The following is a 57,671-nucleotide window of genomic DNA, read 5'->3' as shown; positions in this document are numbered from 1 at the left end:
AATCTCAGCCTCGAACTGTTTCATCTCATCCGGGGTTTTCCCGCCGACATTAGCGGAGAGAATGCGAAGCTTCATTTCCGGCTGCTTGCTGGAATCCGTTCCCCCTTCCGCCGCCTTACCCGTCTCGCTTCCACTGCTGCTGCATGCCGAGACCAGGAGTGAACCTGCCAGCAGGGTTGCCATCAAAATGCCTGACTTTCTTTTCATTCAAAACACCTCCAACTATGATTTTTTTTAGATTATAGAATGATAAATTTTCAGCGGAGCTGAACGATTCTATAATCGCAAGAAAAACTTCCACTGGACGCGGTCTGTCTTCTTTGAAAGTACGTCGATAGACGTTTTTCTTATAAATAGCACTGTGTTAACGGTTTAATGGGTGTATGCGCAGGAACCGCGCTCCACCAGTTCGGACGGAAGGAGTATCCGCTTAACCCCGGCTGCGCCGGCAGTCACCTGCTCGATCAGCAGGCGGGCGGCTTCCATGCCGATTGTTCTTGCATCCAGCCTCATCCCGGTTAACGGCGGATGCATTGCAGGCGGGAAATGCTCGCCGCCGCTGAAAGCGATAACCGAAAGATCTCCGGGAATGACAAGTCCAAGCTCTTCCGCCGCTTGATAAATGCCCATAGCCATCGATTCGTTGTCCGCCAGGACGGCGGAAATGCCAGCGTGTTCGCGAAGCATCTGCAGGGTCGTCTCGTAACCGAAGCGGATCGAGGTTCCATCGTCATCCGGCTTGTTCAAGATTAGTCCTGCCACCGGATCCACACCGGCTTCGCGGTGGGCCAAATAATAACCTAGCTCCCGATCCTCCGCGACGGTCCGGTCCTTCGCCGAGTTGAGAAACAAAATCCGCCGGTGCCCTTGCGATAGAAGAAGCCTGACCGCTTTGGCGGCCGCCGCGATATTGTCGTTATCGACGGAGCATACCTGTCCGGCACGCTCACCTGATGGACGTCCCACCACAACGATGGGGACGTGTCGCTTCAGCCGGTCTTCAATTCGGGGATCGTCATGAATCGGGTCGAGCAAAATTTCTCCGTCCACCGGATCTGAAGCGATAAGCTCCACCTGCTTCAGCAGGGAAGGCTGCAAAATGTTGATCAATATCCGGTAGCCATGTTCATAACAAACCTCCATCATGCCGTCGAGCAGGTCGTGCTGAAACGCGTCCAGCGGCATTTTCTCGCTGCGCATGTTCAGCCCGATAATGTTGGTTTTCCGGTTTACGAGGCTTCTTGCCCAGTAATTCGGCCTGTAGTTCAATTCCTCCGCCGCCTTAAGCACACGCTGCGTGACCTCTTTGCTGATGGGACGTTTCTTGCTGAACACGCTGGATACCGTACCTTTCGAAACCCCCGCAGCTTTTGCTACATCAGCAATCGTAACCACGTTCGCCTGATCCTCTCCTTCATGTCTTGGCTTGGAATTTGTCTCAAGTACAAGTCCTACATTAAACCGGTTTTGTTAAAAACGTTCCATGTTCATGAAATATGTATGTAAAACCTGAACATTCGATGATCAATTCCGGTATTAAACCGTTTTTTCTTGTACATCGGTTTGGCACAACCCTTACGGTACATCGGATTTCAGCACAAAAAACCCCGTATAGCGGGGTTTTGCATCGTTGCCTTATTCAGATAGGGTGCGGTTTACTCAACAAGCCGAAGCCCGATGACACAGCCGATGACGCCCATGATGCAAAACAGGCGAACCGGCGTTTTCGATTCCTTGAAAAACATCATGCCCACAACGGCCGCCCCAACCGAACCGATCCCGGTCCAGACCGCATAAGCCGTCGACAGAGGGATCGACTCGATCGCTCTGACCAGCAATGAAAAGCTTGCAATGAAACCGCCAATAAGAATGAGGTTATTAGTCCAGTTATTTTGTTCCGATACCCTTTTGATTCCGATCACGCCGACGATTTCAAGCAATCCGGCAGCAATAAGCAGCACCCAAGCCATTAGCTGTGTTCCTCCCCGCTGGTAAGTTTTAAACCGATGATAAACAGCAATAAGAGCAAAATAATGCCGACTTTCAGCAGGCCAATACCACCGGAATACACAGCTTCCACAACGACGGTTCCGATCGTGCCGATTCCGGCAAAAACGGCGTAGGTTGTCCCGACCGGCAGAACCTTCGCTGCACGGATGACCAGCTCAAAGCTCGTCAGCAGGGCAATCAGCACGATAATGGAGGGAATCTCCACATATTTGAAGCCTGAAGCCCAGACGATTTCGAGGAATCCTCCGATCGCCACATAAGCCCACGCCTGGTTTTTGCTTAACGGTTTGCGCGGTTTCACGGGTTTCGCTGGGGTCGCGGTTTTTGCTTGCTCATTCATTTCGATCCCTTCCTTTCGTCTTATCCGTTTGCTGTTCTTGCTCGTGCCGCAAATACTCGTCGACGATGTGGTCGATGTAGTTTACCGTATCTTCATCCAGTCCGAGGACCTTCTCGCTTTCACCGTCTTCGGGACGAATCCACTCCCAATACTTCTCTAGCACGTCTTCCCTGCCATCAAACCACCCTTCGCCAATGGTCAGCAGCCGCTGTGCCAACTGTCTGGATGCGGGTGAATCCGGCGGCTCCTCGAGGTGGCGATGAATGTCCCGCAGCAGGCCGATCCATTCATCCGACCGCGGATCATCCTCATCCATCTTCGGCAGCTTCTCGATAATCGGGAGCTCGTCGGGAGCAAACTGCCGAACCCTGTTGTTCCGCTGGACGGATTTTGCCGCCGAGTCGGCTTCTCTTGAATGGAGCATCTGGATGAACAGGACCAGTTCTTCCACGGGTACGTCACCACGCAGCTCGATCGTGCGCAGCGTCGTCAGCAGCCGGCGCTCGAGCAGCTCGAGGCGATGCTTTTCATCCTGGAGCAAATCAAGCTGCACCCGAATTGCGTGCGTCCATTTTTCAGCGTGAGACTCCCCGGCTTCCGTCTCTAAGACGTTTCGGATTTGTCCCAGTGTAAACCCAAGCTGCTTCAAAGTCGTAATGTGATGCAGCTTCATGATGTCGTCTTCGTTGTAGTACCGATATCCGGCATCAGATACGAAAGAGGGGGTCAGGATACCCATTTCATCGTAATAGCGCAGCGTGCGGATGGAGATACCGGCCTCCTTGGCCAACTGTCCAATTTTATACATCAACTTAAGCACCTCCCATACCCATACTAAACTCTCACGTATAGGTGAGAGTCAAGCACAAATACCGCTGGTTTCCCCAACAAAAAAAAGCACCCCTTGTAGAGCATTAGAACAGCCCAGGGCTGTCCGATGTCTCTCAAGCGGTGCATTCGTTTATTTCGTCAGCTTTAATGATTCCCTCCGAAACCGGTACGCCACGAGGGGTACAGCGGTTTCCATCCCAGTCCGCGGGCTTTGGCATTTGCCGCACCACGTTCCCAAGGCTGCCCCTCACCTGCAGCTGTGTGCCGCAGGGAAACACCGACCGACTCTGCAAAAATCGGGAGCCAATCGGTGCCCCGAGCCGGCTCGTCATCTACAATATTATAAGCACCGGACGGCCAATCCAGCGCTTGGCATGCGGCATGGGCGGCGTCCTCCACATGTACGAATGAGGAAACTCCTTCATTGGCAGACATTCGTCCCTCACGCACCTCTTCGGCCATATACCCGCCGCTCGTATACCATGTTCCGGGACCATAAAACAACCCGTAGCGAAGAATGACATGCTCCGGAATTTCCGCTGCGGTCTCCTCAAGTGCAGCGACGGCATCCACGCTGCGTTTACGGGAAGGATCCGCAGATTCGACATCCAGAGGTACATTTTCTGTCGCCGGACCATTCCCCGGCTGATAAGCCCACGCAATGCTCTGGACAATGATTCGTTTCACGCCGGCTTCACGGGCGGCATCGACCAAATGACGGGTTCCTTCCACCCGAATGCGGGAGTTTTCCGCGAAAACCCGGCTGCCGAGGGATGTCAGCTGGTGGATGACGACTTCCGGCCTTGCTTCGCGGACTGCTGCAAAAGTAGCATCCCGGTCAAATGCATCCGCGACGAGGGCTTTAGCTCCCAATGATTCAATGACTTGTATGTTTTCCGGCCGATGAGTCGTACCTGTCACCGTATGGCCGGCCTGGACCAGCCGCGGCACCAGCAAACGGCCAACCGCTCCGGAAGCGCCTGCGATCAAAATATTCATGTGCCCTCTCCCCTTTCATGCATCGTAAATTCCATGACACGGCTATTGTAGCATGAGTCATTGGCGGGAATAAGGGCCAATCCACAGCGATTTGGAGCAGACCAATTTGTTGATAAACCTAATGTCGAACTCAGATATGCGTATATTTTTTCTAAATAATCTCCCCTTCATCTTCTGACCATTCTTCGGCAAGAGGCCGAACCCGGACGGCGCTGACTTTAAAATCAGGCATTTTGCAGTATGGATCAAGCTCTGGATTGGTGGCCAAATTCACGTTCTGGGCGTCTCCCCAATGCATCGGAATAAATACGGTATCCTCACGAATTTTGTCAGAATACCGGCTGCGTACGGTAACCGTCCCCCGTTTGGAACTGACGCGTACGAGCGCTCCGTCTTCAATCCGGTGCTTACGCGCGGTCAGCGGGTGAATCTCCATGAAGCTCTCCACGAACTTTGCGGCGAGCACCGGACTGCGCCGGGTTTGAACGCCCGTCAAATAATGTGGAAGCACCCTGCCGTTGGTCATGATGAGCGGATATTCGCCGTTCGTTTCCTCGCCCTGTGAAGCAACAGGTACCGTCTGAAACCGGGCAAGTCCGTCTGCGTGAGCGAAGGAGTGCTCGAACAGCCGCCCTGTCCCCGGGTGGTCGGTTGACGGGCACGGCCAGTAAATGCCTTCTTCCCGCCGCAGGCGTTCGTAAGTAATCCCGAAGTAGTCGGCAATCCCGCCCTGACTGGCTTTCCTCAGCTCATTAAAAATTTCTTCTGCATCCTTAAACGGAAAATAAGCCCCTCTGCCGAGCTTTTCCGCAACCGAGCACAAGATCTGCCAATCATGGCGCGTCTCGACCGGCGCCGGTCTGGCTGCTTCCCTCAGCAGCACGCGGCCTTCCAGATTCGTCAGTGTCCCTTCGTTTTCCATATAGGAAGTGACCGGCAGGACAACGTCCGCGTATTTTGCCGTTTCGGACAGAAACATATCGGCGACGACCAGAAAATCGAGCTTCCGGATGCCCTCCTCCACCAGCGAAGCATGGGGATTGGAAACAACCGGATTCGAGCCCATGACGAATAACGCTTTGATCTGTTCCTGGTGTACGAGCTCCATCATTTCATAGGCGGATACCCCTTTTCCAGGGAGCTCTTCGGGCGGAATTCCCCAAACCTTTGCCACGAACGCGCGGTCGTTTTCATTTTCAATCGAACGGTAGCCGGGCAGCTGATCCGCTTTCTGTCCATGCTCTCTGCCGCCCTGTCCATTCCCCTGACCCGTAACGGCACCGTAGCCGCAGCCTTCCCTGCCGATTTTACCGGTGGCCAGAACCATATTCAGAAAATTCCGGACCGCCATATGGCCATCGGCATGCTGCTCCACGCCGCGCGCAGTAAACACCATGCCGGTGCCAGCCTTGGCGTAAGTCACAGCAGCGGTTCTTATCTGCTCAACGCTTACACCTGTTAACTCGGCAATCCCTTCCAAATCGATTCGGAGCAAATCAGCCTTGAGCTGGTCAAAATCCTTTGTGCGGCTCTGAATAAATGCCGAGTCGATCAAATTTTCGTCCAAGATAACCTTCAGCATACCGCTCACCAAAGCGCTGTCGGTTCCCGGCTTCACTTGGAGATGAAGATCCGCCAGCTCCGCCGTCGCGGTTGCCCGGGGATCAATGACGATGATGAATGCCCCATTCTCTTTCGCCCGGATAAAATAAGGCATGAGGGTCGGCTGGCACTCCGCGATGTTCGTGCCGGCGAGAATAATGCATTCGGCCAGCGGGATTTCCGACAGCTGATTGGTCAGCCCCCGGTCGATCCCGAACGTCTTCACCCCGGCCGATGCCGCAGCCGACATGCAAAATCTCCCATTATAGTCGATATACCGGCTGCGGAGGGCCACTCTTGCAAATTTGCCGAGCGCATACGCCGTTTCATTCGTCAATGAACCGCCGCCATATACACCGACAGCATCGCGGCCGTACGCCTCCTGAATGGCCGAGAACCGCGCTGCGACGATGTCCAATGCCTCTTCCCAAGAGGCGCGGACCAATTCTCCGTTTTTCCGCACCAGCGGATACAGGAGGCGATCCCGGCTTGAAGCATGCTGGTGTGCGTTCATCCCTTTCACGCACAGCCGCCCCTCGGATGCGGCATTGGGGACTCCCGTCGCCTGAAATCCCGATCGCTGCCTGGCCTCCCCGGGTGTAATCTCTACGGTCATTTTGCACTGCACGCTGCAAAAAGGGCACTGCGTATTCATCGTCAGCGTCATATGCCCACCGTCCTTTCTTCGGATTGAGTATCAAGGTGTGTATTGATCCCCACCGATCGAGCCATGTCCATCGTTTCGAGCAGCGATTCGCGCTCATCGGGATCGAGCAGCTTTTCCCGTAAACGCTGAAGCCCGTACCGTTCCAACCACTCCCACACAGGCTCCCGATAATAGGCGGAATCCCGATACAGCGCAAGGCAGCCGAGAGCCATGTCGATGATGTCCCCGGCATCGGGCAGGACACCAATCAGTTGACCCGGCTTGACCGGATGCTCCATATGTCCGCCGGCGTACAATTCCCATCCGGCCGGGGATGCACCGATACCGAGATCATGTACAAGGACACCCGCCGGGTCGCGCGGACCCGCAGACACCGCGATGCGTATCCGTGCCGGCATGAACCACCCCATGCTTCTTCTCTCCAGTTCGAGTGCGATCCGCCCGGCCTCCGTATGCGGAATTCCTGGTGAGACGACCGGGCTTGCCGACACGCGGATCATAGGCCCTCCGCCGCCGGCCGATCGATGGATGCCGAGATAATAAGCGGCGGCCGATCGGCATACTGGGCAGCCTTCCGGGCGCTTCCAGCCCAGACGCAGCATGGCTGCTTGGACGCTTGCATCGCTGCCCGGGTACAGCGCGGCCCGGACCGCTGCACGGTCCATGTCCGTGCAGCCGCAGATCGGCACCGGAGCAGCGGCCGGAGCCGGCTTCTTCCCTCCCGAGGACTTCGCCAGCTCTAGGATCGCGGCCACCATCGGCTTGCAGCCTCCGCAGGAACCGGACGCCTTGGTCCGCTCCCGGATCTGGTCCACGGTTTGTGCCCCATCCAGACCGGCGGCTTCCATAATGGCAGCTTTTGTGACACTGTTGCAATTGCAAACCGTATCTTGATCCCCCATAGCTTCGGCCGTTTTGGCCAATGAAGAATTCCCCCCGGCAGGCTGCGCCTTCAAGGCGGACACCGGCGCCCGCCGCTTTAAATAGCCCAACAGCTCCGCCCCTTCCGAGGTGTCGCCAAAGAGCACAGCTCCGGCAATCCTGCCGTTTTTCATCGTCACCTTCTTATAGGTCCCTTTCACGCCGTCGTAGTGCTGCAGCGCCGTTTCGCAATCTCCACCCTGGATCAGCCCGGCGGAAAACACCTCCACGCCGGACACCTTAAGCTGTGCATAAGGTACTGAGCCTGGATAGGGCTCCGTGTGCCGCCCGCATAAATGCATGGCGAGTACGCGGGCCTGCTCATATAACGGGGCTACCAGGCCGTAGACAATGCCGCGGTGCTCCGCGCATTCCCCGACAGCATATATATGGTCGGCACTCGTCTGCATATAATCATCCACGACAATCGCCCGGTTTGTGCGAATGCCGCTGGCTTCCGCTACGGAAATGTTCGGACGGATGCCCACTGCCAGAACGATCAAGTCAGCCCCAAGCCGGCTGCCGTCAGAGAACTGAAGGCCTTCCGCACGCTTTCTGCCGAGAATACGCTCCGTACGTTTTTCAACCAAAAAGCGCATCCCCTGCATGGTCAGCTCCCGCTTCAGCATCTCCGCTGCGGAGGCATCCAGCTGCCGGTTCATCAGATACGAAGCGTTATGAATGACATCGACCTCCATGCCGAGGTTTAGCAGTCCCCTTGCCGCTTCCAATCCGAGCAGTCCTCCGCCGATTACGGCTGCATGCTTATACGTTCGGGAAGCTTCCATCATCCGCTCACAATCCGCGATATTCCGGAAAGCCGTCACTCCCGGCTTATGAATGCCTGGAATTTTGGGCATAAAGGCCGAGGAGCCGGTCGCAATAATCAGCCGGTCATAAGGCTCCACACGCCCGGATTCCGTGTAAATCAGCTGCAGGTCGGGATCGGCGCGAAGTACAGTTTCTCCGGTATACAGGGATATCCCCCGTTCTGTATACCAATCCCAATCATGGATCGTTATATCATCTACATTTGTTCCGCCTTGGAGCACTTTCGACAGCATGATCCGGTTGTAATTGGGATGGGGCTCATTTCCGAACACGGTGATCTCATACCGGTCGGGCGCAAAATCGCATATATGCTCCACGCATCTCATTCCTGCCATCCCGTTGCCGACCACGACAAGCCTGGGCTTCCCCATTGCAGTCACCTCCGCTAAAAAACTGTGTAGGCCAGGCCTAAAAATGAAAAAACCCGTCCCTTGGAGATCAAGAGAACGGGCGTCATTGCCAGTTAGTCAACAGGTACACCGTTGTACCGGATAATGGATTTGAACTGAGCATAATCGAAAACCAAGTTAATGTCAACATATATTACACGACATTCTAATATTCACCAATAACACAATGAATCATGTCCAATAACAAAATTTATGTATAGTTTATTGACACGCATTTTACATTGCACTATAATTCATTTCGAAATCACAAAGACGTGATCTTTCATCCGGGAAGAATACTTCCCATGGCAATGAGGCCGCTGGTTGTCCGCTTATGGGCAATCTGCGGCTTTTTGTTTTGTATGCGATAAAAGATATGGAGGAGATGGAGATGAAAGAAGGAACGACGTTTTGGAAAAGTGGGCATAAACCGTCTTTATTCAGCGCATTTTTCTATTTTGACATCAGCTTTATGATTTGGGTGCTCCTCGGACCACTGAGCGTCATTATGATGGAGGACTATCCGATGACCGCGTCCCAAAAAGCGAACCTGGTCGCGCTGCCGGTGCTGGGTGGTTCGGTATTAAGGCTGGTCCTCGGTTTCCTGACCGATTATATCGGGCCGAAGCGCACCGGACAGCTCGGAATGCTGCTGACGATGGTGCCGCTGATCTGGGGCTGGCGGTTCGTGGACTCGCTCGGCGAGCTGCACGTCATCGCCCTGCTGCTCGGCATTGCCGGGGCTTCGTTCTCGGCTGCGCTTCCGCTCGCCAGCCGCTGGTACCCGCCGCAGTATCAAGGCCTGGCGATGGGCATCGCCGGAGCCGGGAACAGCGGCACAGTGCTGAGCACGCTGTTCGCGAACCGGCTGGCACAGCATTTTGGCGGATGGGAAGCCGTATTCGGCATCGCCTTGATCCCGATCGTCATCGTGTTTATATTCTTCAGCATTTTTGCCAAAGACAGCCCCAACCAGCCTGCCCCCAAAAAATTGTCCGAGTACGGCTCAGTGTTAAAGCAAAAGGATACCTGGCTATTTTGCTGGCTGTACTGCGTGACGTTCGGCGGCTTTGTCGGTCTGACCAATTACCTGACGATCTTTTTTCATACGCAATATAATCTTTCCGCTGTGCATGCCGCCGATTTTACGACCATTTGCGTCATCGCCGGCAGCCTCTTCCGTCCGGTGGGCGGGTATTTGTCCGATCGGATCGGAGGCGTCCGCATGCTGCTCATCCTGTATACCGGGGCAGCCATCATGCTCGCCTGTGTCTCCTCGCTGCCGCCGCTGTACGTGATTTCCATCCTTCTTTTTGCCGGTATGATGTGCCTGGGTGCCGGCAACGGCTCGGTCTTCCAGCTTGTGCCCCAGCGTTTTCGTGATGAGATCGGCATCGTTACAGGCATCGTCGGCGCTGCCGGCGGGTTCGGCGGTTATCTGCTGCCGCTTGTGCTCGGCGGATTGTACGAGTCTACCGGGTCGTACACGCCCGGGTTTCTGATTCTGAGCGGTGTGGCCATAGCCAGTGTACTGGTAGTTTTGGCGGCGAAAGGCCAATGGAAGAAAACTTGGTTTGCTGCGTCTTCCGCAAAGAAGCTAATAACGGATCCGGTGAATGCCGAATTTAAATCGTAATTCAAGATCGCTGGCGTATAACCAAGCGTCTTCGTGTATTGTGTAGTGTTACGCCCCCGGCTAATCGTTTGGCCTGGGGGCGTTTTTTTCTGTAGCGGTCATCTAGAGGAGTTAGTCATTTAACTCAATTCATTACCACAGCTTCTCCTATACTGCAGCTTGCCCGATAGGCAGAGACATCCAACCAAGCCGGCAGCTGGTTAGTTTATGTCAGCTATCATCTTTTCAACACTTCGTACGCCAGAGATACCATCTGCCCCATCGGTTCGGCTGTGACCAGCTTCAGCCGGGTGAAATCCGTTCCTTCCGGAAACAGCGGGATGCCCTCGCCGAGAATTTTAGGAATGACCGTCATCTCAATTCGATCCAACAGTCCTTTTTCCAGGAAAGCCTTGGTCAACTGCCCGCCTCCAACCAGCCATACGTCCCCTTTTGCCTCTGCTTTGACCTTCGGGACCAGAGAAGCCAAATCCTCGGCCGTAAACATCACATCGGGGGAAGAAGGCTGCTCCGATCGGGTCACCACATAGCAAGGTTTCCCCTTGTACGGAAATTGTTCCGACAGCTTAAGCACTTCGTCGTAAGTACGCCTTCCCATCATCAGTGCGCCGATGCGCCCGTAAAACTTCGCATATCCGTTGTCTACGCCATCGCCTTCAACATCAAACAGCCAGTCCACCGATCCGTCCGATCGCGCAATATATCCGTCCAGACTAACCGCGAGATACAGCACTACTTTCGAGCTTTCCATGTTTTTATCGCTCCCTTCTATTCATATGTTACAATGTAACTACGACATATATTGACGTAATTAGGAGGATATCATGAATGAGCGGAGATTAGCGATGATGCGGATCATTGACTCACGGAAGAAGTTTACGGCCCGCGAATTGGCCGAGCGTTTTAACGTCTCGGTCCGGACCATCCAGCGCGACCTGGATTACCTGCAGCAAATCGGTTTTCCGCTGTACAGCGAACAAGGGGCTCATGGCGGATACCGCGCGCTGGAGAACCGAATTCTGCCGCCGCTGCAGCTGACCCGAACCGAGGCGCTCGGTTTGTTTCTGATGCTCGAAATGCTGGAGAAGGTGCCCGACTTCCCTTTTGACGCGATCCGTTCCCACTTGGCCGTGCAATATTACGGGTCCCTGCCTTCCGACGTACAGACGAACATCGATCAGATGCGCAGCCATATTTCTTTCCGAATGATGCAGCTGCATGAGCCTGCACCTTGGACGACAGAAATTTTAGAAGCTTCGATCGCCAAACAGGAAATCCGGATCGCGTATAAGTCTGCCAAAGGCGATAAGGAACACAACGTGTACCCCTTTGGCATTTATTTTGAGAATGGCTATTGGTATATGCCTGCGCGAAACCCGGAGAAGACGCTCCTTTTTCGCGTGGACCGGATCCAGCATGTGGAAAAAACCGGTGCGATCGATCCTGAAGTGCCGTCCCTGGCGGAGTGGATGCAGTCAACCGATGATCGGGACAAAGCTGAGGTAGTGCTGCGGTTTACCCCTTTTGGCATGCGGCTTGCCAAAGACGACCCGATTTTGCATACAGCTGCGGACGGACAGTGGAGCGGCCCGGTTCCGCTTGAGGAGTTCCCGTTTACAGCCCGGAGGCTGCTCCGATTTGGCCCGGATGTGCGGGTTGTATCGCCGCCCCGGCTGAGGGATTTGGTGCTCCAGCTGCTGCAAGACAGCATAAACCAGTACAAGGAGTAGGCAAAAAAACACTCCCCGCAGGGAGTGTTTTTTACTGGTCTCTGACCCAAAAGGAATTGGTATACACATGCCTAAACCCTTGGACCAGCATATGGTTATGACTTGAAGAGCCGAACACCACATCCGTGTACACCGTCGACAGGCCCATCCGCTTGGCCTCCGACAACCGATGGCGGATCAGCGCCGTTTGGCATCCCCTGCCTCTAAACGCGGGCAAGGTATAATCGTTGGCCAAATAGCCTTTCCCCATATGGATAAACATCGATCCGATCCCGGCCAGCTGTCCATCCGAATAGGCGAGGTAATTCCGAAAAACAGGGAGGGTAAAGTACCGTTTTTTTCTCGCCAAAATATCAGCTGAAACGCCTCCCATCAGCACACTGACGGCCTCCAGCAAAACGTCGACATTGCCTTCGTCCACCGGTTCAATGGTCATATCCGGATGCACTGTTGCAGCCTCCACCGGCTCTGCCTCCAAAAATGCCAGCTGATCTATGGGCAGAAATCCTTTGCGGTGCAAAGCCAGCGCAACCTGCTCGTTCAGCCGGGTTGGTGCCATATCAAAACAAGGACGGGCATTTCTTTGCTCGTATTCGCTGACGATTTGGTCCAAATGCCCCAGATCCGCGATCCCGAATCCTTTCACCCGATTGTAATAGAGCGAATCCGGACCGGTAGTTTCGATGAGCAGACGGGCACTGCCGATTCGAATTTCTTCCAGACGCTTGTCTTGCGAGGAAAGCGCCCGCCCTGCGTTAAACCGGGTCAGTTCCAGCTCTATTTCCTCGATATCGTTTACTTTCTGATGTACCTTTTGCTGAATCAAACCTATTCCCCCTTACTTGTTCCGGGCTGCCTCATTCCCCCGGTGCTCGTACCAGGCTGCTGCTGGCCTTGTTGCCGGATATCCGAATTGCTCCCGGTATTTCTTCCTTTCTTCGGTAAAATCAGGCCATTCCCGCTCACTGCCCGGATGGTTGGCATAATGCACCAGACAGCGAAGAGCATCCTCCAGGCAAGGATCCTCCCAGTATCCGAGGTGCACCTCCATTTTGTCTATGAAGTCCGCACCGTCCAGGTCTTTAATCTCATCCAGCGAGTAGTATCCCATGCCAACCACCCTTGCGGCCACTTTCGGGCCAATCGAGGGCACGGATTGAAACATGGCCAGCCCCTTTAGCATGCTGGCGCGTTCGCGAGTGATTTCCAGCATTTGCGATAACTGTGCGGTATCGAGGGTGGCAATATCGTTCAGTTTCACTTTAAAGGCTCTTAAATGGGCGCGTTCCTCGGGGGTCAGCGGGAGCTTGGGCGGTGTTTGCTTCAAGTGTATCACCTCATGAATGGACTATCGATTCAGGCAGATCTGTCAATGAACGTCGATTGGACCTCCACTGGAACCCCATTATATACCAGGAAGCTTGGGGCGACAATTTTTCTGACGACAGCCCGCTAAAGCGTAGCAATTCCTCAAATATAAACAAAGCCCGATATCAACCGATACCAGGCTTCGTTCTCTATTGTCATTTCTGATGATTTACGGGTACACGCTTGATGAACAGTGCAATCACAAATCCGATGACTGCGATAATCATTCCGAACATAAACGCATTTGAAACTCCTGAAGTCAACGCGTCAAGCGGATTGCCGCCGGGGTGCGCCTCAGCGTAATGCTCCTGGCCTGCCGACATCACGCTGACAGCAAGCGCTGTGCCAATAGCACCGGCAACCTGCTGCAACGTGTTCATGATGGCTGTGCCGTCCGGGTAGTATTCACGCGGAAGCTGATTCAGCCCGTTCGTCTGTGCCGGCATCATAACCATCGAAATGCCGATCATCAGGCAGGTATGAAGCACGATCACGAGGAACGCCGCTGACGCGGCGGTAACGCCCGAGAAGAACCACAGGGATGCGGCAGCCACCAGAAATCCGGGGAACACGAGCCATTTGGGTCCGTATTTGTCAAACAGCCGTCCCATGATCGGTGACATGATCCCGTTGATGATTCCCCCCGGCAGCATGAGCAGGCCGGCATAAAAGGCCGATTTGCCAAAACCACCCTGGAGGAACAGCGGCAGTACCAGCATCGACGACAGAATGATCATCATGCTGATAAAGATCATCACTACGCCAACGGAAAACATCGGGTATTTAAAAGCGCGCAGGTTAATCATCGGCTGCTTCATCGACAGCTGACGCCATCCGAACAGCAAGAGGCCGACCACGCCAATAACCAGCGACAAGATCACTTTGGTGCTCGTCCAGCCACCGCTGCCTTCACCGGCGCTGCTGAAGCCAAACACGATGCCGCCGAACCCGATGGTGGACAGCGCGATGGACAGCAGGTCGATCTTCGGTTTGGTGATGCTGGATACATTTTGCATAAACGCAATGCCGAATACCAGAGCCAGAATCAAAAACGGCAGGGACAGCCAGAAAATCCAGTGCCAGCTGAGGTTCTCGATTAACAGACCCGCGATCGTCGGTCCGACCGCCGGCGCAAACATGATGACCAGCCCGATGATTCCCATCGCGCCTCCCCGTTTCTCCGGTGGAAAAATGACCAAAATCGTGTTAAACATCAGCGGGAGCATAATACCGGTTCCGATCGCCTGCACGACGCGGGCCACCATCAGAAATTCAAACGATGGCGCTAGCGCCGCAATCAGGGTCCCGACAATCGAAAAGCTGAGCGCAGTAATAAACAGCTGCCTTGTGGTAAACCACTGCAGCAGCAATCCCGACACCGGGACCAGAATGCCCAGCGTCAGCAGGTATCCGGTTGTCAGCCATTGCGCTGTCGAAGGCGTAATGTGCATGACCTGCATCAAATCACTAAGCGCGATATTCAGCGCCGTTTCACTGAACATGCCGATAAATCCGGCAATGAGCAGTGAAATCATGATCGGTAAAACTTTAAATTTTTTCTCCGTTTGCATTTGAGCTTGCGTATGCTGTACGGCTGCTTCCACAATCCCATCCTCCTGTCATATGTCCAATGTCTCTCTTATCTCTCTTTATATGTCTCTATCTATTTTCTCTGATATTTGTAATCTCTCTATTCATTCGGCCTTATTTTTCTTTCTGTGCTTCATCCGATGTATTTTTGGCCAAAAGGCGGTCCAGCAATATGCCAACATATTTGGATGCAAGGAATATAGGTCCCGTATCCTTGTTCGTCTGGGCGATCAGCAGCGACCCTTCGAGCAATGAAAGAATGACTGTCGCGGCTTCCTGTGAACGGGACAGCTCTACCCCGGCATCCTGCAGCCGTGTGGTCAGGACTCTCTCCCACTCCTGAAGCACGCCTTGACAAGCATCCCTCAGGGAGTTGCTGATGCAGGAGGTTTCTACCGCATTCCAGAAGCTGAGCGGGATAAACCCTTCGAAATTGGTGGCTTTGGCATCGGCCGCAATCACATCGATACAATGCTGAATGGCCTGAGACGGATCGTCGAACCGGTTAAAAGCCTCTTCCCACTTGTCGGATACCGCGCTTTTAATCCGTAAAATGCATTCTTGGGCAAGCTCCTCCTTGCCCTCTGGGAAATAATAATACAGTGATCCTTTTGGGCAATGGCTTTCCTTGATAATTTGGTTTAATCCCGTTCCGTGATAGCCCTGTTTGGCAAAAAGACGCGTTGCTGTTTCCACGATGGATTCACGGGAATTGGGCTTTTCCGTCATCGCGTTTATGACCTCCTTTCAAAATTATAACGAACGGTCTACATATTATAGTCGATGAAATGCGCTTACTGTCAACTCATTTTTTTATGAAAAATGTGGGTGACCTTAACCTTTGCCGAAGAAAATACAAAAAAGCATTCCGACTGCCGGACAGCCGAAATGCTTTCTTTATACTCGTTTAAAACGTTACAGCGTATTTTGCCGTTTGATCCAGTCCCTTTTGAATAATGTCCTTGGCTTCGGCGGGCATCTGGTTATGTCCCTCAATAATGATTTCTTCCGGTGTAATTCCCCATAGCATCAAATTGGATTTCACGAACCGGATCGCGCCTTCAAAAGGAGCCATGTTCTCCGTGGAGTAAATGCCGCCCCGAGCATTCAGCAGAACCACTTTACGCCCCCCGGCTAGACCGACGGGGCCTTCGGGTGTGTATCGGAACATGGTTCCGGCTTGAGCCAAATAGGACAGATACGTAATCAGCGGGGCAGGCGCAGCGTAGTTCCAGAGCGGGAACGCGATGACCACTTTGTCGGAGGCGAGAAATTGATCGATATGAACGCGTACCAAATCGGCGATATTCGTCTCCTCCGGCGTCAATTCCTGTCCTTGGCTGCGCTTGAAGAGCGCGGTAAGTGCCGTGTTCCCATAATTCGGCAGGTTCAAGGCGAACAAATCCAGCTCGGTAACCACGTCATCCGGATGGGTGTCCCGGTACGCTTTGACGAACGTTTCGTACATTTGAACCGTAACCGATTGCTCTAACGGACGGTCATTCGCTTTGATCATTAACACATTGGACATGTTGTTGTGTGGCCTCCCATTCACAATATAGGTTCCAGAATAATTAGGCACATGAGTTCGGAGTTGAATACATTGCGGACTTGATTAGGTTTCCGCATTTCGCAATTTTTTATGAATGGATTCACTCAAACACTACCTAAATCGTTGTTTTTTATTATTGAGGGGGAGGCTTAATTGGTTTATCGTTGTGTTAAATGATACTAATTATTACTAAATATTGATTTTTTATGTATTTTCTTGATTAAAAATCGACATTCATGTTCCGATATAAGCTCGCCTGCCGAGTTTATATAACCAACATTCCGAAAGCTGACCGATAATAAGGTCGGCCCTGGCCAAGCAAGTTGAATGAATATTCTTATAAGGGGGTGGGACGGCCAAAGCGGTATCTGCAGCCAGAATGAGACATGTTGTTTTCATATTCGGATTAGAGGAGGAAATTTGGATGACTACGATTCGGTTACGACAGCATGGAGTGCTTAAATGGCTGTTCGCAGGCAGTTTAGCTTTGATCACGCTGCTGTGCACGTTGATGATCGTGGAGCGTGCTTCCGCGCATGGTTATGTCCAGTCCCCCGGCAGCCGCGCTTACTTATGCAAAACGGGTGCCAACACCAATTGCGGCCCGATTGTCTATGAGCCTCAAAGCTTGGAAGCTCCGAAGGGCTTTCCTGCCGCAGGCCCGGCAGACGGTAAAATCGCCAGCGCCAACGGAGCTTTTCCAACGCTGGATGAACAATCTCAGACCCGCTGGAGCAAGGTTAACCTCTCTCCAGGCACAAATACCTTCAGCTGGACTCTGACGGCGAGACACGCCACGACCAGCTGGAAATATTACATCACGAAGCAGAACTGGAATCCCAATGCGCCGCTCACAAGAGATTCTTTTGACCTGACGCCATTCTGTTCGGAAAATTATAACGGTGTGCAGCCTGGAGCAACCTATACCAGCACCTGTAATGTCCCCAGCCGCACCGGATATCAGGTGATCCTCGCCGTTTGGGAAATCGCGGACACCGCCAACGCCTTCTACAATGTCATTGATGTGGACTTCGGCGGCGGCAGCGGCACTCCGGATACCACGGCACCCTCGGCGCCTTCCAACTTGAAGGCATCTGCTATTACGTCAACAGGAGCAACGCTGACCTGGGGGGCTTCGAGCGATAATGTCGGCGTGACAAGCTACAAGGTCTATAACGGAGGCACGCTTGTTGCAACAACGGGAGGTTCTGTCCTCAGTTATCAGGTCACCGGACTTTTACCCAATACATCCTATTCGTTTACGGTTCGGGCTGTAGACGCTGCGGGTAACACTTCGGATGCCAGCAGTGCCGTAACATTCACCACATCTGGCACAAATCCACCGGACACCCAGGCACCTTCCGCTCCAACCGGTCTGCAGGTTGACGGTACACCAACTTCGGGAACGGTTACATTGAAATGGGCGGCTTCGACAGATAACGTTGGCGTAACCGGCTACCGGGTCTACAATGGAAGTACGCTGGCAGGCACCGTATCCGGCACCACGCTGACCTACACGGCCAGCGGACTCGCGGCCGACACGTCTTATACATTTACCGTTCGCGCCGTGGATGCGGCGGGAAATGAATCGTCCGCCAGCAATGCGGTAACCGCTAAGACGGCTTCGTCCTCATCCGCAGAGGCATGGGCACCCAATGTTGCCTACACACCAGGCACGCTCGTTACCTATAACGGAGCGACCTATGAATGTCGGCAGGCCCATACCTCGCTGACAGGCTGGGAACCACCGAACGTTCCAGCGCTCTGGCTGTTGAAATAACGAAAAAACGGCTTTCTCCCCGAAACCTGGCGGAAAGAAAGCCGTTTTATTTTGTGGCTGTTTCGGCCCGATTACCTTAGTCTACTGGTCTTTTACCAGGATCCATCCCGGAATCAGATACCGTCATCACAGGTCTGACCGTCAGGTCGTTATGTACCCGAATTTGGCAGGACAGACGGACATTCGGCTCGTGAATTCCTTTGGTGGTAAGAATGGCTGCTTCGGCTTCTCCGACAGGGCCAGCATCGCCTTCCAACACTTCCACCCGGCAGGTCGTGCATCTGGCATTCCCTCCGCAGCGGTGCAAAATATCCACCCCGTTGTCCTCCAGGGCCAGGACGAGCTTCTGCCCTTCCTCTGCTCTAATCGCTTCTCTGCCTTCCACTTGAATCGTTGGCATACGATCAACTCCTTTTATAATTTGGATCCTAATTAACTGGCATTGCTAGATGACAGCTCCAGCCTTCTATTATTTCTTATCTCAAGTCCGAATACAATGAGAACTTTGTCACGGGTGCATCCTTCACGTTTCATTACCCCAAGGAAGAACTACAGAAGCGTTGCATACCATTCCCGGACATCTTTTTCCAATCGCTGCGCAATCTCCGGGAACTCGTCCTTCAGATTGATCCGCTCGCCCGGATCCGCCTCCAAATCGGACAAATGAATATCGTCCGGCTGGGTGCGGTCAAAGTCGAGCTTGCCGCCAAGCACAAGCTTCCATTTGCCCTCCCGAACCACAAGCTGGCTGCCGTACTCCCAGCATATTTGCTGATGTGGAGTGCCTGCCCCTTGCGTCAGCATCGGCACGATGCTGCTTCCGTCGATCTCTTCCGCCGCGGGGACGGGGAGACCGGCGAGATCCAACACGGTCGGCACGATATCGGCCATCATGCCGACGTCATCCTTCGTCTGTCCGGCAGCGATGATGGATGGATAGACGAGGATGGCCGGCTCCCGAATCCCGCCTTCGAACAGGCTGCCCTTATGCCCGCGGAAGATTCCGGCGCTTCCGCCATAGTACACATCTTCTGTTCCGTCCAGGTAATTGCGCGACTCCGAAGACGGCCCATTGTCGCTCGAGAAGAAAATAATGGTGTTTTCGTACGCCCCCACTCGTTTAAGCGCTGCCACAATATCGCCGACTCCGTCATCAACAGCCGAGATCATGGCGGCCATCAGCTGACGGTCCCTTGGGAGGTGACTGTAGCGCTTCATATATTTTTCTGGCGCATGCATCGGGTAATGAGGCGCATTATAAGCGGCATACAGGAAAAACGGCTTATCGGCAGCCCGGCTTGCCTCGATAAAATCGACGGATTTGTCGGTAATCAGATGCGTCAGATACTCGCCGTCCCGCCAGACCTCTTCGCCGTTGCTCCATAAATCGTGCACGGGATTCACACTCGGCATTCCCCAGTAAAAAATGTGGGAATAATAGTCCACGCAACCGGCCTGGAAGCCGAAATATTCATCAAATCCTTTGGCATTGGGCTTGGTGTCCGCTGCGGATCCAAGATGCCATTTCCCGAATAAAGCCGTTCGGTAGCCATGTTCTTTGAGGCGCTGTGCAAGAGTTTTGGTGTCGGCTTTTAATCCGCCTGTTCCCCTTTTTCCGCCTAAAATATGGCTGACACCTGTTTTTGCGGGATACTTTCCCGTCAGAAGGGCCGCGCGGGACGGTGAACATACCGGCGAGTTCGAGTACCAGTTGGTGAAACGCGCTCCATCTTGTGCAAGCGCATCCAAGTGCGGCGTGCGAATCGCATCGGAGCCGTAGCAGCCCAAGTCACCGTATCCCAAATCGTCACAATAAATCACGATCACATTCGGTCTCGTCAAAGTTGAGTCACACCTTTTATGTAGTTTGAGGATGCATTTCGCTCCTTCTTACTCCTTCGCCACAAAATGTAAGATCCCTTGCCTAAGCATGATTTTTAAGCTTTTTTGGTGACAAATCTAAAAATACATCTATATTTATAACGAAATCTATAAGTATCTATTTTCTTTACAGAAACGGGACTTCGTATGAAGCGAAAAAAAAGGACGCAGAACAAACACTGCGCCCTCTTGTTATACCAACCAACTGAATCATATCGATCTTGTTACCTTTGAGAGCTTCGGCATCATCCTCCCCACTCCGTGAATCGGCCGTCGGGGGAATCATAAGCTTGTGCCCAGTAGTACCCGGGCGCCAGGATTCTGCGGGCGGCAAAGCCGGCTTTACCCGCGGCCGCAATGATCGCTTCGGATGAAGCCGTGTACGTACCTGTCGCTGTAGTGGCGCCACCGACATATTTTCCGCCCATAGAGGTAAACCGGCCGTAAACTGTTGCCTGAAGCCCGGCTCCCGTCTCTTTATCGACGACCTGCAGGGAAACGGTCGCCTTGGCCCCGTCGTAAGTGACCTGCATTTGCCCCACGATCATCGGCTTCAGATCGGTATGCCCTGTCGTTGCGGAGAACGGCTGGCTTGCAGGCCCTTCATTACCGGAGGAATCGACGGCCGTTACCTTATAGACATATGTCGTATCCGGCAGCAGCCCGACGTCGCGGAAATTCAGTTTGTTAGATATACCGGCAAGGTTGGCTGGATCCGGTTCAAACTGCGCATCCGTGCCGCGATAAATGCGGTACTCTTTCACGGTGGCATTGTCGGACGCCGGCCCGTAGGTGATATCGACCCGCTGATAATCAAAGGCTGTCGCCTGCGGCGTGCCCGTGACGGCTGATGGCGGTTCGCTGTCCTGCGGCGGCTGCCAGAACACGCTTCCCGGTCCCCATGCAGACGGGAATATTCTCAGGTTGCCGTAATGATGGAGCGCGATCCCTCCAAAGGCAGGATTTCCTTCGAAAGCGGCGTACACTTTATTCAGTTCCGACTCCATGTACGTGCGGCCTTCCTCATAGAAGCTGATGGCCTCCGGATCCCCGCCGTCGGCGACATCGATCGTTTCTACGCCAATGACGACCGAATTCGGCTTGCCGATCTGATTCGCATAGTCGATTTCTCCGCGTGCTTGTTCAATGATCCCTGCACTGCCGTCCGCCTGATCCCGGTAGTCCATAATCGAAATGTAATCGAGCGTATCCTGAACGTGCTGGGACATCCATTTGACCGAGCCGTTCCATGAAATGCTGCTGGCGTCCACCGATGTGTCGAACCAGCGCGGGATGGCGGCTCCGACCTGCAGGTTCAGACCGGAAGCCTGCTTACGGTCCATCAATGCCTTGAGCATGTCAAGGTACTGCACCTGAACCGAAGGTTTGGCGCTTTTAAAATCACCGAGGCTGTAAGGCTCCGTATCAATGTTTACACCGTCGAATCTTTCCCTTGGATCCGAGGATAAATTGTAATTCAGGATACCTTCGAACTCGGCCACCGCCTGAGTCCGGTAACGGGCATAGGCTCCGAAATAGGGCGGCGTCGTACCGCCGGCGATCAAAGCCTGCACCTGGTAGCCCTTATCATGAGCCCAGCCGACGAAATCCCTGACCTCCGGCCGTTTGTCCTGCAGCATTCGCATGCCGAAATAGGGTCCGACCGCCAGGTACAGCGTCCGGATCGGTCTCTGCCCGAACGTCGACGTATCGGATGCCATAGCATCCAGCACATTACGTGAACCCGGGTTCATGATCAGGGGGTACGATTCATTTTCCCAGATCCACATGGCCCGATCCTGGCCGTACACCTGCTGGGTAACGGTCGTCGGACTGGATGCTGCTTCAACCTGCTCGGAACCAGGATTTGCATTCATTTGCATCCCCTTATCCGGATTCACTTCATGAACTGTCTCTTCCGAGGGAGGGGCCGTCAGCTCATCTTGTGCCGTGTCGACATCTTGAGCTGTTGGGGCATCTTGAACTGTTGAGGCTTCTTGTGCTTGAGGTACCTCTTGCTCTGTTAAGTTATCTTGTACCGCTGAAGCACCCTGTACTGTTGAGTCATCCTGTACTGTTGAGGCATCCTGTGCGGTTTCGTTATTTTGCAGCGTTTGGGCATTTTGATCGATTTGAGCATTCTGGTCTTTCTGGACATTCAGTTCCGCTTCGGCATTCTGTTGGATATTTCGATCTGTTTGAACATCCTGATCATTCTGGGCATCCTGCTCTGTCCAGCCCTCTTGGTCCTGCTGGTCCTCCTGCAGCATTGCTTGGCTGGATACGTTCGCGACTTTCACATATTTTGCGCTGCTGTATCCTGTATTTCCGTTAGCATCCACGGCTTTCGCTTCAAGACTATTGACCCGTCCGGCATAAGCCGCTGTCTTCCACTTGTATTGGTATCCTGATCCTTTGGGAGGCGCATCCTTCCACTCTCCGCCGTTAATCCGGATTTGCACTTTGCTGACCGGATTTTTGCCCCCTGCTTGAATGAGGACATTGACACTCCCCATCACGGGGCTCGTTTCGCCTGGGCTTGTAATCTGCACTTGCGGGAGGGCGGCGCCCGGATTGTCTACCTCCACCGACATATAGGGAGACCAGGCCACATAGCGGGTCACACTGTCTTTTCCCCTAGCTGCCAGTTCTACCGGACCGTCGTACTTGGAGAAATCGACGTCAGCATACCAGCTTCCGCTGCCGTCCGCTTCCGGATCATCCATGTGGGCACTGACGAGCGAATCGCCGCCTACGGCGAGCTCCACGTCATACACTCCTGAAAACGTTCCGGAAATCCGGGACATCCCCGGCCCCAAGGGGCCTGAAGGTTGGTCTATCGTGATGAGAGGAGCAGCAAAGACAGGCAAAGGAGGAATTCCAAACACCGAAAGAACGACCGTGAGGATCAGACAAATTCCGACGTGACGAACAGCTCGCGGATTTCGGGCACGTCTTTGGGCATGCCCCTGCTTAATTGCCATAAGTCTCTTCACTTCCTTTACATAATGTGTGAATGACCTTGACATCGCAACGGGAAAAAGGGCTAGGAGGAAGGGTACAAGCTGAGGAATGTTAGTTTGAAGCGTTTACTTCTTCTTATTATGGCGGACGTTCGCTTAGAACCACATGTGACAAAAATGTGAACAATAAAAGGGGTTTCAGCAATTTTCCGCGGTTTTTCTACCCGAATTTCATCCTCCCGCCGGGTACCGCGATGTCCCCTGTACCTGGATAAACCTTCAGTGAACAACCGCACGTACGCCGATGGAGGATGAAACTTATAACTTCGAATCCGTGCCCTTTCCCCACATAGCAAAGGCTGCTCTATACACCGCTTTCCCGTTCCGATATAGTGGAAGTTAAGCAGGATGAATTCTTTTCCAGCATATATTTTGGGAGGAATCGGAAATGGAACCTTTTGCGCAGAACTTGTTACAGGACAAAGTGGTGTTGATTACCGGGGGAGCAACGGGTCTGGGCCGGGCCATGGGTGAAAAGTTCGTACGGCTTGGTGCCAAACTGGCGATCGCAGGGCGCCGGGAAGAAGTGCTGAAGCAGACAGCCGAACAATTTCTTGATAGCGGTTACAAAATATTCTATGCTCCTTGCGACGTTCGGGAACCGGCACAGATTGCGGAGTTGGCGGATGCCGTTGAACGGCATTTCGGCCGAGTTGACATTCTCGTCAACAATGCCGCCGGCAATTTCATCAGTCCCACCGAGAGGTTGTCCCCTCGAGCCGTAGACGCGGTGCTGAACATCGTGCTGCACGGCACGTTCTATGCGACCCTGGAGATCGGCAAACGCTGGATCGACCGCGGCCAGGGAGGCACCATGCTCAATATCGTGACGACCTATGCTTCGACCGGATCGGCTTATGTCGTTCCATCCGCTGCGGCCAAAGCCGGCGTGCTGGCACTGACCCGTTCCCTTGCGGTGGAATGGGCACGTTACGGGATTCGCCAGGTGGCGATCGCCCCCGGACCCTTTCCAACCGAAGGCGCATGGTCCCGCCTCTCTCCCACGCCGGAGCTGGAGCAGCAGATGATCGATCGCGTCCCTTTACGCCGGGTCGGGAACAAAGAGGAGCTGGCGAACTTGGCTGCCTACCTGGTTTCTGATTACGCGGGATATATCAATGGGGAAGTGGTCACCATTGACGGTGGAGAATGGCTGCAGGGGGCGGGCGAATTCAATGACCTTCGCTCCGTCACTGAGGAACAATGGGATGCTCTCGCCAAATTAACCCGTAAAGGGAAATAAGAAAAAACGTCTATCGGCGCACCTTCTAAGAAGCCAGACCGCATTTAGCGGAAGTTTTTCTTGCGAGATAAGGAAGCCCAATCTCCGAAGCTTATCCTTTTCTTATATTTAAAATAACAGCACAAATAGGCTGCTCTGCATAAGGCAGCCTATATTTTTGCATTCATCGATGTCGTAAACCAGGCATTCAAACCTGATACTGCTTCAGAATTTCCTGAAGCTTCAGAGCCAGGCCAAGACGGCCGTCGATCCGGAGTGATCCGGTCATGTACGCCATCGTCGTGTTCAAGTCGTTCCGGAGCAGTTTCCGAAGATGGCTCTCAGACATCGTCAGCGTGCAGTCTGCGTCACCCGAAGCGTCCTCCACAACCCGAACGGTTCCGTCATGGAAATATACCTGCAAATGTTTCCCTGTATCCTTAATATGAAAATGGTAGGAGGCGCTTAGCCCATCCAGCGCCCCAGGCTGTTCGTTCATTTTTCCGGCCATCGCTTCAAGTTCTTGTACCACGCTCATCCATCGTCCCCCTTTTATCGCTCTCTGTTTGCGCTTCAGGGACATGCCTTTCCAGCACCCTGAAGGTGCCGGTGCCGAAGGCGAGCAGATCCCCGTTCTCTTTGCGCGCATAGGCCTGGGCTGTTATCAGCTTGCGCGAGCTGTGGATGATCTCGGCCGTCACGATGACACGCCCTTCACCCGTGGAAGCCACGTAGTTCATGTTCAAATTCACAGTAACCACATTGGCTTCCGGCCTGGCCAGCATAATGAGTATGCCCATGGCGGAGTCGATGGCTGAAGCATGCATGCCGCCGTGCACGATCCCGATGAGATTGAGATGATGGGGCAAAATATCAAAGGCTACCACGACCTGATCGCCTTTAAGTTCAATCAGTTCGCATCCGATAAAATCCCAAAAGGTATGCTTCGCGGCGTTCTCCAGCTGCTTCAGCTTCAGGTTCATCTTCAGGCTGTCCGTCGTTTCCGGATTCATGTCCTTGCCCTCCTTCTCATTAAGCGTCGCCGGGTAACATCCCCTATAGATCGACCTTCGATTGATTGACCAGCTTCTCATTCTCTTCTTCGATCAGTTTGCGGCGAAGCACCTTGCCCACCAGCGTCTTGGGCAGCGACTCGCGAAACTCGTAGATCTTGGGCACTTTATACACAGCCAGCCGTTCCTTGCACCACTGCTTCAGCTCCTGCTCGGTAACAGACGAGCCTTTCCGGAGCACGATGTAAGCCTTTACATTTTCACCGCGGTAAGGGTCGTTCACGCCTGCCACGACGGCTTCCTCCACATCCGGATGCTCGAACAGCACCTCCTCGATTTCCCGCGGGTAGATGTTATAACCGCCGGCTATAATCAGGTCTTTGCGCCGGTCCAAAATGTAAAAAAAGCCCTCTTCATCCATCCTTGCCAGATCCCCGGTGTACAGCCAGCCGTCCCGGAGCGTGCGCTCCGTATCTTCCGGCCGGTTCCAATACCCCTTCATGACCTGTGGGCCGCGGACAACCAGCTCGCCGATTTCGCCAAGCGGCAGCTCTTCACCTGTATCGGGATGCACAACACGGGCTTCGGTATCCGGTAAAGGAATGCCGATCGAGCCGTTTTTGCGTTTCTCCCATATGTTGTTGGCATGCGTAACCGGGGACGCTTCGGTCAATCCGTAACCTTCGATCAGCTTGCCGTGCGTGACTTCCTCGAACCGCTCCTGTACCTCCAGGGGCAGCGGAGCCGCTCCGCTGATACATATATTTATGGAAGAAAGGTCGTACTTGTGCACTTCAGGATGGTGAATCACCGCAATATACATGGTCGGCGCCCCGGGAAACACCGTCGGCTTCCGCCGGTCAATGATCTTCAGCACCTGATTGATTTCAAAACGTGGAACCAAGATGAGCGTTCCGGCATTATAAACTGCCTGATTAAGCAGCACCGTAAGCCCGAATACATGAAAAAAAGGCAGCGCAGCCAAGTATTTTTCCTGGCCGATCCGTGCCCGGTAAAACCACAGCTGCGATTGAATCGTATTGGCTACCAGGTTCATATGCGTCAGCATGACGCCTTTGGCGAAACCGGTCGTTCCTCCGGTATACTGGATGAGCGCTAGGTCCTGTTCCGCATCGATGTCTACCTTGACCGGGTCGCTGCTTGATTGTTTCATGAGACGGGTAAAGGATAAGATCCGATCGTCATACGTGACGGAGACATTTGTTCCGTCTTTTTTGGCGGCAAGAGGGTATAGGATGTTTTTCGGAAAAGGCAAATAGTCTTTGACCGACGTGACGATCAGCTTACTGAGCGGCCTGTGGGTCATCGCCTGTTCCACGCGCTGCACCAGCGCATCCAACGTCACGATGATGCGGACGTCAGCGTCGGATAACTGATGCTGAATTTCCCGCGGCACGTACAGCGGGTTAGTCATGACTACCACGCCGCCCGCAAGGAGCGCACCGTAATACGCAATGACCTCCTGCGGACAGTTAGGCAGCATGATGGCGATCCGGTCCCCTTTGCGGACACCCAGCCGGAGCAGGGCGTTCGCAAACCGGTTTACCGAAACCAGCAGGGATCGGAATGTCATTTTCTTGCCCATAAAATCCAGAGCAATATGCTCTGGATATCGGGAAGCGGAATCCACTAGAAATTGCGCAATGTTCTGCTTGGGATACTCGTAACTGTGCGGGACCTCATTAGGATACTGATTTAACCAAGGTTTACTCGACATCCAGGCCACCCCATCTCACGAATTGTTACAGCACGTATTTTTCCGCGGCAATGACCTTTTCAGCGATTTCACGCTTCAATCCAAGCGTATTGACAGGCGACTTTCTCGTCAGCTTTTTCAGAACGGACAGCTGCGTCCGGAGCGTGTCGCCCGATTCCATCGCAGCGAGCACTTCCTTCGCCCACGTTTCGATTTTATTGAATTCGTCATGAACGAATACGGTCGTCATCAGGATCGGCAGGCGAGCCTTGTCTTCGCCTGAGCGGTCGATGATTTTTTGCGTACGCAGCAGCGCACTTTCCATCGCATAGACGGAAATCATCATATCGGACAGATGGCTCAGAATCTCCTGTTCGTCCTCGAGCTTCAATTGATATTTCTGTACGGCCTGGGCGCCGGCCATCAGGAAAATTTTCTTTGCCATCTTGATCAGATGGGCTTCCTGATCAAGCGTTCCCTCGAAGGTTTGCGGAGGAATCGGCTCCAGAAGCTCGGCCTGCAGCGCCACGGCCTTTTGCATCAGCGGCAGCTGGCCCTTCATGGCCCGTTTCACCAAAGTGCCCGGAATGAGCAGACGGTTGATTTCGTTTGTGCCTTCGAATATGCGGTTGATCCGAGAATCCCGATAATTCCGCTCCACCCGGTACTCTTGAATAAAGCCGTATCCGCCATGGATTTGCACGCCTTCGTCGACGACGAAATCCAGCGTTTCGGAACCGAACACCTTGTTAATCGAGCATTCGAGCTGATATTCGGCAATGGCTTTGGCCGATTGATAGCCCACTTCTGGACTGGTGTGATCCACTTCGGCAAGGCCAACATCGAACAGACCTGCCGTGCGGTAAACCATGCTCTCGAGCGCGTACGTTTTCGTATTCATATCCGCCAGCTTCTTGCCGATCAGCGGGAAGGTGGAGATTTTCCGGCCAAACTGCGCGCGCTCGTTCGCGTACTTGGCAGCCAGTTCAATCGTATCCTTGGAGGCGCCTACACAACCGGCGGCCAGCTTGAAGCGTCCGATGTTCAGGATGTTGAAGGCGATCAAATGCCCCTTGCCTACTTCCCATAACAGATTCTCTACAGGCACTTTCACATCCTCCAGGATTAGCGGACAGGTGGACGATCCTTTTATTCCCATTTTTTTCTCTTCCGGTCCAATGCTGACGCCTTCCATCGTGCGCTCCACGATAAAAGTGCTGAAGTCCTTGCCGTCCACTTTGGCGTACACGATGAATAGGTCAGCGAAACCGGCATTCGTGATAAACTGCTTGCTGCCGTTCAATACATAATATTCACCGTCCTCGGATAAGGTGGCTGTCGTTTTCGCCCCCAGCGCATCTGAACCGGAGGAAGGCTCCGTTAAGCAGTAGGCGGCGATCTTCTCGCCGGTTGCCAGAGCAGGCAGGTATTTCTGCTTTTGCTCCTCAGTGCCGAAATAGACGATCGGCAGCGTGCCGATGCCGACATGGGCCCCGATCGACAAAGCGAATGCGGATGCCTTGGTCAGCCGCTCGCTGATCAGCGTCGAACTGACCTTATCCAGACCAAGCCCGCCATAGGCCTCCGGCACGTCGGCGCCGAGCAGTCCGAGTTCCCCGGCTTTGCGCATCTTCTCCACCGTAAGCTCATAATTCAGTTTTTCGATCGCTTCGTCATGGGGCACCACTTCACCGGCTACAAAATCCTCCGTCGTCTCGGCGATCATTCGGTGTTCTTCCGTAAAATCTTCCGGGGTCACAATGCTGTGAAAGTCCGTGTCTTCAATGATATAACTGCCGCCGATCACCTTATTCATCGTTGTGCTCATCGTTCCCGTCTCCTTTGCGATATGAATTTTTAAGTTAAAAACCAAATCACTGTAGAACGCTTTCTGCTTACGGATGAACCTCAAACACGCCTGCGGCACCCATGCCGCCGCCGATGCACATGGACACCACACCGTAACCGCCGCCGCGCCGCTTCAGCTCGCTGATCAGGGTCGTCGTCAGCTTCGTGCCTGTGCAGCCCAGCGGATGCCCAAGCGCAATCGCTCCGCCGTTGACGTTCACTTTCTCCTCATCGATGCCAAGCTCCCGGATAATGTGGACGCACTGGGAGGCGAACGCCTCGTTGATTTCGAATAAATCCACGTCTTCCAGCGTAATTCCGGCCATCTGCAGCGCCTTCGGAATCGCCTTGACCGGACCGACGCCCATAATTTCCGGCTCGACGCCGCTGAGCGCGAAGGAACGGAACGTGGCAAGCGGCTGCAAGCCAAGCGCCTCGGCTTTTTCCCGGCTCATGACAACAACCGCCGCAGCCCCGTCGCTGACCTGGGACGCATTCCCCGCCGTGACTGATCCGTTCAGCTTGAACGCCGGTTTCAGCTTGCCCAGCACCTCCACTGTCGTGTCGCTCCGCACGCCTTCGTCCACCCGGAATTCGAAGGTTTTCTTCTGCACTTTGCCTTTCTCATCCACGCTTTTCAGTTCGGCCTGAACCGGCACGATTTCGTCCTGGAACTTGCCTTCCGCAAGCGCCTGCGCTGCCCTGGCGTGCGATCTCGCAGCGAACCGGTCCTGATCTTCCCGGCTGATGCCGAACCGATCGGCTACCTCTTCCGCCGTATGTCCCATGGCGATGTAGACCTCCGGCATCTGCTCAACGATCTTCGGATTCGGCGACATCTTGAAACCGGTCATCGGCACATGACTCATGCTCTCCACGCCCCCGGCGATCAGGATATCGGCATGCCCCAGCATGACTCGCTCCGCCGCGAAGGCGATCGACTGAAGGCCGGAGGAGCAAAACCGGTTGATCGTCAGCGCCGGCACCGTCACCGGGAATCCGGCGTACAGCGACATGATCCGGGCGAAATTAAGCCCCTGCTCGCCTTCCGGCATGGCGCAGCCGATGATGATGTCCTCCACGTCTTCCTTTTTAAGACCCGGCGCGCGTTCCACGACGGCTTCCAGCACCGTTTTCCCGAGATCGTCGGCCCGTGTCTGTGCCAGGCTGCCTTTCTTGGCACGGCCGACTGCGGTACGCGCCATCGATACAATGACTGCTTCTTTCATGGAATATCCCCTCCCGTGGATGTTAGTTGCGGAGCGCCTTACCTTTGGTTAACATGTGGTGCATGCGCTGCTGCGTCTTCGGTTCGCCGCACAGGCTCAAGAAAGCCTCGCGCTCGAGGTCGAGCATATACTCCTCACTGACAAGGGTTCCTGCCGGGACATCACCGCCGGCGAGAACATGGGCCAGTTTTCTGGCGATCAGGTAATCATGGTCGCTGATATAACCGCTTTGCTTCATGCCAAGCGCACCAAGCTGAAGTACGGCCTTACCCTCCGCCCCGACAACCCGGATCTTCTCCTGCGGGATCGGTTCATAGCCGCTGCGATCCAGACCGAGAACAGCCTGCTTCGCCTGATAGATCTGAACATCCTGACTCACCGCGATACGGTCGCTTGGCCGCAAGTACCCGAGACGCTTGGCATCGTGGCCGCTCGTCGATACCGTCGCCGTCCCCACGGTTTGGAAAATGTGATTGATGTACGGCTGCAGATCCGCATCCGGAAGACCGGCCGTTTGGCTTGCCCGCAGCGCCAGTTCCTTGCACCCTCCACCGGCGGGGATCAGGCCGACGCCGACTTCGACAAGACCGTAATACGTCTCCGGCGCTGCGATGACCAGGTCGGCCGGCATACAGGATTCGACCCCGCCGCCGAGGCACATGCGGTGCGGCGCGGCCACGACCGGCTTTTCAAACCGCTTCAGCGCGTACATCGTGTACTGGAATTTCCGGATGATTTCGTTGATTTCGTCCCATTCTTCGTCCTGTGCTTCCATGAGGAGCAGCATAATGTTGGCTCCCACACAGTAGTTGCGTGCCTGGTTCGCAATCACGAGTCCTCTGAAATTGCTGCGCACCTCGTCAATGCTCTGCGTAATCATGGAGAGAATGTCCTCGCCGATCGCATTGTTGGGCGAATGGAATTCCAGGCAGGCGACGCCGTCTCCAAGGTCGATCAGACTGGCGCCGCTGTTTCCTTTCACCACCTTGTTTTGCTCTTTCAGGCTGCGCAGATTGATGACTTCTTCCGGCTGTTCTACCTCATGGTATGCGCCAGACGCCACATGAATTGAATACAGCCGGCCCTCCTCCTGCTTGTAAAAGGACTTGTGTCCCGCAGCGACCCACTCGTTAACCCAGGCGGGAACGGTCAAGCCTTCGGCTTCCATCCGCTCCACAGACCGGGCCAAGCCGATGGCGTCCCAGGTCTCAAACGGCCCGAGTTCCCAGGAGAAGCCCCATTTCATGGCATCGTCGATCTCCTTGACCGAATCGGCGATCTCGCCCACCTTTTCGGCCGAATAGACAAGCACCTGCTTCAGAATGTCCCAGGCCAGATCCGAGTAGCGGTCCTTCGCCCCGAGGAGCGCCTTTGTTTTCGCTCCGGCTCCCTTGGCCATTTTCGCGGCTTCCAACGATGCCGATTTGGGCTTCGTCTGCGGCACGTATTCCAGCGTTTTCAGGTCAAGCGATAAAATCTCGCTGCCGGCCGGCGTTTTCTTTTTCAAATAGAAGCCCTGTCCGCTCTTCTCCCCGAGCCAGCCGCGCGCCACCATGCCCGTCAGCACGTCCGGCGAAGTGAAAACCGCCTGTTCGCGTTCATTCTCGACATTCATCCGGACGTTGTCCGCGACATGAACGAACGTGTCGAGCCCCACCAGATCCAGCGTGCGGAAGGTAGCGCTTTTCGGACGCCCCATCGCCGGTCCGGTCACTGCATCGACCTCTTCCACTGTGAAGCCCTTCTCCATCATTTCCTGCAGAGTCACAAGCAGGCCGTAAGTACCGATCCGGTTCGCAATAAAGTTAGGCGTATCCTTGGCGATGACGACACCCTTGCCGAGCACCCTTTCACAAAAATCCTTCATACGCGCCACGAGCTCCGGCTCCGTGTCCCGTCCGGGGATAATTTCAAGCAGCTTCATATAACGGGGCGGATTAAAGAAATGCGTGCCCAGGAAGTGTTTTCTGAACGATTCGCCGCATTCGGCCGTCATCTCGTTGATCGAGATGCCCGACGTGTTCGAGCTGACCACCGTACCGGGTTTCCAATGCTCCTCTACGCGCTTCAGGAGCTGCCGCTTCACTTCCAGATTCTCGACCACCACTTCGATGACCCAGTCGACGCCTGCAATTTGCGGTAGATGATCTTCGAGGTTGCCCGGCGTAATCCGGGAAGCAAACGCAGGATCATACAGCGGAGCCGGCTTGATCTTGCTGAGCTTCTCAATGGCTGAAGTTGCAAGACGACTGCGTACCGCCGGATGTTCCAGCGTCAACCCCTTCTTCGCTTCTTCCTCTGTCAGCTGAGTCGGAACGACGTCCAGCAGTAAGCACGGGATACCGACATTGGCCAGATGTGCAGCAATGCCGGAACCCATAATTCCTGAGCCGATGACGGCTGCCTTGCGAATGGATTTGTTCATTGTGTGCTTGCCTCCATTTCAAATCCTTTATTGTGAGCAGCGGAATCCCCAAACACGGACAGCTCCAAAATTTCAGCGATATCCTTTGCTTTCACACGCTCTTCCACTTCCTTCATCTTCGTCCCGTCCTCCATCATGGTCAGGCAGTAAGGACAGGCGCTGCTGATGATGCTTGGATTCACTTCCAGCGCCTGCTCTGTGCGGGCAAGGTTCACCCGTTTGCCGGACGTCTCCTCCATCCACATCATGCCGCCCCCGGCGCCGCAGCACATCGCATTTTCCCGCGTGCGCTTCATTTCAACGAGCTCCACGCCGGGAATGGCCCGGAGGACGCTGCGTGGTTGGTCATACACGTTGTTATAGCGTCCCAGATAACACGAGTCGTGATAAGTGATCCGCTCCTTCACTTCATACTGGGGTTTCAGCTTCCCTTCGCGAAGGAGCTGATCCAGCAGCTCGGAGTGATGAAGGACCTCCACCCCTTCGAGCCCGAATTCGGGGTATTCGTTTTTGAACGTGTTGAAGGTGTGCGGGCAGGCGGTCACGATTTTCTGGACGCCGTATTTTTCGAAAATCTCGATGTTCTCCATGCACAGCTGCTGAAACAGCATCTCATTGCCCATCCGGCGGGGCGTATCCCCCGAATTTTTCTCTTCGTTGCCGAGAATGGCGAAATTGACGCCGGATTCGTTCAAGAGGCGGGCAAACGCCTTGGAGATTTTGCGGCTGCGCAGATCGTATGAGCCCATCGATCCGACGAAGAACAAATATTCAAACTGCGGATTGTCCTTGACGGTCGGCACCCGGATGCCTTCCACCTCGCCGGTCCAGTTGGCCCGGTCGTTGCGGTTCAATCCCCAGGGATTGCTTTGCCGTTCAATATTTTGCAGGGCTCGCTGCCCCTCTGCCGGCATGTTTCCTTCCATCAGCACGAGATGGCGGCGCAAATCGATAATTTTATCGACATGCTCGTTGCCGACCGGGCACTGATCCTCGCAGTTGCGGCAGGTGGTACAGGACCAGATCTCCTCCTCGGTCATGACGTCGCCGATCAAGTTCATGTCCTGCGGACTTGTGTCCTGATGGGTCCAGGTGGCCTTCTGCCATGCCAGCGTCGGGCGAATATCCGTCACGCCTTCCGCTGAAGACCAATCGGGATGGGTTTCGGCCACGGCTGCATCCAATGCATGCGCTCCACTCCCGGCAAAAGCATATTCGGGAACATACGGAGACTTACCGGTAACGGCTGTACCCTTTTCCGTCAAATGATCGCGTAGTTTAGTAATAAGATGCATCGGCGACAGAACCTTGCCGGTATTGGAAGCCGGGCAGACGTTCGTGCAGCGGCCGCATTCCACACAAGCGTAGAAGTCGATCATCTGCTTTTGCGTAAAATCTTCGATCCTGCCGACGCCGAACGACTCGGCTTCTTCATCTTCAAGGTCAAGCTTGCTCAGCTTGCCGACAGGCTCGGAGCGGCCCAGCCAAATATTGACCGGTGCGGTAATGAGGTGAAAATGCTTCGATTGAGGAACATAGACGAGAAAAGATAGCAGAATAAACAGATGGGCCCACCAAAAAATGTAGAACAATACGGATGCCGCCGTCCCGGACATGCCGGTGAAGATGGCCGCAATCGCTGAGGATATAGGTGCGTAAGCGGATGGCTCGAGGTCGAGCCGGATTCTTTCGAAGGTAAGCGACAGGAGCACAGACAGCATCAGGGAGAAGATAAAGAACACGACAATGCTCGGCTTCCACCCTTTCTTGAGGCGCGCAAGCTTCTCGCCATACCGGCGGTAAGCGGCATATCCCATCGCTACAAGGACCAGAAACACCGTGATCTCCTGAAGCAGACCGAATACGTCGTACGCGGGAAGCGGAAGGTGGCCGCCGTCTGTCAGTCCTTTGATAATGAGATCCAGCGCGCCGAACTGAAGGATGATGAAGCCGTAAAAGATCACCACGTGCATAATGCCGCTCTTCCGGTCCTTCAGCAGCTTTTTCTGGCCGAACACCTGTCCCAGGAACTCGCCCCATCTGCCTTCACGCTGCTTCCGGAAATCCACCGGCTTGCCGAGCTTCACGTACAGCAGTCTGTGATACACCGCTTGGCAGAACAAATAAATACCGTACCCGGTCACAGCGAGAAACAGCAGTAAATTGACGATAGGCCACACCATTTGTCATCCGTCCTTTCTTCGTATTCACCTAAGTTTGGTGACGGGTTACATTTCGTAAGCGGTTACAAAGCTTGTTTAAAAATAAAATCTTACTTTGAAAACATTGACAACTGGCACTGTTTCCCATAAGATTAAGAAAAATGAATGAGGATTCATTCAGTTATTTGAATTCTAACACCGGGGTGGCCTGATGACAAGTAGAAAATTGGAAAAATATGAGTTGATTTTGGATGCAGCCTTAAAAGTAATCGCGGAGAACGGCTATCACGGCTCCCAGATTTCGAGGATCGCCAAGGAGGCAGGCGTCGCGGACGGTACGATTTATTTATATTTTAAAAACAAGGAAGATATCCTTATTTCTCTGTTTCAAGCCCGTCTCGGCAATCTGGTCTCCATGTTCAACAGCAGCGTTAAGGAAACGAATACCGCTGATGAAGCCCTCCGCAAAGTTTGCGAAATTCACTTTACCGAGCTCGAAAACAACATCAATCTGGCTTATGTGACACAGATCGAGCTACGTCAGAGCTCGCTAGAGCTGCGCAAAGCCATCGGGCTTGTCGTCAAGCCCTACATTCAGCTGATCGAGCATATCATTGAACAGGGGATTGCCGAGAAATCGTTTCGCGCAGACCTCGATGTCAAACTGACACGCCTGCTGATTTTTGGGGCGATGGATGAAGTGGTCACCTCCTGGCTTATCTCCGGCCGAAAGTATTCCCTTTCCGCTCAGGTGGATAAGACAGTTGAGTTTTTCTTAAAAGGTTTAAAATAACGCGTTTGAGAGAGGAGCTTGTCCGCATGAATATCTACGTTATGCTGAAGCAAACCTTCGACACGGAGGAACGAATCGTCATTTCGAATGGACAGATTTCCGACGACGGGGTCAAGTACGTCATCAATCCGTACGACGAATATGCGGTAGAAGAAGCGTTGTTGCAGCGGGATGCGCACGGCGGTACCGTAACCGTCGTCTCAGTAGGGCCGGAGCGCACGGCCGAGGCGCTGAGAACGGCACTGGCTATGGGCGCCGATGAAGCCGTGCTCATTGACGGCGACAGTATTCCCGGCGACGAGTTCAGCATCGCCACAGCACTGGCGGCCTATTTCGGCCAGCAGTCCGTAGACCTCATTCTCGGCGGCAACTTCTCTGTAGATTCCGGCGGGGGTCAGGTCGCTGTAAGGGTAGCCCACCTGCTGGGCCTGCCTCACGTTTCCTCGATCACGAAGCTGGACATTGCTGGCGGAAAAGCATCCGTGCAGCGGGACGCCGAAGGCGATACCGAATCGCTGGAGGTCGCACTTCCTGCGGTATTCACCGCGCAGCAGGGGCTTAACGAGCCGCGGTATCCGTCGCTGCCCGGCATTATGAAGGCGAAGAAGAAGCCGTTCCAGCGTCTCGGGCTTGGCGATCTTGGCCTGAGCGAAGCGGATGTGGCCGCCAAGACGAACCGCCTCTCCCTCACCCTGCCGCCTGAGCGCAAGGCCGGGCAAATCCTGAAGGGAGACCTTGCCCAGCAGGCCGCGGATCTGGTCCAGCTGCTGCGTACCGAAGCCAAGCTGATTTGAAGAAACCGATAAAAGGAGGAATCCCGAATGAGTAAAACGTTTGTGGTGGTAGCCGAGGTTCGCGGTGGCAGCCTGCGTCAGGTTTCCTTGGAAGCGCTTCAGGCGGCCTCTATTGCCAAAAATGAAGGAGACACCGTCACTGCCGTGTTAATCGGGTCGCAAATTACGACCCTCGCTGCAGATCTGGCGGGCTATGTGGATGGCCGGGTCTACGCCGTGGATCATCCCGAGCTGGAAATCTACAACGCTGAAGCTTATTTTGATGCCGTGCAAAGCGTGTTTGAACAGGTGACGCCTGACGTGGTCTTCCTTGGCCATACGGCACTGGGCCGGGATCTTGCGCCGAAAATCGCTGCCCATTTGGGTGCCGGACAAATATCAGACGTGACGGCGATCGAGCAGAACGGCGGCGAAGCGGTCTACACCCGCCCGATCTACGCAGGCAAAGCATTCGAGCAAAAATCGTTCACCGGCGGCCCGCAGGTCGTGACGATCCGCCCGAACAATCTGGCTCCAGCACCAAGCGTATCTTCGCCTGGGGAGATCATCGAGATCGATTACGCCCCTTCCGGCTCCCTCCGCTCGATCGTAAAGGACATCGTGCGCAAGACGTCGGGCAAGGTCGACCTGACCGAAGCGAAAATTATCGTTTCGGGCGGCCGCGGCGTCAAGAGTGCCGAAGGGTTCAAGCCGCTCGAAGAGCTGGCGGATGTGCTGAACGGCGCGGTGGGCGCTTCCCGGGCGGCGTGCGATGCAGGCTACTGCGACTATTCGATGCAGATTGGCCAGACCGGCAAGGTCGTGACGCCGGAGATCTATATCGCCTGCGGCATCAGCGGCGCGATCCAGCATTTGGCGGGGATGAGCCAGTCGCGGGTTATCATCGCGATCAATAAGGATCCCGAAGCGCCGATTTTCAAAGTGGCGGATTACGGTATCGTCGGGGACCTGTTCGAGGTCGTGCCGCTCCTCACCCGCGAGTTTCGCAAGGTGCTGGTTTAACGGCTCGTTGGACATGATGAAGCCCCATATTAAAAAAAACAAAAGCATTCGTCAGCCGGTCCACCACCGGCCTGACGAATGCTTTTTCCTTGTCTTGTCGTGTATGAAGCGGTGTTCAAAGGAACAACGCGGCAGCTCAGACGTTTGCCGAAGCTAAAGCTTCTTTAATCTTCCGGTTCACCCATTCACGCTTGGCGATCAGCCATTCCTCTTCCCGCGGGTAGCGGCTGAACGTGATCGGCTCGGGCAAATCTTCCTCCAACGCCTTCAGCACATTCTCCCTGCCGATTTTCGATTCGAGCAGCTGGAGTGCACGCAAATCCTGCAGCGCTTCGTTCATGACCTCAAGCCGGATCGATTCGACCGGCACGCCGCCAGGTCCCGGATACACGATAAACGGATCGCCTGACGGAAAAGCTTTGCCGGCATCGGTCGTCTCGTACGGATCGATTTCGCCTTTGGAGTATTGCGAATAATAGAAGTTATAACCCCAGTGCAAAAATCCGGCGGCATCAAACTTGTACAGCTGGTAACCCAGAATCCGATTGCGGGCCGAAGGGAAGCACATGAAGCGGTTAGCCACCTCTTTATATTGGGAACAGCAATAGTACGTCCAGAGCGGCTGAACGTTATGCTCCAGAAACGGCTCGATATGGTTACTGGCCGGAATAGGCGTTTTCACCAAACCATTTTCGAAGAAATCATAGTCCGACAGGGCGTCGATGATCGGGAATCCTTGCAGCAGACCGCCCAGCAGCTTGCTCGCATAGCCATAAGACTCCAGGTGATCCGCCCCGGGCTCATCGGAAATGTGGAAATAGCTTCGTTCCGACAGGTTATTGGCATGAATCCATTCCGTTAGCGCCGGAACAAACTGCTCCAGGAACAGACGATACGTTTCACCGGTGGCATCGGTCTCCCATCCGAAAATCTTCTGTAGATTTCCGTCTACGGATGCCATAATCTTCGGTGCATGCTTCGCGCCCCATTGTGTGAACAAATGGGAAAATTCAAAATAGCGGATGCCCTTCTCATCGCACAGCTCAACCCATCTTGCGAGCCGGTCAAAGCCGAACGCGTATTGGTCTTCTCCCGTGACGGTCACATCCACAAGCTGAACCGTCGGCCGCTCCCCGCCGACCTCGGTGTCCAGCGGCGGCGTAAAGACGGGCGTCAGAATCATGTTCATCCCATGCTTCACGGCCGTATCCATATATTGACCGATCACCTGCCAGTGCTCTTCGCTGAATACGTCCAGCTTGTAATAGGTCGCCAGGCAGTCGGTATGGAACCATTCGGTATGTATCAGCTTCTGGGGAGGCAGCTCCTCCGGAATCAGCTCCAGCTGAAAAGTCTCCACTCCGGCAACTTCCCCATCCCCGGATGCAAAACGGACGGTGATCGGATAGCTGCCCGCCGGCGTCTGACCGTTCGGCTGAAGCGTGATCCACACACTTTGCCACTCTCCCGGTACGGCCGAAATAGTTTGTTCTTCATCCAGCGGATACAGTGGATCCGGAAATAGTCCCGGCTCTGCACGCAGGACATGTTCATCGTGATCCGGATATACAGGAAGTCCGGACGGCACGAGGCCAACGCGGCGTACCGTTACCGGCAGTGCGGCCGGAGCATCTACGATGACCCTGAGATCGTTCACCGGGCCTTCCGTCCGGTAAGCGGCTTGAAAAGCATACGTTTCGTTGCTGAGCATCGACCCGCCGGTCACGGGATGTTCGGTTCCCTGTCCATCCGGAAATACTTTGGATAACGAGCTGAGAAGCCTGGTCTGAAATACTTGATTCTGATTCATTGAGCCAATGATCCCTCGCTTTCAAACGGTATGCTGTATCTTTCGCTGTCCGTCCCCGGCATCCTCTTTAAAAAATCCAAAAATAAATATTTTTTTAATTTGCAAACACTTCCCCATCTTCCGGAATGATTACCCTGCTGCTGTATCCCGCCTTTTCTATCGCATCTCTCAGGTCATCCCTTGTTACAAAGCAGTGATTGATCGCTTCCATGTGAACGGCAGCCACCCGGGTATCCGGATGATGGCGTAGAAGAGCAAGCACGTCATTCTCATCCATAATGATCGGATCTCCCGTCACAAAGCGGGCGCCGCCGGCGTTAACGATCGTCAGATCCGGCTGGTAAGCATCAAGCGCCTCTTCAACATCATGGCACCATATCGTATCGCCTGCAATGTAGACCGTCGGTTCGCCTTCGGCTTGAAGGACAAAGCCGCACACGGGCCCCATTTGTTTCCCGATTTCTCCTGTTCCGTGCTGACCTCCGGTACGGGTCACAGTGATTCCCTGAAACGTAACACTTCTTTCGACCGGCGTCGTGCGGGCAAATCCGGCTGCCCGGATCTCGCCTTCGTCCTCCGGCTGGCAGAATACCGCCGTCTCCTTGCTGATTTGCTTCTGGGCAGGCTCATCCCAGTGATCCGGATGCCGGTGGGTGACCAGCAGCGCATCCGGCTGCACGAGCTTATCCACCTCCACTGGCAGGGGTACCCGCGGGTTGCGCAGTTCGTTGGCGGTATTGATTACCGGCGGGTTGGCCTCCTTCTCGCTGAACATCGGATCGACGAGAAGAGTTACACCGGCATATTCAATAAACAATGTGGCATTGCGGATCAATTGAATTTTCATTTCCATTCACTCCCGGTTTGGTTTATGATTCTGTTATTCACGATACCAGTATAAAACAGGAAAACGTGTTCTTTACATAGCCTGACGAAACGATATTGGCAGCTATATTTTCACGGTGAAAGGAGTGAAGGGCAAGATGAGCAAACAAGATATCGATGAGATCGACCTTAAAATATTGCAGCTGCTGGTGGAAAATTCTCTTCAGTCCAACAAGGAGATCGGAGAAAAGGTACATCTCACCGGTCAGGCGGTGGGTGCCCGCATCCGGAAGCTCCAGGATCTGGAGGTGATCGAGGGTTATACGCTGCGGTGCAATCCGGGTAAGCTCGGACTCCAGGTCAGTGCTTTTATTACGGTCTTTATGAAATCCGCGGATACGCATGCTTCGTTCCAGCATTACATCCAGCGTACCCAGTCCATCGTGGAGGCACACCGGATCAGCGGTGAAGGCTGCTATCTCCTTCGAGTGCAGGTGCCAACCCCTATGGACCTCAATGACCTTCTGGGCGAGATGGTTCAGTTCGGCAATTATAAGGTCAATTTGTCCATCGGCCAGCTAAAATAGCCTATCAAAAAAAGAGCTCCCCATTCCTGTTCGAGATGGAATAAGAGCTCTTTTTTTGCAGAGTTTATAACCTTTTTTAATTTGCTTGTTACTGGACGACCGGAATCGTCATCTCGAGATCTTTATGATAAGTTTTAAGCGGTTCCCCCTTACTGTCGGAAACGATGGTCCAATCCTTTTTCACAGTCAATGTATAAGGCTTGATCGTAATGGAGGTCGGTGTTTTGTCAAACGGCTTGTAAGCCTCATCTTCATGATATTCAGTACCCGGGCTGCTGTTGAAGTATCCGATCATGTTCTGCTGCACCGGATTCCCATTCTGGTCCACGATATCGTAATACATTTTGCTCGGGCTTAAATCTCCTGTTTGCTCTGATGTCACAGGAACGCTGCCTTTGCTGTCCAGTACGAGTCGTGTCGTTATCGGCGTCAAATCCACCAGCTTGACCGTATAGCTGAAACCGCCGCTGCTTTGTGTTTGGTCCGGATGAAGGACGACGGCTCCTTTCGCCAGGTTTTTGACAGGAACGACGAATTCAAACGGTTCCTGGATGCCGGTGACGTTCAGTTTTACGGACATATCAAACGCTTCGGGCAGGTTTAGTTCGGTCAATCCTTTCGTCAATTCATACATGGCCATGTTTCGAATCCATTGGCCATCTTCCGTTTTGCCTACAGCGTCCGTGAACATACCGAAAAATTTGCTGTGACCTTGGATGTTGACTTCCGGCATGTAGATATACCCTTTTTTCTGCTGTTCCAATGGAACGGTTTGGATCAGGTTCCCCTTCTCATCCTTCGCCCCTGCCGGTGGATAAGGGGAGAGCATCGTATCGTCGTCCACGCCCTGACGTTCAATAGCGAACGCAAGCCGGGTTCCATCAAACATCACCTCTTTAATGCTGAGCGTCACCCCGTCTCTGGTTACACTCAAGTTCGGTGCAGTTGTCAGTCCTGTAGTGCTGGCCTTCTGCAAAGTGCTGTCCGAATTGTATTGGAACACACTGCCGATCCACGGCACGTTTTTTAAGGCATCCGCCATAACTGGGGATACGAAGCCACTTCCCATTACCACGCCTCCAAGCATAGCTGCAGCTGTTACGCTAATCGCCGTCTTTTTCTTCCAGGTTCCTCTTTCGATACGTTCGCTTCTGCTGGATCTACTCATCTCATTCAGCCTCTCCATAATTTGATTGGCGTAGCTTTCTTGCGGCATTTCCTTTTGCTTAACCGTTCTCCGCAAATGCGCCATCAGCTCTTCTTCAGTTAGATCTGACCATTCGTTCATGGGTTACCCCTCCTTTGATCTTCTTTTGCAGAATCAGTTTTTTCCGGACGCGTTCGAACTTTTTACGCAGGGTTGCCGGTTTGCAGTCCATAATCTGTCCGATCTCTTCGAAGCTGTACTGCTCCACTACCCGCAGAAGCACGAGATGCCTTTCTTCAGGCTTTAAACTCATCAGCAGCTCTTCCACCTCTGGTACGCTGTCCTTTTGGTGCTGATTCTCCAACTGCCGAATCTCTTTTTGGAGAGATAACGTCTTCTTTTGCCGGCTCTTCTTTCTGGCCATATCCATGCAATGGTAATAAGCAACTTTATACAACCATGAGGAGAAGGAAACCTGGTGCTCATATTTATGGATGGATTGATACACCTTGATGAAAATTTCCTGCAGCGCATCCTCCGCTTCCTCACGGTTCTTCAAAATGTAATAACAATACGTATAAATCTGACGCTCAAACGTACGGATGATGTCGGCAAATGCCTGCTTATCTCCTTGTTTGACGCTTTCTACGACGCTCTCGATAGGTTGTGTCGACTCTTCCCCGGGGTTGAGGTATTTCATGGCATCACCTCCCTTGTTGTCCCATCCTCACCCTGTATAACGTTTGGCATGCTGCCGAACGTGACATCGTTCCGAAATAAAAACGTCCCTTATCGGAAAACATGCTTTCCGGAAGGGACGCTGAGAAGGATTTGGATCTTTGACGTACTCCTTTGAACATTCCCCCAATTAGATGCATCAGGAGCGAAAAAGGTTATGAAGCTTGAACATTTACCAATCACAGTAACTCAAAGTTAAGATCCGGTGAATGAGCAGCGGTTACCGGCTCTATTGGTTGCTCCGGATAACCCAATTCCAGAACGGCGACGATCCGCTCCTCTTGGTGAACACCAAAACGATGGGCGGATGCTCGATCATAAATCCAGTCGTTCATCGTCATTCGGACGTGGAGATTGCTCTCCTGCACGAGCAGGTGAAGGTTTTGCACGAGGCAGCATGCAGCCGCGAAATCTTCTTCCCTTTTATGAGCATCGCGCTCTTCTTTAATCACCAGGATCAAATAAGCCGGCGCCTCCTCCTGTAATCCGGCCATGATGTCTGTGCTGCCTGACCCGATAAATATAAAACGCCACGGCTCCCGCAGTCCGTCGTTCGGAGCCCATACGGCCACATTTAACAGATCCAGGACATGAATTTCAGGAACTGGCCGATTGCTGTAGTTTAACGTATGTCCTGTATTTGTGATACCGGTGATGTTCATGGGTTCGCCTCCTTATCCCGATATGATCGTCCATTTCTTTTCTGCGCGTGTCCTGGCTCTCGCTTTCGGTATTTTGTCAAAATAGCCGAGGTGTAAAATTCCCACCAGTTTCTCCGTTGGTTTCATCTGGAAAAGGTGGAATAACTCCCGGCTCTGCATCATCGGCTCCGTGTCCCATAGGGTACCAAGCTGCCGCTGCCAGGCAAGCAGCTGGAAGTTTTGCATGATCCCGCAAACTGCAGCGTAATTCATGTCATTTGTCCTTCTGTCCTCGTTCGTACTGGCAATAACAGCCAAATGACCGGGTATTTCCGTTACTCTTTTTCGGACAAAATCCCGAATTTTTTCCGGCAGCCATTTGACCAGTTTGTTCTTCACCAAGGGCTCAAGCATGCAGGCAGCAAGGCGTTCCCTGGATTCCGCCGTTCCTGCATATACGTACCGGTAACTTGAAGCCTCGCCGGAAGGATAAGGATATAAGCCCTGCGCTTCGCGGAGCAGCTCCCGCACAAGTTCCTGATCCACCTCGGGAAAGGATTTAAACCTGCGGATGCTTCTGCGCTCTTGGATGATTTTCGCCCATTCCATGATTCGAACCCTCCTGTTCCTTCAGCCTTGAAAACCGCCTGTGATGTGATTCCCCACTCCTGACCAACGCATTACAGCCTCGCGAATCACTCGTCGGTTCCAAGTACTGCATCCCGGCTCGCTGTTTTGAGTTGGTTATAACCATTTGTTTCTTTTGAAACAATAAATGTACGTGAAAGGAATGCTCATCGTTCTGCCTTAAGCCTATTCATGGAAAGATGTACTCTTCAGAATCGATCGTTCCTTTTAAAGAGATAAATGTATGCTTCGGATAAAAAATTTGATTGTAACAGTTAAAATGCTTCCGATACTCTCAATTATTTATTCATATGAAACAATTTTATTGTATAGATTTATCCGGCCTCTGTCAATTCCGTTTTCATGCCTGTATCGGTCATGCAGCTTGGGTACGTTGACGTAAGTCGTTAAAAGGCTCTGTTCGACGCGGTTCACACTTACCATGATGTTAGTACCTGTACTAAAAGTGCGTACTTACAGCGTGGCGGGGTATTTTTTATACTCAATACGAAGTCATTATCGAACAAAGGAGGATCAATCCGATGAAAACCTTAGTCATCGTATCGCATCCAAGCATTGAAACGTCTGTCATTAATAAACGGTGGGTCCAAGAGCTTCATAAATACCCGGAAAAATACACGGTCCATGACTTGTACAAAGCTTATCCTGACCAATCCATTGATGTGGAAAAAGAGCAGCGTTTGGTGGAAACGCATGACCATTTGATGCTGCAGTTTCCAATCCAGTGGTTCAACTGTCCGCCTCTCCTGAAACAATGGCTGGACGAAGTGCTGGCATACGGCTGGGCTTATGGTTCGAACGGTGGCGACAAGCTAAAGAACCGCAAAGTCGCTCTTGGCGTCTCTGCAGGGATCAAAAAAGCGGATTACAACGAAACAGGCAGGTACAGGTATACACTGGAGCAAATATTGGTTCCGTTTGAAACGACCTTCCAGTACTGCAATGCGGATTATCGTTCGTTTTTTGCATTCTACGGTACGGAGAGCGAGCCTGGAGAAAATGTGCCGGGAGCGGAAGTCGATCAGCCTGCGGACGAATTGGAACAAAGCGCGCTGGACTATTTGAAATTTATCGACTCCCTCTAAACCGGCAAATGGATGTGGCGATTAAAAAAGAAGTATCTCCCTGTACGGGAAATACTTCTTCTAATGAGCCGAATTACGGGATGCCTATCGCTGAACAGCCTCAACGCCGGGAACAAAGTTATCCTCCCCCCACTCGCACATCAGATTCAGCACAGGGATGAGGGAAAGACCCCGTTCGGACAACGAATATTCGACCTTCGGGGGAACCTGAGGAAATTCCTTGCGTAAGACCAGGCCGTCCGCCTCCATCTCTTTTAACATGACGCTAAGTGTTTTAAAGGAAATGGTTCCGATACTCCGCTGGAGTTCATTAAAACGCATCACTTGATGTTCGGACAACCAATACATGATGATCATTTTGTATTTGCCGCCGATTAAGGACAACGTATATCCAAATCCGGTGTCTTTGAGCTTAACGCCGCCCGGAACACAGGTTTCCCGCACAGGAGCACCTTCCTTTCGCCAAGACGATCTGTCTCCATTATATAGGCTAAGTTCTTCAGCGTAAAAGGATGTGTAGGGAATAACGGCGGCTTGCCCGGTAAACGATGCTTATCCATCAAAAGGTGCTTACCTATATATTTCTGCCGTATGCCTCAATCTGCGTCAGGGCCGGAAACGGCGTCTCATCGCCTTTGATCAAGCGCTTGAGCACCAGCCATTCGACCGTGCGGGGAGAGATGTCAAAGTATTGGATGCTGCGGATTTTTGCAGGATGGAGCTGCTCCTCTGACCCGTCGGAAAAAGCAACCGTGACTTCTTTCCACCAGCTGTCATGCGGAAAATCGCCGCGCAATACAAGGCCCAGCCGGTCAAGCTGCACCTTACGACCGAAATCCAGTGTCAGCTCGGCATCCGGCTGCTGGTTAATTCCCCAGGATTGATACGGGTAAGAACCGTGGCTGTAATTGGCATAGACGCCATCGATGGCGTTGCGGGCAAAGAAGGTCGGGTCATTTCGGGTTTCGACATTCGCATGAGCATGCGGGAAAGCGCCAGAGTCCTGCTTCTGGTCATGAGGGTTTAAGGCCAGATTACTGTACTGGCTGATCTCATTCTCCGTCGCATACCGGGCAGTAACATAATGCTTCGATCCGGCAAAAGCGTTCTCGGGATACGCTCGTTTGTACGCCAGCGGAATCTCGTATTCCCATGTGGTTCCCTTGACATAAATGAAAGACGGATTGAGCGTCTCATCCATCTGAACCACGATATACGAATCCGGCTGTTCCATCGTGACTCTAAACTTGTCGCCCTCGGCGTACTCCACACGCTGGCAGGCAAGATGCGTAAACCCTTCTTCTTCCCGTTCCATCAAATGGACATGCATCGTTTGCGAATCGCTGTACTCCTCCGTCCTCACTTCATCTTGACGATTCAATAACTCGAGCTTGATTGTCGGCATCATCGTTCTCTCCCCATTTCAGAGTATCAAATGAACTTGATTGGATTGATATAAACTAATAAGAACATTATATAACGGTTCATATGAACGCTAAAGAGATTTTTTAAGATTATAGAATTTATAAATTTCAGCGAAGCTGAATCATTCTATAATCGCAAGAAAAACTTCAGCTAAACGCGGTCTGTCTTGTTTGAAGGTACGTCGATAGACGTTTTTCTTATCATCACCTGGTGATCCTTCAGCTTGATTTGGACAAGAAAATAATTGTAAAAGGTACGACTGACCCTGAATCGGCCTAAAATCCGGTCCCCCGTTTATTTGTGCCAAAAGCACCCTAATTCACAGCGTTTTTTGTTATACTAAAATTGCATTAAATCTATATTTAATGCAATTTATCTTTAAATCGATCAGGTGGGTGCCAAGCTGATGAAATATACGGAAGTTTTTGAGCAATATGAACGCGAAACGAAGCTGTTTGTTTCCTATATGAAGGATCGTGAATATTCACAAGAAACGCAGAATGCTTATTTTCATGATCTCAAGCATTTTTTGACGTCGCTGGACGGCAAAGCCGTTTCGGAAGTTTCAGAGATTGATGTAATGTATTTCCTGACCCGTGTGCGTGAGAGCGGCGCAGGCGCACGGTACCGCAACCGGTGCCAGTCGGCCATCCGCCTCTTTTATAAAGTCATGATTCGATTCAAGTTAACGGACCATAATCCGGCGATGAATATTGAAAAAGCAAAGGTCGAGAAGAAAAAACAACCTGTGTATCTTCAAAAGCAGTTTCTCGATGCATGCCTGGGACTGGTTGAAGGAAGATATATGATTCGGGACGTTGCGATCGTTGCCCTGATGGCCTATGCGGGACTTCGTGTCAGTGAGATCGTGAAGTTAAACATTTCGGACTTCGATCAGGAAGGGAACAACATCGGTGTGCTCGGAAAAGGCGGGAAATGGCGCTACATCCCCCTCCCTGCCGAAATGACCCACTTGCTGCAAACATGTCTGAGCGAGCGGATCCCTCCCCGGAATGCCAAGGAAACGGCCTTTTTTATTTCCCAATTCCGGCGCCGTATCAGCAAACGAATGGTACAGAGTATCGCGGAAAAAACCTTTCAAGCCCTGTTCGAAAAGTATCAGCATTTATCGGGAAGAACGCTGTCCGCCCATAAGCTGAGACACTCTTTCGCTACGGATTTGCTGCACAACGGAGCCGACCTGCGGACGGTTCAAGAGCTGCTTGGCCATGAGGATATTTCCACGACCCAGATCTACACCCACGTATTGGATGAGGCCAAAGAGCGTGCGATGAATAATATCCGGCCGGCCATTCCAGGGGAGTTGTTGAATGGACAAGCTTAAACGGGTGGCAGAATTTATTTGGGGAACGCAAAAAGCTCCCGAATGACCGACCTGAGCCGTACAGGTCTTATCATTGGGAGGATGAAGAACATTAGCTAATCTTGAGCCGATGGGGTCATCCGCTGCTAATCATTCAGCTTGGCCCCGCCCAGCAGCTGCCTCTGCATCCACTGGTTCGAGACGAGCGCATCCCCGTCCGCCTTTAGCTGATGATACAGCCGAGAGCGAAGTTCTTGCAGGATGCCGGCATGCTCCGCTTCGCTGACGACATTATTCAGCTCGCCGGGATCAGATTGCAGCTGATACAATTCGTCGATATCCGTTGGATTCCAGATGTATTTCCACTGCCTGGTCCGGATCATACGCTGCGTATACAGTCCGAACTGCTGACCGTTGTATGTGGATACAACCGCGTCCCGCCACGGCTCAGTCAGTCCCTCGCCGGCAAGCAGCGGAAGCAGCGATTTCCCCTGCAGATGGCCGGGGTTACATAACTCAAGTCCCAGGATGGACAGTAACGTCGGAGGCAGATCCAGAAAATTATACACGAAATCATCGCAGGTTTGCCCGGGCTGCCGAGCGCCGGACCAGCGAATGATGAGCGGCACCCGAACGACATCGTCATATAAAATATAGTGCTTATCCATCATGCCATGCGAGCCGCACATATCACCGTGGTCGGCGGTAAAGATGACCATCGTATTCTCTGCGGCCCCCGTGCGTTCCAGCGCATCCAGCACTTTGCCGATGGCATCGTCAAGCTGGCTGATCAACCCGTAGTACCGGGCAACAATGGGCGCCCAGTTATCCCATGTAAAATGCTCCACGCCCCAGCTGAGCTGCTGCTGCCGCTGGATGTACGGCTTGCCCGCCAATGAGTCCCTGAATCCTTCCCACTCCGGCATGTCAGCGGGATCGTACATGTCATTATACGGCGCGGACGGCCTGCACGGCAGGTGCGGTTCTGAGAAATGCAGCGCCATGTGCCAAGGCTCCCCGCTGGAATGAAGGCGTTCCAGTTCCGCGGCTGCACGGTCTGCAAACCAATGCGTCTTTGCGTCCTCCAGCGGAATGGGATTACTCTCGCCGAAGTATCCGTTTGTAAAATGCACGTCCGGGTACTTCTTCTTGGCATATTCGTCGTACTCCGCTTCACCGAGATACGAATGATATCCATAGGCCGTCGCATCGTAATCGGGATTCACACCCCATTTCCCCAAGTAGGCACAGGAATACCCGTTTTCTGCAAGCGTCCTCGCCCAGGTGTAGGCATCAGGAGGCAGCGCCGCAACAGGAAGCGCCCCGCTGAAGTTCCACAAGGCGCCAAACGTTTCCGGCCGGCTGCCATGGAGCAGGGACTGCCTCGCCGGGCAGCAGACCGGCAACACGGAATACGCATGAGAGAACGCCGCGCCGCCTGCAACCAGCCGGTCCAAATTCGGCGTGCGGACCGGATGCTTACCACTGTAGCCCACGCAGTCGTACCGAAGCTGGTCCGCGGTGATCAGCAGTACATTGGGACGCGGATTACGCATGTGCACCGCTCCTGAACTCGCTCGGTGAGCAGCCGGCATGCCTCACGAAGAGCCTGCTGAAGAATGACGGATCGTCATAGCCGACGCTGGCGGCCACGGCAATCACCTTCTCGTCCGATTCGGCCAGCATCCGCTTGGCCCGTTCAATCCGGATTTCATGGAGGACGTCGAATACGCTCTTGTGGAATTCTTCCCTCATGATGCGGTTAAGCTGGCGGGTACTGACGTTAAATAAACCGGAAAGGGATTGGAGCGTAATTTTTTTATCGAAGCTCCGCTCCAAATAACCGTAGATCCGGCGGGCTGTCATCACCCGGTCCAGCTGGCGCGGCGAAGCATAGCTTTTACGGCTGTGCATAAGCGCGTAATATCGAGAGAGGAGCACCAGCAGCTCCACCAGCTGAAGCTTGATCACCGTCGTATGCCCCAGGACGCGCGCTCCGATTTCCCGGATCATGCTGTCAAGCAGCGTAAGGACGGAAGCCGCTTCCTGTCCGAGCAGGTTTAAATGATGATTGAAACGGACGTCATGCTTCAGGAAAGGATGCACATAGAAGTAATCCATCGAAGTGGTAATCTCCAGCTCCCTGAGCAGGGCGTCCGAAATGAAGGACGGCATGAACAGACAGTTGATGATTTCCATCTTCTCTCCTTGTTCCACGTCATAGGCATGTATCTCGCCCGGGTTGATAATGAACACGTCCCCTGCCCGGATGTCATAACGCGTTCCTTGAAAGATATGACTCCCTTTTCCCTTCACAACGTAGACGAGCTCGACGAATTCATGCCCATGCTCGGCAAGCGATCCCTGCTCGGTCCGTGTGATCCAGAACGGAAATTCTTCCTTCATGTAGCCCCGGCTATTGAGAATTTCCTGCACACAGCAGCACCTCCTTCTGACCGTTAGCCATTAATGGCAGGACGAAGCTGCCTGATCAAACCGCTCCCGCCGCGGATCCCGCTGCCATTCGTCCCAGCTCATGCCGGAAGCGGACAGAATTTGCTCGATCCGTCTCCGGAACGGCAGCCCTGCCTCGACGAGCTGCCGGATCATCGGATCCTCGCGGCCGCCGAGCTTGCTGCTGACCCATTCGCCGATTTCCTGTTCGAATTGATCGGCGAGCTCCGGAAGCTGATCCGCCAGATTGTCTTTTTCGGCGGGGTCGGCGATCAGATCATACAATTCCCTTGGCGGACGGGTGAACGGCCCCGAATCGTACGTTCGGATGAACTTGTACCTCGATGTCCGAATGGCTCTGGCTGCCTGCCAGGCGCATTCGCTCAAAAATATTTTCTCCGCCGTTCCTTCGGCTTCTCCTCGAATCGCCGGCCATAAACTTTTGCCGTCCAACCCGATAGGATCAGTTAGCGGAGCAAGGTTAATATGTGAAGGGTGCTCTTGACGGATCGACTCCAGAACGGTCGGCAGCAGATCTACCTGCTGAACCAGCCCATGCACTCTCTTTCCGGATGGAATTCTGCCCGGCCATCGCATGATGAGTGGAACATGGACGGTCGGTTCGTACAATCCGCAGTGGTCCCAGTATATATCGTGCTCCGTCAGGCTTTCCCCATGATCCCCGAATAGAATCAGCAGGGTATCCTCGGCAATTCCCAGTTTCTCCAGATGGTCGTCCAGCTCCTTCAACCGGTCGTCCAAATACCTGATTTCGGCGTCGTAGAGCGCATCATAATAAGCACTGTCCGTTACCGGCCCGACCAAATCGTAGTGGTGGTGTTTAAAAAACGGATATGCCGGGTGATTATACGCCCGCTCCATGCTGCGGTTGGCCGGATCATAGGGATCACGGCCGCTGTCGTAAAATTCGGGAATATAGTCTGCCGGCGGCAAATAAGGCGTGTGAGCATCCCAGTAATGGAGGAACAGAAAAAAATTCTCCTCCCGATGCGCCTCAATCCACGGGAATGCCAGCTCGTTGACCGTCACGCCGTCGATCCAGCGGTTGCCGCCGACGCTGTTCGTATAATAGCGGTAACCTCTGGCGAACCATTCCTTCAATTGATACAAATTGTCTACCGCCGAGGTCGTGAATCCGGCGCTTCGCAGCATTGTCGGCAGCCATGGCACCGACTTCGGCAGGTGAGCCAGCTCGGAACCATGCGATACAACGCCTGTTGTGAGTCCAATTTTGCCCGTGAAAATCCCGGTATGCGCCACTTCCGTCGGAATATCCGCGGCATACGCCCGTTCGAAGAGAACGCCCTGGGCGGCGATCCGGTCCATATGCGGACTTGTCGGCTTGGTGTAACCATACCCGGTTAACCGGGAAGCGCGAAGCGTATCCAGCGAAATCAAAATGATTTTCATCCGTCTTAGTCCTCCTAAGGAGCTGCCTTTTTTAGCGGTGCCCTGCGATTCAGCCAGGATAAAATCTGATCGCTGTTGTACTGAAGCGAATGGGATGATGTGCAAATCGTGATGTCGGGATCGGAAGGGATATCGTAAGGGTCGGATATTCCGGTGAAATGCTTCACCTCTCCCCGCCTTGCTTTGGCATACAGGCCCTTCACGTCACGCCGCTCGCATTCCTCCAAAGGACATTTAACATACACTTCGACGAAACCCGGAATTTCTTGCCTTGCGTAGTCTCTCATTTCAGCATATGGCGTGATGGCGGATACGAGCACATGGACCCCATTACGGGCAAGGAGCTTAGAGACGTAGGCGATTCTTTTAATGTTCTCAAACCGCTCCTCACGGCTGAACCCGAGGCCTTTGCAAATCGTTTCCCGCAGCTCGTCGCCGTCCAGCAGCTCTGCGCGGACTCCCCGCTGCAGCAGCTCATTCGCCACATAACGGGCCGTCGTCGTTTTGCCGGCGCCCGAAAGGCCGGTAAACCATAACACCGTTCCTTTATCTTCCTGCCTTATATTCATCCTTAAGTACCTCCTGCTTATGGGCTGGTCGGCACCTCTACGGGTATTCCGCCGGACTGATGCGATCGGATAGCCGCTTCGATGACTTCCTGTGCGGCGAGCGCATCCGAGCCGGAAGCCTCGATGTCTTCTGGGGTAGCTCCTCCCTTGATCTGTTCGATCAAGCGGTTGATCCGGTGCTTGAACGTGTCGTCAAAACCCTGCATCCCGCCGAACAATGGATTGCGCAGCACCGTAAGTTCATCCGATTGATGCGGATAATACGTCATGCTCTCATAGACGTTGTCGATGACGATCCGGCCTGTAGTGCCGGCCGCTTCACAGAACTCGATCGGGTGGCGCATGGAGGCGTCGTAACTGCCGGTTAGATGACCGACTGCTCCTGAATCGAACTCCATGTTGACGGAAACGGTCGACCACGAATTCCGCCCCGGCGCTTTCGTCATGAATGCCTGCACCCGCTTCACGTCGCCGGCGAAGTAGCGCATGACGTCGATGGAATGCGGATGGAGCGCACGCATGTGCAGCCACTCCGTATCCTCCTGCCGGTTCGAAATGGTTAGCCGCATGTTCATATACAGCATGGAACCGAGCTTCCCTTGTTCGATGAGTTCCTTAGCCTTGTACGCGGCAGGCGTAAAGCGGTGATTCAGGTTGCAGGCGAGTCTTATGCCTTTTTCCCGGGCCAGGGCGACCATGCTGCGGGCCTCTTCGATCCGGTTCGATATTGGTTTCTCGACGAGCACGTCTTTTCCTGCTTCGATCGCGATAACGGCAGGCTCGAAATGATGGCTCCCTTTCTCAACCCCTGCCGTCGCCACGGCCACCATATCCACAGACTCTGCGGCGAGAAGTTCACGCAGATCTGTGTAGAAAGGAACGCCATGCTCGAGTCCCGCCGCTTCAGCGCGTTCCGCTATAAGGTCGCATACGGCGACAAGTTCCGTATCCGGGTGCTGCTTGTATGCCCGGCAGTGAATCTTGCCAATATGATTCACACCGACGACAGCAACCCTGATCATCGGGATTCCGCCTTTTCCTTCGCCTGCAGCGAACGCGCCTTTTTGATGGACCCGATGTGAAGGGAATCATACACTTCCTGGGACGAGGTGAATTTCTTGCCTGTTCCATGCCAATTCAGATTGGTATAGATCGGGTTGACTCTTTGGGTCTCATGCTCTCTCTTGGCGATGTGATCCTCCATCCGTTTCGTAAGCAACGCAACGACATCCGGCTCCTGCTCCGCGACATTATGATTTTCTTCGGGATCAAGAATGAGATTATACAGCTCCACCTCAGGCTTGAAATGGAAGTCCGGTTCAAGCGCCCGGATCAGCTTCCATTCCGGTGTGCGCCAGCCATGCTTGCGCATCCAGGTGCACTCGGTGATATAAAATTCGCTGATCCGGTTCCGCTCCTCACCTGCGATCGTCTTTCGCAGACTGCGACCGTCAAACTTCGTCTCCACCGGAATTTCCAGGAGATCCAGAACCGTAGGCATCACGTCCGAAATGACAGTGACGTCGGATACCCGCTTACCGGCCGGTACGCGGCCAGGAAACTTGATGATGAGCGGGACGACCAACGTGCAGTCGTACATCCCATGATGGTCGAAATAACAATCGTGCTCATACAGCGTCTCACCATGATCGGCGGTGATGATCACAAGCGTGTCATCCTCCAGGCCCATCGCGCTGAGCTTGGCAAAAATGGTTTGAATGCAGGCATCCATATAGGCAACAGCCCCGTCATACTGCGCGGTCACGTATTCCTGGTCGGTGACCCCTTCCGGAATCCAGGATTTCAAAAAATCGGCAAACGGTTTGAATGCGTAGACCGGTTCCATGGAGCGGTTGCCGGGATCTTTTTCGTCACTGCCGTAAAACATCCGTTCGTACGGCGCGGGCGGCAAATAGGGGGAATGCGGATCCATATGCCGCAAAAAGAGGAAAAACGGTTTGTTGTCTGCTGCCAAGCGTTCCAGCTCAGGTACGGCCACTTCGTTCAAATTTTGCGCTTTCGGCGTTCGTCCCGTTTCATCGGGCAGCCAAGCCTCGTAATCCAGATACGTACCGAATCCGCGCGAGGACGGATTGCCGGTAAAACCGATACAAGTCGTGTTATAACCATGATCGCCCAGCGTTTCAGCCAGAGTCTGCACATGATCGCCCAATGGTCCTTCATGGCGGAGTGCCACGACGTCCGTTCCGAACACGTCCATGCCGGTCAGCATAGACGCGTAGGCCGGAGTGGTCGGAATGCTGGGGCTGAAATGCTTCTCGAACAGGACGCCATCCTTTGCCACGCGGTCGATATATGGGGTCGTCAGCTTTTCGTAACCATACGAGCTCATATGATCACGCCGGAGGCTGTCGATGCCGAAAATAATGACGTTTGACTTACGCTTAGGCTCATTCTTACGCTTACGGTTGCTCATGTCGATTGAGTTCACTCCTTACCAAATATGGATTTACCGCGCACCCAAGTTCTTGAGGATCGCGTTCAAGTAGCCGTACGATTCAGCCGCAACGATGGATACCTGCGCCAGCGAATGCTCCGGTGAAGCGCCGATGACCTCTAACACGACCGGGCCGTCATACCCGCCGTCGACCATGGCTTTACAGTAGCCGTACAAATCAATGTCTCCTCTTCCGCACGCCTGCAGCTCGATCGGACCAGGGCCTTGGTCCTTCCCAAGGCAGTCACGGATATGGATGTGTTTTACTCGATTTAACACGGCTGGAAGCGCCTCCTCGGCTTGCTCGCCGGCGCGGTGAATATGGCTCGGGTCCATGTCAATGCCGAACGCCGGGGATGGGATAGCCTCCATGGCTCGCAGCGTTGTCGGCGTATTGTGGATCGCGTTGCCTACATGGGCTTTGACACACAGCGTTACGCCAAATGACGCTGCTTTCTCAGACATGCTGGCCAGCTTATCGATCGATGCGGCGAGGTCTTCCTCGACATTCATCTTGCCCCCTGGACCGACGTTCACGATCGGAATCTTCATCTCGGCGGCCGCCTCGAACGCGGGAAGCAGCCGCTGCTCATCGAGCGATGCCACTTCCGTCGAAAGAAGGGACAGGCCGTTCTCTTGTACGATTTCGAGCAGCTCGTTCTTCTGCTCCTTCCAGCGGCTAAGGTCCAGATGTTCGCACATCCCCTGGATGGCGGCAATCTCGACTCCGTCGTAACCGCAGAGCGCGATTTGCTTCGCCGCTTCCGCAAAGCTGAAATGCTTGAATAATACGGAATTGACCCCTAACTTGATCATCTCGGGTTTTCCTCCTTGTTCTTCGAATATTCGAATAATGGATATCATCCGGATTTCTTACTTCAAATACAGCGGATCTCCATGCAGCGGCGGCAGCGGATGCGGCCGAACGACTTCACCGCCGAGTTCGTAGGACTCCTGAACCGCATGAACGTATTCCAATACGGCCAGTGCATCGCGGCCGCTGGCGCGCAGCTGGTCCTGAGACACTTTGTTCTCTACATCCTCCAGGAAGGCGTGCAGCCGGTTGTTGAACGTCCGGTTAAAATCGTTTGTTCCAAAATCGGTGACGATCGGCTCCGGTTGAACGCTGATTGCAGCGATGCCCTTCTCCGCTTTCCAGAATGAAACCTTCTCGACGCAATTTTCGATGCAGAATGTTCCCTTGGATCCAGCCACCTCCAGGCTCCACCAGCCGCCGAGCCCATATACCGCATCGCCCCGCTGGCTAAGCAGGTACCCGACGCCGCCATTCGCAAACTTGACATGAATGCTGTTGATGGACACCATCACGTCTCCGGCGCTGCGGCGGAACCCCGGCCGGTCCGAGAACGTTTGGATGTGGGTGATGTCCCCGCAGAAATGCCGCATCACACTGAACGGATGGGTCAGGAACGCCCGCATGTGAAAATACGGATGCCCGCTGATTTTCGCGGAGCCGGCAGGCGCATAATTCGCTTCCCCGCCGTTGAAGCCCATCTTAGCGAGGCAGTACACAAGCTCGCCGATATCTCCGCCGTCCACGTAAGCCTTCGCCTTCTCTGCAGGAGCGGTGAAATAGTGATTCAGGTTGCATCCGAGATACACCTTCTGCTTCTCCGCGAACGCAACGAGTTCGCGGCCTTCACGGACATCATTGCAGAGCGGCTTTTCGACGAGCACATGCTTGCCGTAACCGATCGCTTCCATCGCCGGTTCGAAATGCCAGCTTCCGTTATCAATCCCTCCGGTCGTAATGTCCACGACCTGCAAATCCGGCTCGTTCTCGATCATGTCCTTCAAGCTGTAATAGGCTTTGACGCCGTGTCTTTCCGCAGCGGCATCCGCGCGTTCCCGAACGACGTCACATACCGCTACAACATCCGCCAATTCGTCATCCTTATAACAATTGGCGTGGTTATTCCCGATTCCATTCATGCCGACGATTCCGATTTTGACCGCCATTTCCTCATCCCTTTCACCCGTTATAGATTCGCTGCTCCACAATTAGAAGATCTGTAACCGTTTTCTAATAACATCATAATCCCCGTGTTTTTCTGATTCATGGTCGATCGGGACAGAAACCGCACCGATCCGGACGATTTGTGATGCACATTTAGCCGGGTCATTCTTCTAGCCTTTGACCGCCCCTGCCGTCATCCCCGCCACGATTTTCTTGTTAAAGAAAATAAAGAGAATGAGCGGCGGGATCGAGATCAGCACGATGTCCGCAAACAGCAGGTTCCATGATGTCGTGAACCGGCTCATGAAATTGTACAGCGTCAGCTGGATCGTGGCGTTGTCCGCGCCGGGGAAAAAGTAAAGCGGATTGACAAAGTCGTTAAACACATTGATGGACGTCAGCACGATCACAGTCGAGGTCACCGGCTTCAATAGCGGAAAAATGATGCTCAAAAATAACCGGCCGCCGCCGCATCCGTCGATCAAAGCGCTCTCATCGACTTCACGGGGGAGCGTCGCCACAAACGCTTTGTACAGAATCGCCGCAAACGGAAAATGAAGCGCGACTTCGATAAGCGTGATTCCCGCCAGCGTCTTAAACAAGCCGATGGAATCGAGCACCCAGATCGTTGGCACGATGGCCGGCGGGATCATCAGCCCGGCGAGCACAAGAAAATTAATGAAGGAGGACGTCCTCCCTCCTTCCCTGCGCTGCAGCACGAAGCCGGCCATCGCCGCCACAATAACGAGGATGCTGATGGACAGGACGGTGAGCAGCGTGCTGTTGATGAATGCGCGGATCAGCATGTAATCCGAGGCGGTCAGGACGGCTTTATAATTGTCCAGGAAATGAAAGCTGGTCGGCCAAGCCATGCTCATATCAGCAGATTCCGCCTGATTCTTAAGCGAATTGATGATTACAAAGTAAAAGGGAATCCAAAAGATCAAGGTACTCAGAAGGAGTGCCACGATACCCAGAGCGATTTTCCTCACCCGTTTAGATAGCCTGCCGTCAGCGCGCTCACTCCTGCTTCCGCGGATGCCCCTGATCATGTGATTGCTGCTTATACCTTTGCTCATAAGTTCACCTCGCTTTTCGTCAGGAACTTATAGAGCGGGAACGCCAGCACCGAGACGGCGATGAACAAGATCACGTTACCGGCCGTAGCGAGTCCATAGAAACCGGCCTGGTACTGC

At 53.5% G+C, this 57,671-nt stretch carries 52 protein-coding genes (2 of these 52 running past the window's edge); 10 read left to right on the top strand and 42 right to left on the bottom strand.

What is annotated here, in order from left to right; genetic code table 11:
* The 8 genes from BCV73_RS12645 to nirB form a co-directional block, all read right to left on the bottom strand.
* A protein-coding gene (locus BCV73_RS12645) for an extracellular solute-binding protein (protein WP_089547367.1) crosses the window boundary here: on the bottom strand, positions 1-207 show its start. Its footprint begins 1,215 nt before the window's first position; 207 of the gene's 1,422 nt are visible here — the first part of the coding sequence; it begins with the start codon at positions 205-207; the stop codon falls past the left edge of the window.
* Positions 208-372: 165 nt separating this feature from the next.
* Positions 373-1,395, bottom strand: coding sequence for a LacI family DNA-binding transcriptional regulator (locus BCV73_RS12640; protein WP_089547366.1), 1,023 nt, complete (start codon positions 1,393-1,395; stop codon positions 373-375).
* A gap of 260 nt (positions 1,396-1,655) precedes the next feature.
* Positions 1,656-1,970 (bottom strand): DMT family transporter, encoded by a 315-nt coding sequence (locus BCV73_RS12635; RefSeq protein ID WP_089547365.1) that lies wholly within the window; start codon positions 1,968-1,970, stop codon positions 1,656-1,658.
* The gene (locus BCV73_RS12630; protein ID WP_089547364.1) at positions 1,970-2,350 is read right to left on the bottom strand and encodes a DMT family transporter; all 381 of its coding nucleotides are present in this window, start codon (positions 2,348-2,350) and stop codon (positions 1,970-1,972) included. The genes BCV73_RS12635 and BCV73_RS12630 overlap by 1 nt, the downstream gene beginning before the upstream one ends.
* On the bottom strand, positions 2,343-3,158 hold the full coding sequence (locus tag BCV73_RS12625) for a MerR family transcriptional regulator (protein ID WP_089547363.1): 816 nt from the start codon (positions 3,156-3,158) through the stop codon (positions 2,343-2,345). Before BCV73_RS12625 ends, BCV73_RS12630 begins: the two co-directional genes overlap by 8 nt.
* 167 nt (positions 3,159-3,325) lie before the next feature.
* Entirely contained in the window at positions 3,326-4,180 is an 855-nt protein-coding gene (locus BCV73_RS12620) for an NAD-dependent epimerase/dehydratase family protein (RefSeq protein WP_089547362.1), read from the bottom strand.
* 151 nt (positions 4,181-4,331) lie between these two features.
* Positions 4,332-6,449, bottom strand: coding sequence for an assimilatory nitrate reductase catalytic subunit NasC (gene nasC, locus BCV73_RS12615; RefSeq protein ID WP_256992831.1), 2,118 nt, complete (start codon positions 6,447-6,449; stop codon positions 4,332-4,334).
* Positions 6,446-8,572 (bottom strand): nitrite reductase large subunit NirB, encoded by a 2,127-nt coding sequence (gene nirB / locus BCV73_RS12610; RefSeq protein WP_089547361.1) that lies wholly within the window; start codon positions 8,570-8,572, stop codon positions 6,446-6,448. Before nirB ends, nasC begins: the two co-directional genes overlap by 4 nt.
* A gap of 409 nt (positions 8,573-8,981) precedes the next feature.
* Here nirB and BCV73_RS12605 point away from each other — a divergent pair, with 409 nt between their 5' ends.
* Entirely contained in the window at positions 8,982-10,226 is a 1,245-nt protein-coding gene (locus BCV73_RS12605; RefSeq protein WP_089550225.1) for a nitrate/nitrite transporter, read from the top strand.
* A gap of 217 nt (positions 10,227-10,443) precedes the next feature.
* On the opposite strand, the gene BCV73_RS12600 is transcribed toward BCV73_RS12605, so the two are convergent.
* A complete protein-coding gene (locus tag BCV73_RS12600) occupies positions 10,444-10,977 on the bottom strand; it encodes a dihydrofolate reductase family protein (protein WP_089547360.1) in 534 nt (177 codons plus the stop codon).
* Between the two features lie 73 nt (positions 10,978-11,050).
* Here BCV73_RS12600 and BCV73_RS12595 point away from each other — a divergent pair, with 73 nt between their 5' ends.
* Positions 11,051-11,956, top strand: a complete 906-nt coding sequence (locus BCV73_RS12595; protein WP_089547359.1) for a helix-turn-helix transcriptional regulator — start codon at positions 11,051-11,053, stop codon at positions 11,954-11,956.
* Positions 11,957-11,987: 31 nt separating this feature from the next.
* Here BCV73_RS12595 and BCV73_RS12590 read toward each other — a convergent pair whose 3' ends face one another.
* From BCV73_RS12590 to BCV73_RS12570, 5 genes are all read right to left on the bottom strand, one after another.
* Positions 11,988-12,782: a GNAT family N-acetyltransferase gene (locus BCV73_RS12590; RefSeq protein ID WP_089547358.1), complete on the bottom strand. Its 795-nt coding sequence runs from the start codon at positions 12,780-12,782 to the stop codon at positions 11,988-11,990.
* A 12-nt stretch (positions 12,783-12,794) separates the two neighbouring features.
* Positions 12,795-13,292 carry a helix-hairpin-helix domain-containing protein gene (locus tag BCV73_RS12585; protein WP_343219895.1) on the bottom strand — a complete coding sequence of 166 codons (498 nt, stop codon included), beginning with the start codon at positions 13,290-13,292 and terminating at the stop codon, positions 12,795-12,797.
* A 187-nt stretch (positions 13,293-13,479) separates the two neighbouring features.
* Positions 13,480-14,895 (bottom strand): DHA2 family efflux MFS transporter permease subunit, encoded by a 1,416-nt coding sequence (locus BCV73_RS12580; protein WP_089550224.1) that lies wholly within the window; start codon positions 14,893-14,895, stop codon positions 13,480-13,482.
* A 133-nt stretch (positions 14,896-15,028) separates the two neighbouring features.
* Entirely contained in the window at positions 15,029-15,643 is a 615-nt protein-coding gene (locus BCV73_RS12575; protein WP_089547356.1) for a TetR/AcrR family transcriptional regulator, read from the bottom strand.
* A 178-nt stretch (positions 15,644-15,821) separates the two neighbouring features.
* The gene (locus BCV73_RS12570) at positions 15,822-16,445 is read right to left on the bottom strand and encodes an FMN-dependent NADH-azoreductase (RefSeq protein ID WP_089547355.1); all 624 of its coding nucleotides are present in this window, start codon (positions 16,443-16,445) and stop codon (positions 15,822-15,824) included.
* A 445-nt stretch (positions 16,446-16,890) separates the two neighbouring features.
* Between BCV73_RS12570 and BCV73_RS12565 the strand changes: the two genes are divergently transcribed.
* A complete protein-coding gene (locus BCV73_RS12565) occupies positions 16,891-18,246 on the top strand; it encodes a lytic polysaccharide monooxygenase (protein ID WP_089547354.1) in 1,356 nt (451 codons plus the stop codon).
* Positions 18,247-18,322: 76 nt separating this feature from the next.
* Here BCV73_RS12565 and BCV73_RS12560 read toward each other — a convergent pair whose 3' ends face one another.
* The 3 genes from BCV73_RS12560 to BCV73_RS12550 all read right to left on the bottom strand — a co-directional run bounded on the left by BCV73_RS12560 (position 18,323) and on the right by BCV73_RS12550 (position 22,895).
* Positions 18,323-18,646 (bottom strand): 2Fe-2S iron-sulfur cluster-binding protein, encoded by a 324-nt coding sequence (locus tag BCV73_RS12560; RefSeq protein WP_089547353.1) that lies wholly within the window; start codon positions 18,644-18,646, stop codon positions 18,323-18,325.
* A 149-nt stretch (positions 18,647-18,795) separates the two neighbouring features.
* Positions 18,796-20,088 carry a sulfatase-like hydrolase/transferase gene (locus tag BCV73_RS12555; RefSeq protein WP_089547352.1) on the bottom strand — a complete coding sequence of 431 codons (1,293 nt, stop codon included), beginning with the start codon at positions 20,086-20,088 and terminating at the stop codon, positions 18,796-18,798.
* Between the two features lie 284 nt (positions 20,089-20,372).
* On the bottom strand, positions 20,373-22,895 hold the full coding sequence (locus BCV73_RS12550) for an Ig-like domain-containing protein (protein ID WP_143811852.1): 2,523 nt from the start codon (positions 22,893-22,895) through the stop codon (positions 20,373-20,375).
* Between the two features lie 643 nt (positions 22,896-23,538).
* Here BCV73_RS12550 and BCV73_RS12545 point away from each other — a divergent pair.
* On the top strand, positions 23,539-24,393 hold the full coding sequence (locus BCV73_RS12545; RefSeq protein ID WP_089547350.1) for an SDR family oxidoreductase: 855 nt from the start codon (positions 23,539-23,541) through the stop codon (positions 24,391-24,393).
* 187 nt (positions 24,394-24,580) lie between these two features.
* Here BCV73_RS12545 and BCV73_RS12540 read toward each other — a convergent pair whose 3' ends face one another.
* From BCV73_RS12540 to BCV73_RS12510, 7 genes are all read right to left on the bottom strand, one after another.
* A complete protein-coding gene (locus tag BCV73_RS12540) occupies positions 24,581-24,910 on the bottom strand; it encodes an SCP2 sterol-binding domain-containing protein (RefSeq protein ID WP_089547349.1) in 330 nt (109 codons plus the stop codon).
* Positions 24,888-25,385 carry a PaaI family thioesterase gene (locus BCV73_RS12535; protein WP_179231980.1) on the bottom strand — a complete coding sequence of 166 codons (498 nt, stop codon included), beginning with the start codon at positions 25,383-25,385 and terminating at the stop codon, positions 24,888-24,890. The genes BCV73_RS12540 and BCV73_RS12535 overlap by 23 nt, the downstream gene beginning before the upstream one ends.
* A gap of 43 nt (positions 25,386-25,428) precedes the next feature.
* Positions 25,429-27,123 (bottom strand): long-chain-fatty-acid--CoA ligase, encoded by a 1,695-nt coding sequence (locus BCV73_RS12530; RefSeq protein WP_089547348.1) that lies wholly within the window; start codon positions 27,121-27,123, stop codon positions 25,429-25,431.
* Between the two features lie 25 nt (positions 27,124-27,148).
* Positions 27,149-28,930 (bottom strand): acyl-CoA dehydrogenase family protein, encoded by a 1,782-nt coding sequence (locus tag BCV73_RS12525; RefSeq protein WP_089547347.1) that lies wholly within the window; start codon positions 28,928-28,930, stop codon positions 27,149-27,151.
* Positions 28,931-28,997: 67 nt separating this feature from the next.
* Positions 28,998-30,179: an acetyl-CoA C-acetyltransferase gene (locus tag BCV73_RS12520; protein ID WP_089547346.1), complete on the bottom strand. Its 1,182-nt coding sequence runs from the start codon at positions 30,177-30,179 to the stop codon at positions 28,998-29,000.
* 22 nt (positions 30,180-30,201) lie between these two features.
* Complete coding sequence (locus BCV73_RS12515) at positions 30,202-32,604, bottom strand: 3-hydroxyacyl-CoA dehydrogenase/enoyl-CoA hydratase family protein (RefSeq protein ID WP_089547345.1); 2,403 nt, start codon at positions 32,602-32,604, stop codon at positions 30,202-30,204.
* Positions 32,601-34,787 carry a (Fe-S)-binding protein gene (locus BCV73_RS12510; protein ID WP_179231979.1) on the bottom strand — a complete coding sequence of 729 codons (2,187 nt, stop codon included), beginning with the start codon at positions 34,785-34,787 and terminating at the stop codon, positions 32,601-32,603. The genes BCV73_RS12515 and BCV73_RS12510 overlap by 4 nt, the downstream gene beginning before the upstream one ends.
* Before the next feature lie 190 nt (positions 34,788-34,977).
* On the opposite strand from BCV73_RS12510, the gene BCV73_RS12505 reads away from it, so the two are divergent.
* From BCV73_RS12505 to BCV73_RS12495, 3 genes are read left to right on the top strand one after another with little or no spacing between them, the layout of a single operon-like run.
* Positions 34,978-35,559: a TetR/AcrR family transcriptional regulator gene (locus tag BCV73_RS12505; protein ID WP_076165412.1), complete on the top strand. Its 582-nt coding sequence runs from the start codon at positions 34,978-34,980 to the stop codon at positions 35,557-35,559.
* A 26-nt stretch (positions 35,560-35,585) separates the two neighbouring features.
* Entirely contained in the window at positions 35,586-36,353 is a 768-nt protein-coding gene (locus BCV73_RS12500) for an electron transfer flavoprotein subunit beta/FixA family protein (RefSeq protein WP_089547344.1), read from the top strand.
* A 27-nt stretch (positions 36,354-36,380) separates the two neighbouring features.
* Positions 36,381-37,355, top strand: a complete 975-nt coding sequence (locus tag BCV73_RS12495; RefSeq protein WP_089547343.1) for an electron transfer flavoprotein subunit alpha/FixB family protein — start codon at positions 36,381-36,383, stop codon at positions 37,353-37,355.
* A gap of 136 nt (positions 37,356-37,491) precedes the next feature.
* On the opposite strand, the gene BCV73_RS12490 is transcribed toward BCV73_RS12495, so the two are convergent.
* Together BCV73_RS12490 and BCV73_RS12485 are read right to left on the bottom strand one after the other, a co-directional pair.
* A complete protein-coding gene (locus BCV73_RS12490) occupies positions 37,492-39,165 on the bottom strand; it encodes a DUF4091 domain-containing protein (RefSeq protein WP_089547342.1) in 1,674 nt (557 codons plus the stop codon).
* A gap of 94 nt (positions 39,166-39,259) precedes the next feature.
* On the bottom strand, positions 39,260-40,012 hold the full coding sequence (locus tag BCV73_RS12485; protein WP_089547341.1) for an MBL fold metallo-hydrolase: 753 nt from the start codon (positions 40,010-40,012) through the stop codon (positions 39,260-39,262).
* Positions 40,013-40,148: 136 nt separating this feature from the next.
* On the opposite strand from BCV73_RS12485, the gene BCV73_RS12480 reads away from it, so the two are divergent.
* Positions 40,149-40,577: an Lrp/AsnC family transcriptional regulator gene (locus BCV73_RS12480; RefSeq protein ID WP_076165425.1), complete on the top strand. Its 429-nt coding sequence runs from the start codon at positions 40,149-40,151 to the stop codon at positions 40,575-40,577.
* 88 nt (positions 40,578-40,665) lie between these two features.
* Here the strand turns inward: BCV73_RS12480 and BCV73_RS12475 are convergent, their stop codons facing one another.
* From BCV73_RS12475 to BCV73_RS12460, 4 genes are all read right to left on the bottom strand, one after another.
* Positions 40,666-41,865, bottom strand: a complete 1,200-nt coding sequence (locus BCV73_RS12475) for a DUF4179 domain-containing protein (protein WP_256992830.1) — start codon at positions 41,863-41,865, stop codon at positions 40,666-40,668.
* Complete coding sequence (locus BCV73_RS12470) at positions 41,840-42,424, bottom strand: RNA polymerase sigma factor (RefSeq protein WP_089547340.1); 585 nt, start codon at positions 42,422-42,424, stop codon at positions 41,840-41,842. The genes BCV73_RS12475 and BCV73_RS12470 overlap by 26 nt, the downstream gene beginning before the upstream one ends.
* Before the next feature lie 217 nt (positions 42,425-42,641).
* On the bottom strand, positions 42,642-43,124 hold the full coding sequence (locus BCV73_RS12465; protein WP_089547339.1) for a nitroreductase family protein: 483 nt from the start codon (positions 43,122-43,124) through the stop codon (positions 42,642-42,644).
* Positions 43,125-43,136: 12 nt separating this feature from the next.
* Positions 43,137-43,712, bottom strand: coding sequence for a nitroreductase family protein (locus BCV73_RS12460; protein ID WP_089547338.1), 576 nt, complete (start codon positions 43,710-43,712; stop codon positions 43,137-43,139).
* 560 nt (positions 43,713-44,272) lie between these two features.
* Between BCV73_RS12460 and BCV73_RS12455 the strand changes: the two genes are divergently transcribed.
* Positions 44,273-44,836, top strand: coding sequence for an NAD(P)H-dependent oxidoreductase (locus tag BCV73_RS12455; protein ID WP_089547337.1), 564 nt, complete (start codon positions 44,273-44,275; stop codon positions 44,834-44,836).
* An 84-nt stretch (positions 44,837-44,920) separates the two neighbouring features.
* On the opposite strand, the gene BCV73_RS12450 is transcribed toward BCV73_RS12455, so the two are convergent.
* Complete coding sequence (locus tag BCV73_RS12450) at positions 44,921-45,280, bottom strand: winged helix-turn-helix transcriptional regulator (protein ID WP_089547336.1); 360 nt, start codon at positions 45,278-45,280, stop codon at positions 44,921-44,923.
* Positions 45,281-45,410: 130 nt separating this feature from the next.
* Positions 45,411-46,241 carry a discoidin/SUN/FTP domain-containing protein gene (locus BCV73_RS12445; protein WP_089547335.1) on the bottom strand — a complete coding sequence of 277 codons (831 nt, stop codon included), beginning with the start codon at positions 46,239-46,241 and terminating at the stop codon, positions 45,411-45,413.
* 426 nt (positions 46,242-46,667) lie between these two features.
* Between BCV73_RS12445 and BCV73_RS12440 the strand changes: the two genes are divergently transcribed.
* Positions 46,668-47,606, top strand: coding sequence for a tyrosine-type recombinase/integrase (locus tag BCV73_RS12440; protein ID WP_089547334.1), 939 nt, complete (start codon positions 46,668-46,670; stop codon positions 47,604-47,606).
* Between the two features lie 125 nt (positions 47,607-47,731).
* On the opposite strand, the gene BCV73_RS12435 is transcribed toward BCV73_RS12440, so the two are convergent.
* The 10 genes from BCV73_RS12435 to BCV73_RS12390 all read right to left on the bottom strand — a co-directional run.
* A complete protein-coding gene (locus tag BCV73_RS12435; RefSeq protein WP_179231978.1) occupies positions 47,732-49,141 on the bottom strand; it encodes a sulfatase family protein in 1,410 nt (469 codons plus the stop codon).
* Positions 49,134-50,021, bottom strand: coding sequence for an AraC family transcriptional regulator (locus BCV73_RS12430; RefSeq protein WP_076165449.1), 888 nt, complete (start codon positions 50,019-50,021; stop codon positions 49,134-49,136). The genes BCV73_RS12435 and BCV73_RS12430 overlap by 8 nt, the downstream gene beginning before the upstream one ends.
* Before the next feature lie 30 nt (positions 50,022-50,051).
* Entirely contained in the window at positions 50,052-51,470 is a 1,419-nt protein-coding gene (locus BCV73_RS12425) for a sulfatase family protein (protein WP_089547332.1), read from the bottom strand.
* A gap of 14 nt (positions 51,471-51,484) precedes the next feature.
* Positions 51,485-52,039 (bottom strand): adenylyl-sulfate kinase, encoded by a 555-nt coding sequence (gene cysC, locus BCV73_RS12420; RefSeq protein WP_089547331.1) that lies wholly within the window; start codon positions 52,037-52,039, stop codon positions 51,485-51,487.
* Positions 52,040-52,056: 17 nt separating this feature from the next.
* Positions 52,057-53,061 (bottom strand): Gfo/Idh/MocA family protein, encoded by a 1,005-nt coding sequence (locus tag BCV73_RS12415; protein WP_089547330.1) that lies wholly within the window; start codon positions 53,059-53,061, stop codon positions 52,057-52,059.
* On the bottom strand, positions 53,058-54,476 hold the full coding sequence (locus BCV73_RS12410; protein WP_076165459.1) for a sulfatase family protein: 1,419 nt from the start codon (positions 54,474-54,476) through the stop codon (positions 53,058-53,060). Before BCV73_RS12410 ends, BCV73_RS12415 begins: the two co-directional genes overlap by 4 nt.
* Positions 54,477-54,509: 33 nt before the next feature.
* Entirely contained in the window at positions 54,510-55,313 is an 804-nt protein-coding gene (locus tag BCV73_RS12405; RefSeq protein WP_089547329.1) for a sugar phosphate isomerase/epimerase family protein, read from the bottom strand.
* A 57-nt stretch (positions 55,314-55,370) separates the two neighbouring features.
* Positions 55,371-56,477, bottom strand: a complete 1,107-nt coding sequence (locus tag BCV73_RS12400) for a Gfo/Idh/MocA family protein (protein WP_076165463.1) — start codon at positions 56,475-56,477, stop codon at positions 55,371-55,373.
* A gap of 168 nt (positions 56,478-56,645) precedes the next feature.
* On the bottom strand, positions 56,646-57,353 hold the full coding sequence (locus tag BCV73_RS12395) for a carbohydrate ABC transporter permease (RefSeq protein ID WP_256992828.1): 708 nt from the start codon (positions 57,351-57,353) through the stop codon (positions 56,646-56,648).
* A gap of 197 nt (positions 57,354-57,550) precedes the next feature.
* On the bottom strand, positions 57,551-57,671 hold the 3' portion of the coding sequence (locus tag BCV73_RS12390; RefSeq protein ID WP_076165466.1) for a carbohydrate ABC transporter permease. 746 nt of this gene lie beyond the right edge of the window; only the last 121 of its 867 coding nucleotides appear in the window; its start codon lies off the right edge, out of view; it ends in the stop codon at positions 57,551-57,553.

Source organism: Paenibacillus sp. SSG-1 (assembly GCF_002224835.1).
Lineage (GTDB): Bacteria > Bacillota > Bacilli > Paenibacillales > Paenibacillaceae > Paenibacillus_AQ > Paenibacillus_AQ favisporus.
The sequence above is the reverse complement of the archived record's forward strand: the minus strand, read 5'-3'. Positions and strand labels throughout refer to the sequence as shown.

Bases quoted from the DNA above. Each gene is read 5' to 3' on its own strand.
- BCV73_RS12635 (WP_089547365.1), bottom strand. From the start codon at position 1,970: ATGGCTTGGGTGCTGCTTATTGCTGCCGGATTGCTTGAAATCGTCGGC.
- BCV73_RS12630 (WP_089547364.1), bottom strand. From the start codon at position 2,350: ATGAATGAGCAAGCAAAAACCGCGACCCCAGCGAAACCCGTGAAACCG.
- BCV73_RS12625 (WP_089547363.1), bottom strand. From the start codon at position 3,158: ATGTATAAAATTGGACAGTTGGCCAAGGAGGCCGGTATCTCCATCCGC.
- BCV73_RS12620 (WP_089547362.1), bottom strand. From the start codon at position 4,180: ATGAATATTTTGATCGCAGGCGCTTCCGGAGCGGTTGGCCGTTTGCTG.
- nasC (WP_256992831.1), bottom strand. From the start codon at position 6,449: ATGACGCTGACGATGAATACGCAGTGCCCTTTTTGCAGCGTGCAGTGC.
- nirB (WP_089547361.1), bottom strand. From the start codon at position 8,572: ATGGGGAAGCCCAGGCTTGTCGTGGTCGGCAACGGGATGGCAGGAATG.
- BCV73_RS12605 (WP_089550225.1), top strand. From the start codon at position 8,982: ATGAAAGAAGGAACGACGTTTTGGAAAAGTGGGCATAAACCGTCTTTA.
- BCV73_RS12600 (WP_089547360.1), bottom strand. From the start codon at position 10,977: ATGGAAAGCTCGAAAGTAGTGCTGTATCTCGCGGTTAGTCTGGACGGA.
- BCV73_RS12595 (WP_089547359.1), top strand. From the start codon at position 11,051: ATGAATGAGCGGAGATTAGCGATGATGCGGATCATTGACTCACGGAAG.
- BCV73_RS12580 (WP_089550224.1), bottom strand. From the start codon at position 14,895: ATGCAAACGGAGAAAAAATTTAAAGTTTTACCGATCATGATTTCACTG.
- BCV73_RS12575 (WP_089547356.1), bottom strand. From the start codon at position 15,643: ATGACGGAAAAGCCCAATTCCCGTGAATCCATCGTGGAAACAGCAACG.
- BCV73_RS12570 (WP_089547355.1), bottom strand. From the start codon at position 16,445: ATGTCCAATGTGTTAATGATCAAAGCGAATGACCGTCCGTTAGAGCAA.
- BCV73_RS12565 (WP_089547354.1), top strand. From the start codon at position 16,891: ATGACTACGATTCGGTTACGACAGCATGGAGTGCTTAAATGGCTGTTC.
- BCV73_RS12560 (WP_089547353.1), bottom strand. From the start codon at position 18,646: ATGCCAACGATTCAAGTGGAAGGCAGAGAAGCGATTAGAGCAGAGGAA.
- BCV73_RS12545 (WP_089547350.1), top strand. From the start codon at position 23,539: ATGGAACCTTTTGCGCAGAACTTGTTACAGGACAAAGTGGTGTTGATT.
- BCV73_RS12540 (WP_089547349.1), bottom strand. From the start codon at position 24,910: ATGAGCGTGGTACAAGAACTTGAAGCGATGGCCGGAAAAATGAACGAA.
- BCV73_RS12535 (WP_179231980.1), bottom strand. From the start codon at position 25,385: ATGAATCCGGAAACGACGGACAGCCTGAAGATGAACCTGAAGCTGAAG.
- BCV73_RS12530 (WP_089547348.1), bottom strand. From the start codon at position 27,123: ATGTCGAGTAAACCTTGGTTAAATCAGTATCCTAATGAGGTCCCGCAC.
- BCV73_RS12525 (WP_089547347.1), bottom strand. From the start codon at position 28,930: ATGAGCACAACGATGAATAAGGTGATCGGCGGCAGTTATATCATTGAA.
- BCV73_RS12520 (WP_089547346.1), bottom strand. From the start codon at position 30,179: ATGAAAGAAGCAGTCATTGTATCGATGGCGCGTACCGCAGTCGGCCGT.
- BCV73_RS12515 (WP_089547345.1), bottom strand. From the start codon at position 32,604: ATGAACAAATCCATTCGCAAGGCAGCCGTCATCGGCTCAGGAATTATG.
- BCV73_RS12510 (WP_179231979.1), bottom strand. From the start codon at position 34,787: ATGGTGTGGCCTATCGTCAATTTACTGCTGTTTCTCGCTGTGACCGGG.
- BCV73_RS12505 (WP_076165412.1), top strand. From the start codon at position 34,978: ATGACAAGTAGAAAATTGGAAAAATATGAGTTGATTTTGGATGCAGCC.
- BCV73_RS12500 (WP_089547344.1), top strand. From the start codon at position 35,586: ATGAATATCTACGTTATGCTGAAGCAAACCTTCGACACGGAGGAACGA.
- BCV73_RS12495 (WP_089547343.1), top strand. From the start codon at position 36,381: ATGAGTAAAACGTTTGTGGTGGTAGCCGAGGTTCGCGGTGGCAGCCTG.
- BCV73_RS12490 (WP_089547342.1), bottom strand. From the start codon at position 39,165: ATGAATCAGAATCAAGTATTTCAGACCAGGCTTCTCAGCTCGTTATCC.
- BCV73_RS12485 (WP_089547341.1), bottom strand. From the start codon at position 40,012: ATGAAAATTCAATTGATCCGCAATGCCACATTGTTTATTGAATATGCC.
- BCV73_RS12480 (WP_076165425.1), top strand. From the start codon at position 40,149: ATGAGCAAACAAGATATCGATGAGATCGACCTTAAAATATTGCAGCTG.
- BCV73_RS12475 (WP_256992830.1), bottom strand. From the start codon at position 41,865: ATGAACGAATGGTCAGATCTAACTGAAGAAGAGCTGATGGCGCATTTG.
- BCV73_RS12470 (WP_089547340.1), bottom strand. From the start codon at position 42,424: ATGAAATACCTCAACCCCGGGGAAGAGTCGACACAACCTATCGAGAGC.
- BCV73_RS12465 (WP_089547339.1), bottom strand. From the start codon at position 43,124: ATGAACATCACCGGTATCACAAATACAGGACATACGTTAAACTACAGC.
- BCV73_RS12460 (WP_089547338.1), bottom strand. From the start codon at position 43,712: ATGGAATGGGCGAAAATCATCCAAGAGCGCAGAAGCATCCGCAGGTTT.
- BCV73_RS12455 (WP_089547337.1), top strand. From the start codon at position 44,273: ATGAAAACCTTAGTCATCGTATCGCATCCAAGCATTGAAACGTCTGTC.
- BCV73_RS12445 (WP_089547335.1), bottom strand. From the start codon at position 46,241: ATGCCGACAATCAAGCTCGAGTTATTGAATCGTCAAGATGAAGTGAGG.
- BCV73_RS12440 (WP_089547334.1), top strand. From the start codon at position 46,668: ATGAAATATACGGAAGTTTTTGAGCAATATGAACGCGAAACGAAGCTG.
- BCV73_RS12435 (WP_179231978.1), bottom strand. From the start codon at position 49,141: ATGCGTAATCCGCGTCCCAATGTACTGCTGATCACCGCGGACCAGCTT.
- BCV73_RS12425 (WP_089547332.1), bottom strand. From the start codon at position 51,470: ATGAAAATCATTTTGATTTCGCTGGATACGCTTCGCGCTTCCCGGTTA.
- cysC (WP_089547331.1), bottom strand. From the start codon at position 52,039: ATGAATATAAGGCAGGAAGATAAAGGAACGGTGTTATGGTTTACCGGC.
- BCV73_RS12415 (WP_089547330.1), bottom strand. From the start codon at position 53,061: ATGATCAGGGTTGCTGTCGTCGGTGTGAATCATATTGGCAAGATTCAC.
- BCV73_RS12410 (WP_076165459.1), bottom strand. From the start codon at position 54,476: ATGAGCAACCGTAAGCGTAAGAATGAGCCTAAGCGTAAGTCAAACGTC.
- BCV73_RS12405 (WP_089547329.1), bottom strand. From the start codon at position 55,313: ATGATCAAGTTAGGGGTCAATTCCGTATTATTCAAGCATTTCAGCTTT.
- BCV73_RS12400 (WP_076165463.1), bottom strand. From the start codon at position 56,477: ATGGCGGTCAAAATCGGAATCGTCGGCATGAATGGAATCGGGAATAAC.
- BCV73_RS12395 (WP_256992828.1), bottom strand. From the start codon at position 57,353: ATGAGCATGGCTTGGCCGACCAGCTTTCATTTCCTGGACAATTATAAA.